Origin of the sequence: Parabacteroides sp. D25 (assembly GCF_000307475.1) — a bacterium.
GTDB classification, from domain to species: Bacteria; Bacteroidota; Bacteroidia; order Bacteroidales; family Tannerellaceae; genus Parabacteroides; species Parabacteroides distasonis.
On sequence record NZ_JH976503.1, the window covers coordinates 291,101 to 348,771 of the forward strand.

Here is a 57,671-nt window from a genome sequence, read left to right on the forward strand (position 1 = left end):
TGGGGATACGGCGGGGCAAACCGCCACGATTGAGAAACAGATTGTTGAATACGATTCCTCTTTCCATAAATTACAATCTCATACGATCCGTCCGGTCGATCTGGAACGTTCCGCATGCCCGATCGGTTGTCTCGCCCCGGAAGTAGCCGTGGAGCCCGGAAGCGGAACGGTTTATGCCTACGCCCCCTCCTATCAACCCGGGAACTTATTACGGGACACTTTATATATTAAGCAAAAGCGGCAAAGCCAAACCTTGGAGAACCTTGCCGGAAAGAATACACTTCCTTTGCTACCGATCCGCATGGGCAGCCGTTTCTGGGTATCTACATACTATAACGCAGAGGATGAGTCCAGAAATTACACCTTCTGTTATGATACGGAGAAGGAAGAATGCTGGCAGGTAAAAGAAGGATTAAAAGATAATTTTTATCAAACCGGTAATGTGCGACGAATGGACCCTATCGATCCCTATTGCCATTCCTATTGTTTCAGCAAATCCGGAGAGGATCTGCGAAATACTTTCCCCGCACAGGCCCAAGGGGAAAGCCTCGTGTTATTTATAGTGAAATTGAAAGGGTAAATCCAGTTAATATTTCAATAGAGAGCAGACTGATGGGTACAAAATAATATGTATCTTCGTACCATTCTAAAAAAGCATTAAGTACATGAAAAAACTTTTAACCTGCATTGCCATGGGCTTTGCGACTACCAGCTACGCTGTACCCCCTTTGTGGATGCGTGATGTACAAATTTCTCCTGATGGAACAGAGATAGCGTTTTGTTACAAAGGAGATATCTATAAAGTACCGGCCAAAGGAGGAACAGCGACACAACTTACCACCCAAGCATCGTATGAATGCACGCCAATCTGGTCTCCGGACGGAAAACAAATCGCTTTCGCCAGCGATCGTAACGGCAATTTCGATTTATTCGTAATGCCCTCCAACGGTGGAACGGCACAGTGCCTCACCACTCATTCCGCCTCCGAGATTCCATCGGCCTTTACTCCCGACGGCAAATACGTACTCTTCTCCGCATCCATACAAGATCCGGCACAGAGCGCCTTATTCCCGACCTCGGCCATGACGGAACTCTATAAAGTGCCGGTTGGTGGCGGACGCACGGAGCAAGTATTGGGAACACCCGCCGAGATGGTTTGCTTCGATAAATCCGGAAAGACATTCTTATACCAAGATCGTAAGGGCTTCGAGGATGAATGGCGTAAACATCATACCTCATCCGTTACCCGGGATATATGGATGTACGATACGCAAACAGGAAAACATACCAATTTGACTGACCATGCGGGAGAAGACCGGAACGCCGTATTTACCCCGGATGGACAGACGGTTTACTTTCTGAGCGAACGCAACGGAGGGTCTTTCAATGTATATTCATTCCCTCTCAACACCCCACAATCTATAACGGCGGTTACTAAGTTCAAGACACATCCCGTACGTTTCCTCTCTACAGGTAGCGACCAGACATTGTGCTACACATACGATGGCGAGATCTATACACAACGTCCGGGAAGCAATCCGCAGAAAGTACGGATCGACTTGATACGTGACGATCAAGAGCAAATCGCCGATCTGAATTCCAGCAAAGGAGCAACCTCCGCTACCGTATCCCCCGATGGCAAGCAGATCGCCTTCACCCTAAGAGGTGAGGTATTCGTCACCTCGGCCGATTACAACACGACCAAGCAAATCACCCATACCCCGGCCGCCGAAACAGGCATATGCTTCTCGCCGGATAACCGTACCTTGGCTTATGCCAGCGAGCGTGGTGGTAATTGGCAACTTTACTTGGCTAAGATCGCACGTAAGGAAGAAGCCAATTTCCCGAACGCAACGATTATCGAAGAGGAAGTTCTCTTACCTTCTAAGACCGTAGAGCGTAATTATCCTCAATTCTCACCGGATGGTAAGGAACTCGCTTTCATAGAAGATCGTATGCGGTTGATGGTAGTCAACCTTGAGACGAAGAAAGTACGCCAAGTCACGGATGGCTCCACATGGTATAGCACAGCCGGTGGTTTCGATTACTCATGGTCGCCGGACGGTAAATGGTTCACGCTCCGGTTTATCGGAAACAAGCACGATCCTTATTCGGATATCGGCTTGGTTAGCGCACAAGGCGGAGAGATCACCAACCTGACCAATAGCGGTTACACCAGCACCTCCCCGCAATGGGTACTGGATGGAAACGCCATCTTATTCACCACCGAGCGTTACGGAATGCGTGCGCATGCCTCATGGGGTTCCTTGAATGATGCCATGCTGGTATTCATGAATCAAGACGCTTATGATAAATTCCGCTTGAGCAAAGAGGATTATGAGTTGCAAAAGGAACTGGAAAAGGAGCAGAAAGAGGTAACCGGGGACAAAACCGGCGACAAGAAAAAAGAAGATAAAGCCGATGGAAAGAAAGACGAAAAGCCCAAGGATATCGTAGTGGAACTGAAAGGCATCCAAGATCGTATCCTACGTCTTACTCCTAATTCCTCCGAAATGGGTAGCGCCGTCATCTCGAAGAATGGCGAGACTTTATATTATTTCTCGGCTTTCGAAGATAAATACGACCTGTGGAAAATGGACTTGCGCAAGAAAGAGACCAAGTTACTCCACAAGATGAATACCGGATGGGCGAACATGGAAATGGATAAGGAAGGTAAAAACCTGTTCTTGCTGGGTAGCAACTCCATGCAAAAGATGGATATGGGATCGGAGAAACTAACGCCGATCAATTACCAAGCAAACTTGAAAATGGACTTGGCCGCCGAACGTGAGTATATGTTCGACCATGTCTATAAACAAGAGCAAAAACGGTTCTACAACGTGAATATGCACGGCGTAAATTGGGACGCTATGACCGCCGCCTACCGTAAATTCCTGCCACATATTAATAATAACTATGACTTCGCGGAGTTGCTAAGCGAATATCTGGGAGAACTCAACGTCTCTCACACCGGAGGACGCTTCCGTCCGCGAACAAGCGGCAATGTTACCGCCAACCTAGGCCTACTTTTCGATTGGAACCATAGCGGCAAAGGTCTATTGATCGCCGAGGTAGTGGAAAAAGGCCCGTTCGATCACGCACGTTCCAAAGTGAAAGCCGGTACCATCATGGAGAAAATAGACGGACAGGAAATAACCCCGGATATGGATTACTCCAAGCTATTAAACAATAAGGCCAAAAAGAAGACCTTAGTTTCCCTCTACGATCCACAAACCAAGGAACGCTGGGAAGAGGTAGTCTTGCCTATCAGTAACGGTGAGTTAAATAACTTGCTTTATACCCGCTGGGTGAAACAACGTGCCGCCGACGTGGATAAATGGTCGAACGGACGATTGGGATACGTCCATATCCAATCCATGGGAGATCCTAGTTTCCGCTCTGTCTACTCCGATATCCTAGGTAAATATAACGACCGGGAGGGAATCGTCATTGACACCCGCTTTAATGGTGGTGGGCGCTTGCACGAGGATATCGAGATCTTGTTCAGCGGAGAGAAATACCTCACCCAAGTGACACGTGGCCGAGAGGCTTGCGATATGCCTAGCCGCCGCTGGAATAAACCTTCCATCATGTTGCAATGCGAGGCTAATTATAGTAACGCACATGGAACCCCGTGGGTTTATAAGCACCAACAGATCGGACGTCTGGTAGGTATGCCCGTACCGGGAACAATGACTACCGTCTCTTGGGAAACCCTGCAAGATCCGACGCTGATATTCGGCACACCTATTACCGGTTATCGCCTGTCGGACGGTAGTTACTTAGAGAACACACAGCTGGAACCGGATGTTAAAGTCGCTAATTCTCCGGAAACTGTTGTCAAAGGGGAAGATACGCAATTGAGAACAGCGGTACAAGAATTACTGAAAGAGATCGATAAAAAGTAGTTTAAAACGAGACTACTCTCATCGCTTGTCGGGAGTAGTCTCGTTTTATTATGTAACCTTCTATTAAAAAACAGGCGATATTCACTCTGCCTAAGTCGTGATATGCTTATAGGGAGAATGACTAAAATCCAAGAAACACATCTCATAGCAAATGGTCAGCCACACCACAATGCAAGGCCAAGCTTTTATCACATACGGACGGATCAGTCCATTCCGGACAATAGATGGAACCAGCTCTGTAGTGGATAAGCCAACAATCACCAAGGTAGCTATCCAAAGCCAATAAGTATATTTCTTATGGGGCGATACACTGCATATATACCAGATAGCGACTCCTATCATCGCTATGATATATCCACTCGCCTCGCTTCCCGTACTGAATAATACGACAAATAATAAAACATTAGCCAACAACATAAAGCGAAAAGCCGGATATTTATATTGAGAGATCCTTAAATATGGAATGCAGAATAAAATCAAGCCCGGTATGATAAGCCACATATCGCTATACTCCGCATTCCCGGATATCTTTCGAACCACTCCTAATAATGATATATTTTGTGGATCAGCGAACATATTCAACATATTTTTCACCTTCAATCGCTCAAACCAATCTATATACTGAGAGATCACATACTCAAACCCCGGTGTATAAAGCACCGGGATCACAAAGCAAACCAATCCCCAGAAAAGACAAGAGGCTAATAACCTCACTTTCTGCCTTGAGAAGAAAAAGAACGCCAATCCCACGATCGGATAGATCTTGATAAATGTTCCGAGCATAATAATGCCTGCCGCCCAGAAATCCTTTTTCTCCAGTATCAAGACAAACGATAATAAGATAAAGGCCGCTACTGATATATTGAATTGCTGTACTCCTTGAGCCGTCATCAACTCACAATACGAATACCAATAAATAATGATTTTTTGGGTACTCGACAATGGCAATCGGCTAATCGCATAAAACAATAGGGCGGTATTACCCGCTATCCATAAGATTATACCCAACCATTCCGGTAACAGGGCGAAAGGAGCTATGATAAGACTAAATAAGATTCCATAATGATTTGAATCATAATATTCCGGATAATGATCCCCATATAAGGTTAACCCCTCGATAGCATGCCAATAGACTCCTTCAAATATCTTATAATTATTATATTTTCCAATCAACAACTTGACAATAGCAAAAATAACACCGGTTAGCATCCATACCCCGAATACAGTCCGGGGCTCTCTCCATACCGGATGGGTGGCTAAAGTCTTTAATCTCATATCCAATTTCTTCCTTTCAATCAGTCCACAAAGATAAAAAACCTAATAAAACGAGCCTAATAAAAAAGAAAAGACTGTCTGGGTATATAACCCGGACAGCCTTTTCCTTTATGATACAGACTCTATTCTGAGTATTCCCTATTAATTAGCGAATGATTTCAAAGGAACACTTACTCCCATGTAAAGATTCATGGCGTTACCGCTTACCGGTAAGCATTGTGGAGTTACCTTTGTCAACATATAATCCGATCCAATAAAGAAATTGATCCAAGACGGTGAGAAATTCAAGGCGATACCATACGTCTTGAACTTACTATGGATAAATGAGTAGCTCAGCGTAGCCTCAAACCATTTCACCGGACGGTAATTACCGGACAATGTCAGTTCCGTATAGGCTTTCGGGGAATAAAGACGAGTGCTTGACAATAAGCCGATACCTAACTTGTTTTCCAGCAAACGGTACTCGCCACCGATATTGATTGTCGAACGAAGACGGGTAGTGCTTCCGGACTCACCCTCTTTCTTGAAATGAAGCAAGTTCTCGAAATCTTCCTTGATAGCGTCAAACTGATCGCCCATGCTCGGTATATCACCGTTATTCTCGCCGATAGCCAGATCAAAGCCGTTAAAGTCGAAAGTTCCATCCAACTTACCTACCGTGCTCCCTCCTTTGCTCCAACTGATAAAACCTAAATCAAGGACAGCGGCGGACAACATGATATTCTCGGTCAATTGGTACGTAGCACCCAAGTCCACTCCCATACCGAAACCGCTAAGACCCGGAGAATCGAAATCAAAGCTATTATAATAATCACGGCCTTGCTCGTCTACTTCCATTTCCGGGACCAAGCCTTTCATATTCGTCTGCAAGGTACCGGTAGAGGTAACTTTCCAGCTAGTCTCTCCCATCTCAGCATGCATCTGATCGATCGTAGCGTCCATAGAACCTACGCCCCATAACAATTTAACCTTACCTCCGACTGTCAACTTATCCGTGATAGGACGAGAATATCCTACACCTGTCTCCAAATAAGCCTCGGCGTACGCCCTGATATTACGAATATCATAGGTACTCTGAGATCCATTACCCTTTTTCATGAACTCGAACAATGTCTTCGGAGCACGAATATTCGCCAAGCCCTTGATAGAAACATCAACCGTCCAGAATCCCTTGCCGGCGTACCAGCCACCGGATAGAACCTGCGTGCCAAAATCCATATTTACCTGATTCTCATCCTTCAAGCCATTCAGGAAAGACTCGGTATTCACGGAGTTATCCATGAACGTAACGGTCTCACCATTCTTCGGATAAATAAAATTATCCACAGCTATTCCGTTCGTACCATACGAAGCGCCAACCGCACCTAATACCGGAATGGAGACATAGCCTCTCTCGGGACGATACGCCGGATTCATCGTCGTGCGTGCCGTAGAAGATTGCATGAAGTAAGAAGTTCGTATTTGCTGGGCGGATACCGACATTCCCACAGTGGTCAATAAACATAAAGCACACAGACCTCTCTTATACATATTATATATAGTATTCATCTTTCTTTTTCGTAATTTAAATGGTTAGTACTGGGATCAAATGGAGATACCACCTTCTTTCTTAAGTTTCAAGTTGAAGGTCGTTTTCTGGCCTTTCTTCAAAGCCTCGCCTTGATCTCTACCCGTTAAATGTAAATTTAGGTCTATATGACGTGCATCCTTCATTTTCGGCATATCCTCCTTCGTGATCTCGAAGATAACCTCTCCAGATTGTCCTTTTACCTCTTGTGCCGGGAATTGGATATCTACCGGTACATTGTTCTCATCCATGATCACCATCTCGATAGACATATCGAACGGCATCTCGTTCGTAACCTCTCCATAGATCCTCGCGCTTCCGTCCGAGAAAATATAGTCTACGAAATCCTCATCAAAAGCGTCCTCGATCCGCTCGACGGATACGGCGCTAAATTCCGGTGCCGGAGTCAACGGAAGCTCTACCGCATAACGTAACTCACTCAAGGCATCCGCAGGAGCGTTCGCCCATTGTTTGCTATCAGCGGACAAAGACAAATGTATTTTTTGAGGAACAATCTGTACGATTCCCGGTAACTTCTCGTTCTTGACAAACTTAAAAGCATCCGTCTTCGGATCAAGAGGGCCGATCCAAATATTAGGAGACACCGTTGACAAGGTAAAATCAGAGGAAGTAGCCTCCTTTTTACTTGTGTTCTCAGCCTCGATAGACAAGCTACAATCCAAAGAGGCATTCTTTACATTCGACTTTAATGTAATATGGGGATTCGTTAACGCCAAAACGAAATCGCCATCAAACAAACCATCGATATCCCCAGTCGTTATATCTTCCGAGGCGATCTCCACTTTACCAGAGGCGGCCCGTAAGCTTTTCCCCTTAATCTTCATCTCTCCATCATAGATCATGACGTAAGCCCCGTCGACTTCCCGAATGGAAGGGACTTTCTCTACATTCACAACGTCATCCGACGTTACATAACCCGTACCGAGGGGAGCTACCCAAGACTCACCCATTACCGCATCGTCCGTATTGACATCGCTTAAATCATACTTACTATCCACACATGCCGCTAAACAGCAAGATGATAGCAATAGCATCACTAAATGTTTGTTTTTCATATAAAGTTATTTTTATCAAAATTATGACCCTAACAGCGCGCAAAAATAAACAAAATAAATGAAAGTTTAGCCATAAAAAAAGAGTGGCATCGTATTATTAACGCCACTCTTAGCTTATACTATCTTTGACAATCAAAATATTCTTCCGCAAATACGAATCTTCATGACCGGATAAACCGTTAGCTTGTCCATGATCTTCGTAAAGGTATCATCCTCGTCTATCTCATTCAACAAGTCCTTTACATCCCCTGAATCCGTATACACCTCCGGTTTGCCATGGAATTGCACACCCAGCTCAAACATCACGCCAACCCGTTTCTTAGGAACCGCACGACCGAATCCAAGACCTAGATAAGGACGAAAACCGGACACTTTCAATCCACCGGATACATTACCGTTATTATCCACCGGAATCGTATAATCACCGATAACTATGCCCGCACTTTCTCCTTGGGCGATCAGGTCTTTCAGCTTATCACTATGCCCTTCTATCTTCACCAAGGAAGAACCACCGAAATAGGCGCCGGCCGCAACGAAGAACGAAGAAGCGTGAGGAAACGGGTAAACATTCACCAACAACTGTCCGGAAGTACGTTTCAAGCTACCTTTGACATCCATGGAGTATGTATCATTATACACACCCGCTCGCGGATCGTTAACATCTACATCCACGTCCGTATTAATGCTGAAACCCGGCATAAAGGTAAGACCACCTCTCAACGCCAGATAAGGCGTAATAGGAGTAGCGACCTCCACATCTACACCCGTCAAACCAACACCCACTCCTGCCGAAACAGAATTGAAAATCCCTAACTCCTTTTGAGCTGAGATAAAATTACACGTCGCAAACATGCTCACGAACGCACAAAGAAGAAATAGTCTTTTCATTTTCACCATATAAGTTAAATTGTTATTCACCCTAGACTCACAAAAATAAATAAAAAACATGAAACATTCGTTGTAAAAAAGAAAAAGCGACATCGAATTTGCCTCGATGTCGCTTTTTTACGGATAAAGTATACTATTTTACGTATAAGCGTACGTTATTCCTCCTCAGAATCGTCTTCCTTCATATTATGGAATACGTTTTGAACGTCTTCGTCTTCCTCTAATTTCTCGATAATCTTCTCGATAGACTCACGCTGTTCCGGAGTAACCTCCTTCAAATCGTTCGGAATACGTACGAACTCACTACTCAAGATCTCGAAACCATTCTCCTCCAAATATTTCTGGATCGCCGAATTCTGCGCGAACTCACCATAAAGAACAACCTCGTCCTCGTCTTCCTCAACCTCATCTACACCGAAGTCGATCAACTCCAACTCTAGGTCTTCTAAAGAAAGATCCTCTTTTTTAGCGATATGGAATACGCATTTATGATCGAACAAGAACTCCAAGCTACCGGATGTTCCCAGAGAACCACCGTTCTTATTGAAATAACTACGAACGTTGGCTACCGTACGAGTCGTATTATCCGTAGCGGTCTCAACGAAGATAGCGATACCGAAAGGACCATATCCCTCATAGTTCATCTCCTTATAATCCGTGAAATCCTTGGATACGGCACGTTTAATGGCACGCTCCACGTTCTCCTTCGGCATATTCTCCTTTTTGGCGTTCTGCATCAACACACGTAAACGAGGATTATTCTCGGGCTCCGGCCCACCTTGTTTTGCCGCAATCGTGATTTCCTTACCTAACTTCGTGAATACACGGGCCATATTGCCCCAACGCTTAAACTTTCTCGCTTTACGAAACTCAAACGCTCTTCCCATATGTTTATCAGTTTATCTTTATTTTATGTAATTAAATTCTTATCTCAATTGAGCACCTAGCTTTTGTTCCAGATTCGTCTGGATCTTCTTCATGATAGCGTCGATCTGCTTATCGTTCAAAGTCTTGCTCTCATCTTGCATGAAGAAGCTTACGGCATACGACTTCTTGCCCGCCGGAAGATTCTTGCCCTCGTAAACGTCAAACAGAGATACTTCCTTCAATAGCTTGCGATCGCTATCCTTAGCGATTTTCTCGACCTCGCTAAACTGTACGCTCTTATCAAGCAACAACGCCAAGTCACGTTTAACGGCCGGGAACTTGGAAATCTCGGAGAAGGTTACTTTCGCCTTCTTGATCTCCTTCATCAATTGGGTCCACGACAACTCAGCGTAATAAACCTCCATATCAATATCCAGCATCTTACGAAGTTTCTTGCTTACGATACCCATCGTACCCAATTGACGTCCGGAACCGGTCGTGATGCTTAGGCCCGAAGAATAGATATCATTCGTCAAGTTACCGAAAATAACCCGTTTCATATCCACGCCCAAGCGGGCTAAGATATTCTCTACGTAAGCCTTCAACTCATAAACGGAAGATTTCTCGTCCGGATGCGCCCAGTTGTTCTCCACCCGGTTGCCGGCTACCCAGATGCCTAGACGGTAATCCTCGCTGAACTGCGCCAAGGTCTCATCTTCCTTCTTGTTATCGATATTATAATCATAGCAATTACCAAACTCATAGAAACGGACATTGCCATTCTTACGCTTCATGTTATGCTCGATGCTCTCCAAGCCTCCGAACAACAAGGTCTGACGCATGCAGTTCAAATCAGCGCTTAACGGGTTCATCAACATGACACAATGCGCTTCCGGATAAACAGACAGATCCGTATAATAAGCGGAGCGTGTCAAGGAATTGTTCATGATCTCGTTGAAACCACAACCGCAAAGTTGCTCCGAGATCAAGTTCTGCAATTTCCAGCTACGATCCGTAGGAGTCTGGTAACTTAAATTGGACTTCACGTTATCGCTGAACTCCACGTTATTATATCCGTAGATACGAAGAATGTCCTCGATCACGTCTACATCACGCTGCACATCGATACGATATACGGGAACATGCAAAGTCAAGCCCTCGGCAGTCTCGGATATGATCTCCATCTCAAGGCTTGCCAAGATACTTTTCACGGTTTCTACCGGAATATCCTTACCGATCAACGTATTGATCTTCTCGTAAGTCACCTCAACCGTATACGGTTCCGCCACGGCAGGATAAACATCCTGTACAGCACCCGTGATCTTACCTCCCGCCAACTCTTGTATCAACAAGGCGGCACGTTTCAATACATACATCGTATTGTTCGGATCCAAACCACGCTCGAAGCGGAAAGAAGCGTCCGTATTCAAGCCAAAACGACGGGCGGTCTTGCGAATCCACGTCGGATGGAAACAAGCGGATTCCAAGAATACGTCGGTGGTCTCCTCCGTCACGCCGGAATCCAAACCGCCGAACACGCCACCGATACACATCGGTTCCTCGACGTTACAAATCATCAAGTCACGATCGGTCAACGTACGCTCCACGCCATCCAACGTGACGAATTTCGTACCAGCCTCGGCCGCCTTGACAATCACTTTATTTCCTTTGATCTTACTCGCATCAAAAGAGTGTAAAGGCTGCCCTAACTCATGCAGGATAAAGTTCGTTATATCCACTACGTTATTGATGGGACGAAGGCCGATCACACGCAAACGGTTTTGTAACCACTCCGGGCTCTCCTTCACCGTAACGCCCTTGATCGTAACACCGGAATAACGGGGACAAGCCTCCGTATTCTCTACCACGACCTCTACGCCCGGTGTCTCGTCGTCGATCTTGAAAGCGTCTACCGAAGGACGTCTCAATTCGGCGGGCTTGCCGTTTTGCTTCAAATAAGCGGCCAAGTCACGGGCGACACCGAAATGGGAAGTAGCGTCTACACGGTTCGGGGTGATATCCACCTCCAGCACGTAGTCGCTCTTTACATTATAATAATCTTTAGCTAACGTACCTACAACAGCGTCGGCGGGAAGTACGATAATACCGTTATGGTCGGTACCGATACCTATCTCGTCCTCGGCGCAAATCATACCGTTGGACTCAACGCCACGGATCTTGGATCTCTTGATCGTAAAGCATTCATCACCGTCGTACAGTTTCGTGCCGTTCACGGCTACGACCACTTTCTGTCCGGCAGCCACGTTCGGGGCGCCACATACGATTTGTAAAGGAGCCTCGCCACCTACATTTACGGTCGTTATATGTAAATGGTCAGAATTCGGGTGTTCCTCACAAGTTAACACTTCACCGATAACCAGTCCCTCAAGTCCGCCCTTAATGGTTTGAACTTCCTCTACTCCACCGGTTTCCAAACCGATAGAGGTAAGCGCCGCAGCAACTTCTTCTGGCTCCAGATCGAAATCAAGATACTCTTTCAGCCAATTGTAAGATATATTCATCGCTATAAAATTTATTCTCTAAAGACACGGCCTCTATTGATAGCCGCCGAATTGACGGACAAAAGTACGAATAATAATTCAAACGATACAAAAATATCCTCATGAACTTCTACGAACTCTTAACTGCGCCAACGCATGCGTTTCATTCATTCTTAATTTTCTATCGCAAATCATAGATAATAGAGACTCACTTTACGATGAGTCAGAATAAAGATGTACCTTTGCGGGAGGTTTTAACGTTACAACTATTTTTTATGCGTATAGATATACTTACCGTACTTCCCGAGATGATCGAGGGGATGATTAATTGCTCTATCGTCAAGAGGGCGCAAGATAAAGGATTAGCGGAGATTCATTTACATAACCTACGGGATTACACCACTAATAAATGGAGGCGGGTGGATGATTATCCGTTCGGAGGAGAGGCCGGAATGGTGATGCAGATCGAACCGATAGACCGGGCGATCTCAGCGTTGAAAAGCGAACGGGAATATGACGAGGTAATCTATACCTCCCCGGATGGCGAGACACTCAACCAGCCCATGGCCAACAGCATGTCTTTACTAAATAATATGATTATCCTCTGCGGGCACTATAAAGGGATCGACTATCGTATCCGTGAGCATTTGATAACGAAAGAGATATCCGTAGGAGACTATGTCCTTACCGGAGGAGAGCTGGCCGCCGCTATCATAACCGACGCCGTGGTACGCTTGATACCGGGAGCGATCGGCGACGAGCAAAGCGCCCTCTCCGACTCCTTCCAAGATGACTTACTGGCCCCGCCTGTTTATACACGTCCCGCCGATTACAAAGGTTGGAAAGTACCCGAGGTACTATTATCCGGGCACCAGCGCAAGATCGAAGAATGGCGCTTGCAACAAGCACAAGAGCGTACGGCACGCCTCCGGCCGGATTTATTGAAATAGCAGCGTTAAAAAACAAGGCCGGGGATCATCCCCCCCGATGATACCCCGGCCCCTCTATCCACAAACAATCATGGCTACAACATCACTCTTATTTATTGAAACGTTCTTTCAATTTAGCTAACATGTCTTTTGTCATGGCATCCAAATCATACTCCGGCTTCCAGCCCCACTCTTGGCGGGCGCAAGTATCATCCAAGGAGTTCGGCCACGACTCGGCGATAGCCTGACGCAAAGGATCTACCTCATACTCCATCTGGAATTCAGGCATATATTTCTTGATATTATTAAAGATGATCTCCGGATCGAAACTCATCGACGCAATGTTGAAAGAGTTGCGATGAACGAACTTCGTAGAATCCGCCTCCATAATCTCGATAGCGGCACGCAAGCCGTCCGGCATGTACATCATATCCATGAAAGTACCGGCTGCGATCGGGCAAACGAATTTCTCGCCCTTAGCGGCCGAATAGTAAATATCGACAGCGTAATCCGTCGTACCACCACCCGGAGGTGTTACGTAAGAGATCAATCCGGGGAAACGAACCGAACGTGTGTCCACGCCGAAACGGATATTATAATAATCGCTTAACAACTCGCCGGATACCTTCGTCACGCCGTACATCGTACGAGGATTACGGATCGTATCTTGAGGAGTCTTGTCTTTCGGGGTATTGTTACCGAAAACGCCAATAGAGCTCGGCGTAAATACGGCGCAGTGCATCTCACGGGCCACCTCAAGCACATTGAACAAGCCCCCCATTCCGATCTTCCACGCCAACTGAGGTTTAGCCTCTGCTACAGCCGACAAAAGAGCCGCCAAGTTGTAGATCGTATCAATATTATATTTTGATACCGTCTCAGCGATCTGCTGCTCGTTCGTGATATCCACGATAGCGGAAGGTCCCGATTCTAACAACTCGCCTTTAGGTTCCGCACCCGGGATATAACCCGCTACTATGTTCCCACCGTAGATACTTCTTAATTTCATGGTTAACTCTGATCCGATCTGACCGGTAGAACCAATTACTAATACATTCTTCATCGCGTTTAATGAGATTTAAGTTTTTTTCCGTCGGCAAAGGTATAGAGAATAAAACAGTTTAGACATGAATTTCTTCTCTTTTTTAGTATTAAAATTCAAAAAAAAAACAGACCTTTGTCTGTCGCTTTGACAACGAAGCTACTACTCACATCTAAATACTAATAAAAAACGAAGTTTTTATGTACGGAAAACTTAAAGAATTCTTGACAAATGAACTTGAAGGCATCAAAGCCGCTGGTTTATACAAGAACGAGCGTATCATTACTACGCCGCAGAGAGCCGACATCAAAGTAAATGCCGGAAGTGATGTTTTAAACTTCTGCGCCAACAACTATCTTGGCCTGTCCGATAACCAACGACTGATCAAGGCCGCGAAAGAAGCCATGGATACACACGGTTATGGCATGTCGTCCGTTCGTTTCATCTGTGGAACGCAGGATTTGCACAAGCAATTGGAAGCAGCCATCTCCGACTATTTCAAGACTGAGGACACGATCCTTTACGCCGCATGTTTCGACGCTAACGGTGGTTTGTTCGAGCCATTGTTCGGCGAGGAAGACGCTATCATCTCGGATGCCTTGAACCACGCCTCTATCATCGACGGTGTTCGTTTATGCAAGGCGAAACGTTATCGCTACGCTAACGCCGATATGGCGGACTTGGAGCGTTGCCTACAAGAGGCGCAGGCCCAACGTCACCGTATCATCGCCACGGACGGCGTGTTCTCCATGGACGGCAATGTCGCTCCGATGGACAAGATTTGCGAGCTTGCCGAGAAATATGACGCATTGGTTATGGTGGACGAGTCTCACTCTGCCGGTGTCGTAGGCCCGACGGGTCATGGCGTAGCCGAGCAGTTTGATGTTTACGGACGTGTAGATATCTTCACGGGTACGCTGGGTAAGGCGTTCGGTGGTGCCATGGGTGGCTTCACGACCGGAAAGAAGGAGATTATCGATATGTTACGCCAACGTTCTCGCCCCTACTTGTTCTCCAACTCCGTGGCTCCGGCCATCGTAGGCGCAAGCTTGGAGATGTTCAAGATGTTGAAGGAGAGCGACGCTTTACATACGAAATTAATGAACAACGTAAGCTACTTCCGCGACAAGATGCTGGCAGCCGGTTTCGATATCAAGCCGACTCAATCCGCTATCTGCGCCGTTATGTTGTACGACGCTAAGTTGTCTCAAGATTTCGCCGCCAAGATGCAGGAAGAGGGTATTTACGTAACCGGTTTCTATTACCCGGTAGTACCGAAGGGACAAGCTCGTATCCGTGTACAATTGTCCGCCGGCCACGAGACTGAGCATCTGGACAAGGCTATCGCAGCGTTTATCAAGGTAGGAAAAGAGCTAGGCGTTATCAAATAACACCTCTCTCATTCATCATACAAGGCCACATCCGGGCAAGATGATCTGGATGTGGCTTTTTAATCACTAAGAACAATCATGCAACTCAGTAACTACCATAGTCATTGTACTTTTTGTGATGGAAGAAGTATTCCGGAGGATTTCGTGAGATTCGCCATAACACACGGGTTCCGTGCGTACGGTTTTTCCTCCCACTCGCCGCTTCCGTTCGAGACTTTCTGGAATATGTCTAAAGACGATATGCCGGAGTATCTGCAAGAGATAAAACGACTGAAACAGAAATACAGCGATCAACTGGAAATATATGCCGGTCTGGAGATTGATTATCTGGACGAGACCTATAACGCCTCGATCCCCTATTTCCAAGAGTTGCCCTTGGACTACCGGATCGGTTCCATCCATTTCCTGCCCGTATCAGAGCGTCTGGCCGAAGAGAACATGGTCTGTATAGACGGCTCATTCAGGGAATACGCCCACTCCGTGGAGCGGCATTTCGAGGGAGATGTCCGGTTGCTTGTCAAGCGTTTCTTCGATACCACGATGAAAATGATAGAGGCCGGAGGCATCGATATCGTCGGACATATCGACAAGATCTATATGAACGGACAGAAATACGAGATCTTCAATTTTGAAGAGGATTGGTATCGGAAGCCTTTTGAGGCTTGTCTGGATCTGGTTCAGGAGAAAGAATTGATGGTAGAGGTCAACACCAAGAACTGGACCAAGAAAAAAGAGCTTTACCCCCGTGTGGAATACCTATCACGGATGCGGAAAATGAATATCCCTGTCATGGTGAACTCCGATTGCCATTATCCGGATTTGGTGAACGACGGTCGCAAGGAGGTTTTTGAGTTGCTAAAGCAAGCCGGCTTCAAGTCCACCCGTGAGCTCGTGAAAGGCAAATGGCAAGATATCGCCCTCTAGGATTTATTTTTCCGCTTATACAGAAAGGATTGCCAACGCTCCTCGGCGTTCCCTTGACGAAACATGTCATAACGTGCCATCGTAAAGAACAGATCCGATAAACGATTCACGAACGCCATGATCCCGGCAGGAACCGGGTCTTTCCGATTCAATGTCCACAAGCGGCGTTCGGCCCTGCGGGTGATCGTACGGGCCAATTGGAGGTGCGCCGAAACAGGTGTGCCTCCCGGAAGGATAAAATACCCGTTATCCTCCATCTGGGCGGATAGATCATCGATATGGGACTCACAAAAGACGGTCAAATCATCGGGAAGCGGATTCGGATTCTGATCACGGATCGCCGATGGTGTCGCCACATGAGACATCACGGCCATCATCTCACGCTGTATCCTACCCAGCAACACCTGCCATTCATGATCGGGAGGCAGCAACGTACGGACAATACCGATCTCGGCGTTCAACTCATCCAACGTCCCATTCGCCTCGATACGGATGTCATCCTTATCGACACGCTCACCGCCATGTATGCCGGTTTTTCCTTTATCTCCTCCACGGGTATATATTCTCATAGGATACTCATTTTAGGACTTATGAAAAAAGACTACTGTGTTCGTGTGAGAACACAGTAGTCTTTTCTATTCGTTAATCAAAGAAGTGCTTAAACTTACTGAAGATTTTCTCTTTCATCGTCTTATTAGGCTGGAAGTTCGGTGAATTCTCCAATCCGTTCAGCGTCTCTTTCTCCGTAGACGACAAAGTCTCGGGGATATATACACTCACGTTCACCAACAAATCGCCCGTACCATAACTATTGATGGAAGGAAGTCCTTTATTACGCAAACGAAGCACCTTACCCGGCTGCGTACCCGGCTCGATCTTCAATTTCGCCTTCCCGTCAATGGTCGGAACCTCTACCGTGGCTCCCAAAGCTGCTTGCGGAACACTCAGCAGGAGGTTGTATAACAGATCGTTCTCATCACGAATCAACTCCGGATGCGGTTCCTCCTCGATAAGGATCAATAAGTCACCGTTGATTCCACCATGTCGTGCGGCGTTGCCTTTACCATTCATGGAGAGTTGCATGCCCTCGGCTACACCGGCAGGGATATTGATCGTGATAATCTCATCGTCGCGAACGACGCCCTCACCATTACACTCCGTACATTTCTTGACAACGATCTTGCCCTCGCCACCACAAGTAGGGCAAGTCGTCTGCGTCTGCATCTGCCCTAGGATCGTGTTGGCGATACGGGTAACGACACCGCTACCTTTACACGTATCACACGTCTTCACACCCTCCGAGCCTTCCGCCCCGCTACCGTGACAATGCGAACAAGGCACATACTTCTTCACCTTGATCTTCTTTTCCACGCCGTTAGCGATCTCTTTCAGGTTCAGCTTCACCTTCACACGCAAGTCCGATCCACGGTTCACCCGGCGTCCTCCACGAGAACCGCCGAAACCACCGAAGCCACCAAAACCGCCAAAATGTCCACCAAAGATGTCACCGAACTGGGAGAAGATATCCTCCATGGACATACCACCACCGAAGCCGCCACCTTGTGAAGCCCCGCCGACACCCGCATGGCCGAATTGGTCATAACGCTGACGCTTTTGCGGATCGCTCAACACGTCGTATGCCTCTGCCGCCTCCTTAAAGTTCTCCTCCGCTTGCTTATCGCCCGGGTTCTTATCCGGGTGGAATTGTATCGCCTTCTTACGGTACGCTTTCTTTATCTCATCCGCCGATGCATTCTTCTCAACGCCCAGCACTTCATAGTAATCCCTTTTAGCCATCCTTGTATTTGTTATTTGCCGATTTTCCGATTATTCTCCCACTACTACTTTAGCGTGACGTATTACCTTGTCAAATAAGGTATATCCAGTTTGTACGCAATCCAATACCTTGCCCTTCATGTCCGGTTCCGGAGCGGGAATCGTAGCGATAGCCTCAAACTCCTCCGTGTTGAACGGCTTGCCTATGGCCTCGATCGGCTTTACGCCCTGCTGAGACAGATAGCCCATGAACTTACCGAAAATCAAGTCCACGCCTTCTTTAACGGCCTCTACATCCTCAGCCGTGCGGACGTTCTGCAAAGCACGCTCGAAATCGTCGATAATAGGAAGAAGGTTCTTTAACGCACCCTCGCCGCCAGTCTTGATCAAATCGGCCTTCTCACGCATCGTACGTTTACGGTAATTGTCAAACTCCGCCATCAAGCGCAGGTGGGAATCGTTCAATTCGTTATATTTCTTTTGCAAGGCTTCCACCTCGCCCGACACATTGTCAGAGCCGGCAGTTTCATCTGCCGCATTTGACTGTTCTTCCTGCAAATTTGTCGCTTCCTCATTATTCACGTTTTCGTTTTTTGAAGCGTTTTCTTTTTTCTCGTTTGGATTCATCTTGCTCATAATCTATCTGATTTTTTTCATTACTAACTAATTGTAAGCGAAATACGGTACCACATAAATACCCTTAAAAAGTATATACACAGCATCCATATCAAGTTCATACACTATTATAGCAGCAAATATATTGCCAACTATTCCACCACATCAAAAATATCTTTACCTTTGCCTATGTTTTAAACGAAACAGGTATTTTTAGAGTAAATAAAATTCCAGAATATGATGAGAAGTGTGATTTTATCAACGTTACTATTAGTATTGGCGGTCTGTACGGTTTCCGCCCAAAACAGGAATACATCCATCTGCCGACTAGGCTTCACATACGATATCAGCCAGAGCAAGAACTGGGGAAACAACAAGCCGGTCATTAAAAGCGTCATCCCTTATTCATCCGCCGAGCAAGCAGGTATTAAGAAATACGACGTGATCGAGGAGATCAACGGTGTACCTGTGACGGAAATATCTGTCGATGAGATCCCTCAACTGCTGAATCCCGCCGGAAGAAACGATGTCCTATTGACCATCAGCAACCTTTCCTCTCCTTCTAAACAAGTATTGGTAAAGAAGGACTGCAAGAAAAGTAACGCCATCACGGAAGACCAGCTGGCGTCCGCCTATGCGATGTATAGCTTGGAGACAACCAATGAGCAAGAATTCGTATGCCCGTTCAAGACTACCGTCACATCCGACGGCGTAGATTTCGGTAACTTCAAGACATTCGCCTTCTCGACCATCGACGAGAATAACCGTAAACTGGAAACGGTCATCAACGAATGCATCGAGAACGAGTTGACCAAAAAAGGACTTACGGTTGATATCGCAAAGCCGGATTTATTGATACAGACTTTCTATTTCTTCGATAAGAACCCGAACTATCTGGGAGCGAATAAAGTATTGGTAGAAAAAGAACCGACTTACCGGTACAACTTCTCGCACAGTAAGATGGAGAAATTCCCGTTCTTGAATTACGCCGCCGCCGAAGCGGAAGCCGAATATCTGTTGCAATTCGGTATCCGTATCATCGATCAAAAAGATATCCCCGGACGTGTACTCTGGGAATGTGAGGCGAACGAGTTGCTGGAAGACTCTTATCGTTTAGACGAATACGCCCGGGTGCATGTCCCGTTGATGTGTATGCAATACCCATACACGAAATACGGACGTAACGTACCGTTCAAGGTGAGCAAGAAGACCTATAATTATACGGGGATCAGCTACGATATCGATAAATTGGATCAAGTGGTTGACGTAGATCGTAACTCTCCCGCTTATGCGGCAGGCATCCGTCCCCGTGACATTATAGAAAAGATCGGCCGCCATAAGATGGATCATTCGGCAGAGGAGTTCTCATCCGCCTACAAACGCTTTATCACGAACACGATGCAATATCGTGATCCGAAGACGATGTTTACGGATGCGAACGGTTTCAAGTATTGCATGTTCTGGGACGTATTCAAATATCCCCAAATAGCGGATGCGTCGCAAAGCTCCGATTACTTGCCGGCGTTCTCTTATTTATACTATTTCGCCCCTTATATTAATCCGTCCGGCAACAACGCCTGTACATTTAATATAAAGCGTGGCAAGACAAAATTAGAAGTAATTATCCGTCCTACCATTCGCTCTGAAGTGACGGTAGAGATCAAATAAAGATTTTACAAACACGTGATATATCCACAAAATTTTGAACAAAAGACGGGCTTTGATAAGATCCGTCACTTAATCACAGAAAAATGTTTAAGCCCACTCGGGGAAGAGCGGGTAGCGGAGATGGGATTCTCCGCCGATTTCGAGGTCGTATCCAAGCGATTGGAACAAACCGATGAGTTTATCCGTATCCTACACGGAGACACGGAATTCCCCGCCAGTTATTTCTTCGACGTGCGCTATTCCTTGAAACGGATTCGGCCGGAAGGTACTTGGCTGGATGAACGGGAGTTGTTCGACCTCAAACGTTCCTTGCAAACGATCAATGACATCGTACGCTTCTTCAAGCCTATGGACGATGAGGAAATCAAGTATCCGGCCTTGACTGAATTGGCGGGAGATATCTTTGTCTTCCCCCAATTGATTGGAAAGATCGATAGTATCCTCGATAAATTCGGCAAGGTCAAGGACAGTGCTTCCTCCACCCTATCGCAAATCCGCAGGGAAATGACGATCACGATGAGCGGTATTTCCCGCAGCCTGCAATCCATCCTCCGTGCGGCACAATCGGACGGGGTTGTCGATAAGGACGTGACACCGACCATGCGCGACGGTCGTTTGATGATCCCGGTAGCCCCGGCCTTCAAACGAAAGATAAAAGGTATCGTACATGATGAGTCCGCCAGTGGCAAGACGGTCTTTATAGAGCCGGAGGTGGTCGTGGAAGCGAATAACCGCATCCGGGAACTGGAAGGGGAAGAACGCCGGGAAATCATTAAGATACTGACGGAATTCACGAACGTGATCCGTCCTTTAGCTCCGGATATCCTACAATCTTACGAGTTTCTTGCCGACATTGACTTCATTCGTGCGAAAGCGTTATTCGCGGAGCAAGTCAAGGCGATCAAGCCGATCGTGGAGGATAAGCGACAAATGGATTGGGCACGTGCCGTGCATCCGCTCTTATTCCTGTCTTTACAGAAACAGGGCAAGCAGGTAGTTCCCCTCGATATCGAGCTGACCGAGGGAAAACGGATCTTGATCATATCCGGTCCGAACGCCGGTGGTAAATCCGTTTGCCTGAAAACGGTCGGATTACTTCAATACATGTTGCAATGTGGTTTATTGATTCCTTTGCATGAGCGATCAAGAACCGGGATCTTCGAGCATATATTCATCGATATAGGCGATGAGCAAAGCATCGAGAACGATTTGAGTACCTACAGTTCCCACCTTACCAACATGAAGTATTTCGTGAAGAATTGTAACGAGCGGACCATTATCCTAATCGATGAGTTCGGTAGCGGTACGGAACCCCAGATTGGCGGCGCTATCGCCGAGGCTTTATTGGATCGCTTCAACCGGAATCATAGCTTTGGGGTAATCACGACCCACTACCAGAATTTGAAGCATTTCGCCGAGGATACGGAGGGTATCGTAAACGGTGCCATGTTGTACGACCGCCATTTGATGCAGCCCTTGTTCAAGCTTTCTATCGGAAACCCGGGTAGCTCGTTCGCCGTAGAGATCGCACGCAAGATCGGTCTGCCCGAGGACGTGATAGCCGACGCTTCCGCGAACGTCGGAGCGGATTATATCAATATGGACAAATACTTGCAAGATATCGTACGCGATAAACGGTACTGGGAAAGCAAACGGCAGAATATCCGTCAGCAGGAGAAAAAACTGGAAGATGTCACTTCTCGTTATGAACAAGACTTGGAAGCCGTAAACAAGCAACGGAAAGAGATCATCCGGGAGGCAAAGGCCGAGGCCCAACGTATTCTAGCGGAGGCTAACGCCAAGATCGAGAATACCGTCCGTGAGATCAAGGAGGCCCAAGCGGAAAAAGAACAGACCAAACTGGCCCGCAAAGCCTTGGAAGAGTTCAAGAACTCCGTAATGGCGACCGAAGAAGAAGACGATAAGATCGCACGCAAGATGGCGAAGCTCAAGGAACGGAACGAACGGAAGAAACAGAAACAAAAAGTGACGGCCCAGCCAATATTTAATAAAGAGGTGATAGAAGTCGGTGACAATGTACGCCTTAAAGGGCAGGTTTCCGCCGGAACCGTTATGGAACTACAAGGAAAGCAGGCCGTAGTAGCATTCGGGATGATCAAAAGCACGGTTAAGCTGGAGCAGTTGGAAAAGGTAAGCAAAGGCCAGATCAAACGGGAAATCCAGAAAAGCACGTTCGTCAGCTCCCAGACCACTGACAATATGCATGAGAAGAAGATAAACTTTAAGCAAGAAATCGATGTGAGAGGAATGAGGGGCGATGAGGCATTGCAAAGCGTGACTTATTTTATCGACGACGCCATTCAAGTCGGGGCAGGCAAGGTTCGCATCTTACATGGAACCGGTACGGGTATCTTACGTCAGCTAATCCGGGATTATCTGCGCACGGTTCCCGGTGTCCGTCGTTTTCAAGACGAGCATGTGCAGTTCGGAGGCGCCGGCATCACCGTTGTTGAATTCGATTAAAAAGAGATCCTTATTATGAGACGGAATGAATATACACACAGGAGAAGACATATATCCAACCGGCATTTATCGGACAAGTATTATTACGCCGGCGAACATGAGACAGCAACCGGCATCCGTCTCACGCAATACAACGAACAATCTTTGCATACGAAAGAGGTGCGGATAACCGACACCTCTTTCAGCAAACTATCCGACTCGGATCAGATCAATTGGTTCGAGGTTAGCGGATTGACCAATGCGGATGCCATTACCCGTATCGTAAAAGATTTCGGACTGCATAATCTGGACGCTAAGGATATCTTGACTCCCCAACACGTGGTCAAGGTAGAGGAATACAAAGGACGAATGCTTATCGTATTAAACTCCTGCTATTACGATGTCAATAACGAGATGCGGTCTGAGCACATCAGTATACTGGTAGCGAACAATACGGTTATCACTTTTACGGAAAGCAACAACCCCGTATTCGAGGCCGCTCATAAAGCGCTACTATCCAACATGCTGAACATCCGGAAAAAAGGCAGTGGATTGCTGCTCGCTTTCCTTCTAAACACCATCATAGCGAATTTAGTAGAATCCGCCTCAAAGGTAGAAGAGATACTAGAGGATATAGAAGAGACTTTGCTCGATCCTAAGAACGATCAGGGTAATATGGGTTCCCTAATCCAACAACACCGCCATGAGTACATGACTATCCGTAAGAATAGCCTACCGCTGAAAGATCAATTCTCAAAACTATTACGAACAGAGAACGGGATTATCACCCCGGATATCCTGCCGATCTATAATGACCTGCAAGACCAACTCCAATTCGTTATCCAAACAACGGAAAGCTGCCGGGAAATCACCTCTTCCCTTGTCGATCTTTATATATCCAATAACGATCTTAGGATGAACGCCATCATGAAACGGCTGACGATTGTCTCCACCCTTTTCATCCCTTTGACATTCTTGGTGGGCGTATGGGGTATGAACTTCAAGATAATGCCGGAATTGGATTGGCGTTACGGTTATTTCATCGCTTGGGCCGTCATGATAGCTACCGGAGTATTGACTTGGCTATATATGAAACGAAAGGATTGGTATTAAAACCAATCCTTACGATCTGAAGAATTTCTTCCTATACTTATAAAAAGTATTCTTAGAGACGTTGAAATGCTCGCAAATCGATCCTACCGATTCTCCCCGCTCCAACATGTTCATGATCTCCCCCTTATGGGCATCCAAGAAGAACAACTTGGATTCCGAGCCTTTAGGACGTCCCAACCGCTTTCCCGTACTTTTCACCTGTTCCAAGGCGTCTTTTGTACGTATGGAAACCAGACTGTGATCAATCTCGTCTACTTGCTTGAAGACATTAATCATCAATTGGCGATCCATCCGGTCATCGAATATATAACGGTCGTTTATACAATAGACCGTCACGTCCTTCTCCATGCAAACGGTAAGTATCCCCATCAACTCATATAAGGTAAGACACAAACGGGTAATATCCGATACGATCAAGGCATCCCCTTTCTTCAAGCGTTCGAGAACAAGTTTTAACTTTGGTCCCGGCTGTTTCGCTTTCTCTCCGGATACTTCCATGACCCATTTATCCACATGGATATCTTTGGCCGCAGCAAAAGAAGAGATCTCTTCCCTTTGAATATCCAAGTGTTGCCGGTCCGTAGCCACATTTAAATACGCTATCGTCATAAATTTCACTAATTGTTTCTAGCGTGAAGGTACAAAAAGAATGAGTATATCTTCAAGATTATGGGATGTTTAACGCTTTATTTCGTACATTTGCGTTTATATTCATATATTATGATAACACATATACGAGTAGCTAGCCAACAATTGGAACAACCCCGATTCGAGTCCCCGAAAGAGTTGGTCTCTTGGATGGGCGCTATCCAGGCGCAGGAGTATGAGATGGCCAAATGGGCGATCGGTATTCGCTTGAGATCCTCTTCCCTTGAAACGGTAAATGAGGCTTTGTACAAAGGTGATATTCTACGTACCCATGTGATGCGTCCTACTTGGCATTTCGTGGCCGCCGAGGATATCCGTTGGATGCTTATGCTATCTTCCGAGCGTATCAAGGCTGCCGTTATGTCGTACGCCAAGGGACATTTCGGGAAGATAGAAAAAACGCTGTTCACAAGATACCTAGATCAGATCGGAAAGATACTGGAAGGATACAAAAGCCTGACCAAACAAGAAGTAACGACGGAATTGCAAAAATCCGGGATTTTGCCCACCATAGATCACGTAAACCTTTTCCTTACATGGGGTGAGGTGGAAGGCATCGTCTGTAGCGGGATCGATAAAGGAAAGAAAACGACTTACGCCTTATTGGACGAACGTGTCCCTCCTACTCGTGAACTTTGCAGGGAAGAGGCTCTGGCGAGATTGGCATCCAGATATTTTCAAAGCCACTCCCCTGCCCAGTTACAGGATTTTGTTTGGTGGTCCGGGCTAACCGCTACCGAGTGTAGGCTCGCTATCAATCTGATCAAGACGGAGTTAATAACCGAGACGTTCGATTCCCGTGAATATTTCATCCACCAATCATGGAAAGGAAAAAATGAGAGCAAACCTGTACTGCGTCTCCTCCCCGCCTTCGATGAATACTTGATCAGTTACAAAAACCGCACGGACGTATTGCCGCTAGAACATCATCCAAAAGCGTTCAACCGATTCGGTACCTTCTACCCGGTTATCTTGTATAACGGAAAGATAATAGGTAATTGGAGCCGCTCCATTAAAAAAAACACCATTCAAATAGAAATGGACTTTTTCGAGAAGAAGCCCCGCATTCCAGTGAAATTAATCCAGCAGGCCGAAGCGCAGATAGACGCTTTTTATAGAGGCTTATCGCACCGCCCAGCGCTTCAATGTCGGGAAAAATAATTTCATATTCGCTACGGCCTCCTCTTTCGTATAATGAAAGTCCGCATCTTTATTGAACTCATCGACAAACTGGGCACAATGATCGATCATCTGATCCATCGTACAGGCCATCGTGAAGGCCCCGTCCTTATAACAATAGCAACAATATTCCTCATTCTTGCTTCCGTCATGGTTCGTTCCTAACTCCTCATTCTTTTGCAGCGGCATACCGCAGCTTTGGCAAAATTTTGTTTCCATACTAATTTATTTTATTGGTATATAAATCTTTGTCACTTGGGTATCGTCATCCTCTTCCGAATAACTCACATATTCCTCAAACGCCATTCCATGCCGTTTGGTATAATTGAAATCTATATTTATAGTATTATATAGTTCTTGTAATCCCGCATAACTACCTTTTAAGGTATAAACCGCATATTTTCCTTTCTGCAAACGAATCGTACCGAACATCCCTGATGGAATAATCTCCTTCCCGACCGAAGCATTACTCCACTTCTCGGTCTCTTCTCTCAGACGTGCTCGCAACTTATCCATATAAGCTTTCGGAGATACGCTGAATTGTTTCTTGAACGCTTTCGAGAAAGATTGGGGGTTATCATAGCCTACCCGACTCGCTAGATCTGCCAGACTCATATCTTCCGTATGCATATATAGAACCGCTCGCTCTACACGTTGCCTCGCCACATAAGCATATAATGACTCATTCAAGGCTCCTTTCATAATACGTAGTAGCTGCTGCTCGGACACGTTTACTTGCCCGGCTATTATATCCAGTCGTAAAGGGAGATGCAAATTCGCATTGATATAATCAATTACTTGATTGATTTTCCGTTGATATATGTTTTCCGTATCAGGCTTCATCCTATAGATTCTTATGATGACAAAAATACATAATCCCAACAGACGGACAATTGTCCAATCTCGCCAATTTGAGATTTCCCCTATATTTGTTTAAAAACCATCAACTTCAAGATTCTATAGATTGTAAAATCAGTAATTCTGTTACACTTATCAGTAATTGGTATACAAAAGTAATGGAATATCTTAAATAATTTTGTGATATGGATAAAATCAAGAAAACAAATATGAATATAAAGAAAATAACCATTGCCATGTTGATCACATTAATCTCCATTGGCAATATAAACGCACAAGAAATGAAAACTGAAATTCCAAAAATTAGTGAATTCCCTACAGGAAATGAAAACACCGGGTTTGAACAATATTTCTCGGGGAAGTCTTGGCTAGCGCCATTAACAAGCAATAAGGATTTAAACGTACCAATGTTTAACGTAACGTTTGAACCTAACTGCCGAAACAACTGGCACACGCATACAGGAGGGCAGATACTCATCGCCGTAGGTGGTGTGGGTTATTATCAAGAACGAGGTAAAAGCGCCCGTCGTTTACTACCCGGGGATGTTGTCGAAATCGCACCAAACGTAGAGCATTGGCACGGCGCCTCACCGGACAGTTGGTTTTCGCATATCGCCGTAGAATGCAATCCCCAAACCAACAAAAATACTTGGCTTGAGCCGGTAAGTGATGAGGAATATGGGAAGGCCGTAAATGATAAGTAGTAAATTTTCCTTATCGTTTACACAAACCGAGCCTAAAAGACACTCCGGTTTTCTCTATAAGAAACTGCAGTTTCTATCCTAGCGGGAAACTGTAGTTTCCTAAGAAAGAAATACAAGAAAACTGTAATATACTAGTAAACAGAATATTGAATAATATATTCTCATCCTATGCCATGTATATAAGACATTCTTCTCGCAAAATTCAATCCGTACAATTAATATCATTAACAGATTCATTCTTATACGCAGACTTTTGTGATTTTATAAATATATCACGGTACTCATCAAGCAAGTTAATGTCCTGCAAATCATTAACGCCTAAAATCTCACGGATTAAATCCGCCTTGCCTGCTTCTATCTCCACTTTTGGTATCATATATCTTAATTTAGATTAATAAATAAAATCATCTGTTTGGTGTTTTAAACAGACATCGTCACCCTTTTGTTTATACAAAATTTAAATTTAACACGACAAATTTCACAGTATCCGAAATTTATCTCCTTAACTTAATCAACCAATAAGGATAGTCAAATCCCTTTCTAAATTGTTATTCACTAACAAGGATATTTCAAAATCAAAAAATCAATCTTATGGAAAAAAATATTTTCTGGTTAGAAAATGACCAACTCAAAGAGATAGCCAGTTCATTTCGGGAAAAGGTTGAAGAGGGATTAAAACATGAAAATGCGGAGATACAATGTATACCGACTTTTATCTCTCCCAAAACCTCTGATATTAATGGAAAAGCATTGGTTCTCGATTTAGGAGGAACCAACTATAGAGTAGCGACCGTCGATCTTGGACAAGGATCACCAACCATCCATCCCAACAATGGGTGGAAAAAAGACATGTCGATCATGAAATCACCGGGATATACTCGTGAGGAGCTATTTAAAGAATTAGCCGATATGATTGTCGGGATAAAACGGGATGAGGAAATGCCAATCGGCTATTGTTTTTCTTATCCAGCAGAATCCGTGCTCAGTGGAGACGCCAAATTGTTACGTTGGACAAAAGGAGTCGACATTAAAGAAATGGTAGGGCAATTAGTTGGCAAACCACTTCTCGACTACCTAAACGAACATTGTAAAATCAAATTTACAGGTATTAAAGTATTAAACGATACTATCGCCAGCTTGTTTGCCGGCCTAACCGACAATAGCTATGACGCCTATATCGGTCTGATCGTAGGAACAGGTACCAACATGGCCACTTTCATTCCGGCGGATAAAATAAAGAAATTAGATCCGAGTTATAATATACAAGGCTTAGTCCCTGTCAACCTAGAGTCGGGTAACTTCCATCCTCCATTCCTCACGACAGTCGATGACACGGTTGACACCATTTCAGGCAGCCTTGGAAAACAGCGGTTTGAGAAAGCGGTTTCGGGTATGTATCTAGGCGATATATTGAAAGCAACTTTCCCTTTGGATGAGTTTGAGAATAAATTCGATGCCCAAAAATTGACCGCGATCATGAACTATCCGGATATCCACAAGGACGTATATGTAGATGTAGCTCATTGGATATACAACAGATCAGCGCAATTAGTCGCCACATCGCTATTGGGTCTTATTCAATTACTGAGATCATATAATAAAGATATACGAAAAATCAGTTTAGTAGCCGAAGGTAGTCTATTTTGGAGCGAGAATAGAAAAGATAAAAACTATAACATTCTTGTTCTGGAGAAATTACAAGAACTCCTTAATGAATCCGCATTAGCGGATATAGAAATCCATATCAACAATATAAATAACGCAAACTTGATAGGAACAGGTATAGCGGCGCTCTCTTGAAATCAATATGAATGAAGTGAATCTTGAACTATAAAATTACGTTTTTCAAAATAAATAGAAAGTGCGGGTATTCTTTACATACGACACCCGCACTACTTTTTCCGCAGAAAAATGATTGTATAATTCACTTATAGCGCATCGCACAAATGGGTTCAGCCCCAGAGAATGAAATATAACCGTAATCATATCAATATTAGCTAGTGGTTTGGATTGGATATCGTAATCAATAGAGAATACCGAAATTTTCCGCCTTATTGATAGCTTCGATCGCATTATCTACATTTAGCTTTGCCAATATATTCTTTCGGTGATTATTTACCGTATAAATACTAAGATTTAGCTTATAAGCGATCTCTTTGCTCAGAAAACCTTACCGAATTAATATTAGTATTTCTTTCTCACGCTTGGTTAATTGAGGTTCGGCTAGAACAATCGTCGACGCAAGTATCAGTCCTGTCTTTCTATTGATAACTGTCCGTTTAATTCTTTCGGTAGGCGATACAATCGGGATAATACTTGGTTCCGAAAATCTGTACCCGCTGATATTGTGCAAATTGTATCTGTTCTCATTTATCTATTATGCTTTACTTTGCATTATTTTAGTTTTCAAATATATTTAATGATTATGAAGTTGAAATTTGCCAAAAGAATGTCTTATATAAAGGCTTCGGAAATAAGAGAAATACTCAAAGTTACAGAACGGGAAGATGTTATTTCATTTGCTGGTGGACTACCTGCCCCTGAGCTATTCCCCATAGATGAAATTAACAAAATGAATCAGGTCGTTTTGCAAGAAGCAGGAGCAAAAGCTCTTCAATATACGACTACTGAAGGGTATTATCCTTTACGTGAATGGATTGCCAAACGAATGAATGAACGCTTAGGGACATCGTTCGATAAGGATAATATTCTTATAACTCACGGTTCGCAACAAGGATTAGATTTATCCGGAAAAGTATTTCTGGACGATGGTGATATCGTATTGTGTGAAAGCCCCACCTATTTAGCAGCAATTAGCGCATTCAAATCATATGGGAGTGGCTTCATTGAAATTCCAACAGATGAAGAAGGCATGGATATGGCTACTTTGGAAGAGGTACTGAATAATACTCAAAATATAAAACTAATATATGTAATACCAACCTTTCAAAATCCCACTGGAAAAACATGGAGTTTGGAAAGACGAAAAAAACTGGCTGAACTATCTGCTTTATATGATATTCCTGTTATTGAAGATAACCCTTATGGAGAATTAAGGTTTGAAGGAGAGTCTTTACCCTCTATAAAGTCTTTTGATAAGGTAGGTAATATCTTATGCACTGGTAGTTTTTCTAAAATCTTTTGTCCGGGCTTTCGGATTGGGTGGATTGCAGGTGATAAAGATATTATCCGCAAGTATGTGTTAGTTAAGCAGGGCACTGATTTGCAGTGTAACACAATAGCTCAAATGACTATTGCCGAATATCTAAAACGATATGATATTGATGAGCATATTAGCAAAATAGTAGAAGTCTACAGAAAACGCAGAGATATAGCTTTAGAATGTATTGAACGCTATTTTCCTAATGACATAAAATATACTCATCCTCAAGGCGGGTTATTTACTTGGATTGAATTACCCGAAAATATTTCAGCGCATGACATCCTGCAAAAATGCATTGAACAGAAAATAGCCTTTGTACCCGGCAGTTCATTTTATCCTGTTGAGCACAAAGAAAATACTTTTAGAATAAATTACTCTAATATGCCAGAAGATAGAATCATGAAAGGACTTCAAGTAATAGGGGAAGTACTAAAAGAATACATACATCAGTTAAAGTGATTTTTAATTATATCCCCCAATTGTTTTAAGCGTTCTTCAAGAAGTGGAGTCCATCGTTGTCCATAGCTTAAACGCATACAATTGGTATATTGCTCTTGTAATGTAAACATACGTCCGGGGGCTATGCTTATTTTTCGCTGCATAGCCCGATAATAAAGTTCTGTTGTATCAATCTGTTTGTCTAATTCCACCCAAAGCATAAATCCTCCTTGTGGAGTAACAATTTTTGTATTCTCGGGGAAGTAATCCATGATGGAATGGGCAAAATGAATACTGTTTGCGTATAATTCTTGTCGCAGTTTACGTAAATGGTTTTCGTATCTGTCATTCTCCATGAAATTGGCAACCGCTTCTTGATTAAGCGCAGGCGTAGAAATAAGGTGAATATTCTTTTGGCGAATAATAGCATGTTTAAATTTGCCGGGAGCAATCCATCCTACCCGATACCCCGGCGCTAATGTTTTAGATACCGCACCACACCATAAAACAAGCCCCTTCTTGTCAAAAGCCTTGCAGGGCTTAGGACGTGAATTTCCAAAAAATAAATCACCATATAAATCATCCTCGATCAAAGGTATATCATATCCGGCCAGCATATCAACAACTACCCTTTTATGTTCATCAGGCATACAACTTCCCAATGGGTTATTAAAGTTGCTTATAAGCAGGCAAGCTTTAATTTGTGGTAAAACTTTTTTCAGCGCATCTGGATCAATCCCTGTTACTGGATTGGTAGGTAATTCCAATATACGTAACCCCATACTATTGGCTAATTGTAACATTCCAAAATAGACCGGACTTTCAACCGCAATAGTATCTCCTACCTTAGTAATTACAGATAAAGCTAAAGCAACCGCATTAGTAACTCCAGCAGTTGTCACTATATCATCTTCTGTCAAGTTTCCCTTCCAACTATACGTAAAACGAGCTATAGATTTACGTAATCGCATATTTCCCTGTGTTTCATCATACCGGGTTCCATTACCCGGAAGTGCCTGCATAGCTCTTATAAGTTCTTTATTAAGTTTTGCAATTGGTAATAAAATATCTTCGGGCATTCCTAATGAAAATCGAGTGATCGATTTATCTCCTATTTCTAACGAGTTGTATACGTCAGCAATCAAATCTATCACCTCTTTGCTCTCAGGCTTTACAGACGGTTGTGTTGTCGCTGGAACAGATAGGCGTATGGGTTTGTAATTGACAATATACCCTGATTTTGGGCGTGATATTATAAATCCGTCTTTTTCCAATTCATAATATGCCTGAATTGCAGTATTAAGACTTACACCATTTTCATTGCTAATAGTGCGTAAAGAAGGTAGTTTCTCACCAGCTTTCCACACGCCTTTCTTAATTTGACAGGCAATAGTTCTCGCTATTTCTTGATATAGGATTTCTTTTTTCATACTTGTCAGGTGTTATCTGTATCCTGCAAATATACAAAAATCGTGTCTGTATCTGTTTTGGACTTTGAATTACTTTTACAGAATGACTTTTGTATTGCTTTGCTATTCTTAAATAAAAGAAAGGTATTCGAGTAAACAACTGAATTTAAACACCATTAATAAAAAAATCACAGTAAAACAGGTTTCAGATGATAATATCTAAAATCAATACAGAGATTGAAACCTTCTGCATGGATAGTGATTTCCGACAATCGTACCCCCTAATCGTTTTTGGGGGAAGGGGGTACGATTTGGATACTCAACCGTGTCTTTTCGTGCCCCTTTTTTGTCTTTTAAGCAAGACTGAAACAATAAAAAAAGTCCTACAATACGTTGATATTGTAGGACTTGTCTCTTTTTTGTCGCCGTTTGGCTTTGTTCTTATGTGATCCGCCTGGGGCTCGAACCCAGGACCCCAACATTAAAAGTGTTGTGCTCTACCAGCTGAGCTAGCGAATCATCCTGTGCGTTACTTTTGTAATGCGAGTGCAAAGATAGGGGGTTTTATTTTATTATACAAATTTCAAGAGGGGTAAATTTTAGTTTTTTCATGGGGAGCAAATGCAAGAAACAAGATATAAGCACTTTACATCACGTATTACATCATGCATAAACCGGTTACATATCTTCACAAGACGAAGACGAACCACAATCCTAAATCGTTAGGATCACACAACCTAAAGCCACATGATCGCACAGTCCTAACCACAACGCCGCACAACCTCTCCTACCCTCATTTATGATAACGCTAAAGCTCAACTTCCGAGGCATAGCATATCTACCGGCTTCTTGCACAAGAGAATTGAACCGAGTAATCTCCACACGCCAAACTTGGCAATCGGTAGATATCTGATACCTATGATCTTTGTTAATTTGTAAAATAAAAGATATTTACGTAGATTTGTACACCATTATTTTAAGTTAAGGAACCAATTAACACACAAAAAATTATATGGCAGACGATAAGAAGATTATTTTCTCGATGGTAGGCGTGAACAAGATCTTTCCGCCTCAAAAACAGGTTTTAAAGAATATATATCTGTCCTTTTTCTATGGGGCGAAGATCGGAATCATCGGATTGAATGGTTCCGGTAAATCTACGTTGCTGAAGATTATCGCCGGTATCGATAAGGATTATCAGGGAGAGGTGGTCTTCTCCCCCGGGTATTCCGTAGGGTATCTGGAGCAGGACCCTAAGTTGGAGCCGGGCAAGACCGTGAAGGAGATCGTGCAGGAAGGCGTGCAGGAGATCGTGGACACCTTGAAGGAATATGAGGAGGTGAACGAGCGATTCGGCGATCCGGAGGTGCTGGAAGATCCGGATAAGATGGATGCCTTGATCAACCGTCAGGCGGAGTTGCAGGACAAGATCGACGCTACGGACGCATGGAACCTCGACAGCCGTCTGGAACGTGCCATGGACGCTTTGCGTTGTCCGCCGGAGGATCAGGTGGTGGATACGTTGTCCGGAGGCGAGCGTCGCCGGGTGGCCCTTTGCCGATTGCTGCTCCAGCAGCCGGACGTATTGCTGTTGGATGAGCCGACCAACCACTTGGACGCCGAGTCGATCGACTGGCTGGAGCAACATCTGCAACAATATGCCGGTACCGTTATCTGCATCACGCACGACCGTTACTTCCTAGACCACGTGGCCGGATGGATCCTTGAGCTGGATCGTGGCGAGGGTATCCCTTGGAAGGGTAATTACTCCTCTTGGCTAGACCAGAAGACGAAGCGTATGGCTCAAGAAGAGAAGCAAGTCAGCAAGCGCCGTAAGACCTTGGAGCGTGAGCTGGAATGGATCAATATGGCGCCGAAGGCCCGTCACGCCAAGGGTAAGGCACGTCTGAACTCGTACGAGGCCCTCTTGAACGAGGACCAGAAGGAGCGTGAGGCTAAGCTGGAGATCTTCATCCCGAACGGCCCTCGCTTGGGCAATAAGGTGATCGAGGCACAGCACGTGGCGAAGGCGTTCGGCGATAAGCTGCTGTTCGATGATTTGAACTTCATGCTTCCCCCGAATGGTATCGTGGGAGTCATCGGGCCGAACGGTGCCGGTAAGACTACCTTATTTAAGATGATCATGGGCATGGAAAGCATCGACAAGGGGACCTTCGAGGTGGGCGAGACCGTACAAGTAGGTTACGCCGACCAGACCCATAAGGATATAGACCCGAAAAAGACCGTTTACCAAGTCGTATCCGGCGGACAGGAATTCATCCGTATGGGTGGCAAGGAGGTGAACGCAAGGGCTTACCTGTCTAAATTCAATTTCGCAGGAGCGGATCAAGAGAAGCTATGCGGCGTACTCTCCGGAGGAGAGCGTAACCGCCTGCATCTGGCGCTGACGCTGAAAGCGGACGCTAACGTATTGCTGCTCGACGAGCCGACCAACGATATCGACGTGAACACGCTACGTGCCTTGGAGGAGGGTCTGGAGAACTTCGCCGGTTGCGCCGTCGTCGTCTCTCACGACCGTTGGTTCTTGGACCGTATCTGTACGCATATCCTGTCGTTCGAGGGCGATTCCAACGTGGTCTTCTACGAAGGGACCTATTCCGAGTACGAGGAATACAAACGTAAGACATTGGGCGACGCCGAGCCGAAACGGGTACGCTATCGCAAACTAATCGTTGATTAATCATACTATAAATAGAGTTTAATGCCATGAAAAAAAGAATGCTATCTTTGGCTGTATTAGCCGCCTCCCTCTTCTGTTTCTCCAATGGGGCGAACGCACAGAAGACCGAGAAACTGTTCAACGGGAAAGACCTGTCTAACTGGAATTTCGTAGTCGACAAAAACTCCGTCCCCGCCGATCAGGTCTATTCCGTACGCGACGGTAAGATCTTCATCACCGGCCAGCCTTTCGGCTATATGTACACCAAGGAGAAATACAGCGACTATAAATTGCACGTGGAATGGCGTTGGCCGAATGGGGATTCCAACGCGAACAGCGGCATCTTCCTGCATATCGCAGACCTAAAGAACCCCTTCCCGAACGGGATCGAGTGTAATCTGCAAGCCGGGAGGGCCGGATTGTTCGTATTGCTGGGAGGCTCCGACCTTGTCGAGTACCAGCAACGCCCGGGAGAGGAACGTCCCTTCTTCCCTGTCGTAAAGAACGTGAACCCGTCCAGCGAGAAGCCCGCCGGAGAGTGGAACGAGGCGAACATCTTCGTGAAAGACGGCGTCATCACCGTTTACATCAACGGCGTATACCAGAACACCGGAACCAACAAGGTGAAGGAAGGCCATATCGGGCTACAGAGCGAGGGTAAGGAGGTTGAGTTCAGAAACGTAACCCTCACCAAGTGGTAAGCGGAGCCATTTCCGGCGCATCTGTAATAATTAAACGGAATCTTTTAAATAGTATTAAAATAATATAGTACATTCGCGAGGATTCCTTTTCAATGAGGAACATATCATTGCAATAACCAATTTAAGAGGTAATGAAAAGAGACAACATCATTTTTGACATTATCGAGAAGGAGCACCAACGCCAATTGAAAGGCATTGAGTTGATCGCTTCCGAGAACTTTGTCAGCGACCAGGTCATGCAGGCCATGGGAAGCTGTCTGACCAACAAATACGCCGAGGGATATCCCGGCAAGCGTTATTATGGGGGTTGCGAGGTAGTAGACCAAAGTGAAACGATCGCTATCGAACGGTTGAAAAAGCTATTCAACGCCGAATGGGCCAACGTGCAGCCTCACTCCGGGGCGCAGGCCAACGCAGCCGTATTCTTCGCCGTATTGAATCCGGGCGACACGTTCCTCGGGTTGAACCTGTCGCATGGCGGACACCTGTCCCACGGTTCACCAGTAAATAGCTCCGGCGTTCTCTATCACGCTACCGAATATAATGTAAAGGAAGATACCGGACGGGTGGACTACGACCAAATGGAGGAAGTAGCCCTTCGTGAGAAACCGAAATTGATCGTTGGCGGTGGTTCCGCTTATTCCCGTGACTGGGATTACAAACGTATGCGTGAGATAGCCGACAAGGTAGGCGCCTTATTGATGATCGATATGGCTCACCCGGCAGGCCTGATCGCCGCCGGTTTACTGAACAACCCGCTGGAGTACGCTCACATCGTAACGTCTACGACGCATAAGACCCTGCGGGGTCCTCGTGGCGGTATCATCCTGCTGGGTAAGGATTTCGAGAATCCTTGGGGCAAGAAGACACCGAAAGGCGAGATCAAGAAGATGTCTCAGTTGTTGGACTCCGCCGTATTCCCGGGTATCCAGGGTGGTCCGCTGGAGCATGTGATCGCGGCCAAGGCCGTAGCCTTCGGAGAGGCTTTGGAGCCGGAATACAAGACGTACCAAGCACAGGTGAAAGCGAACGCCGCCGCTATGGCCAAGGCCTTCACGGACAAAGGGTACAAGATCATCTCCGGCGGTACGGACAACCACAGCATGCTGATCGACCTGCGCACGAAGTTCCCCGACCTGACCGGTAAGGTGGCCGAGAAAGCCTTGGTAGCCGCCGACATCACGGTGAACAAGAACATGGTTCCGTTCGACAGCCGCTCGGCCTTCCAGACCTCCGGTATCCGTGTGGGTACGCCCGCTATCACGACCCGTGGCGCTAAAGAGCCGCTTATGGGCGAGATCGTGGAACTGATCGACACCGTATTGGCCGCTCCCGAATGCGATAAGACTATCGGCGCCGTTCGTGAGAAGGTGAACGGTATCATGAAGGAATATCCTATCTTCGCATGGTAAATAGGAAATTGAGAATTGAGAATTGAAAAGGATGCCAAACGGCATCTTATCTTCAACTCTCAATTCTCTTTTTAAACTCTCAAAAACATCTAAACAATATTCAATTTTCAACTTTCAATTTTTAATTCTATGAAAAAGCTCCTTGCTACAATCTGCGCCGGCGCTGTCTTGGGCCTGATGGCCTCATGTGATGATGCTCCCGGTAAAGCGAAAGCTTACAACCAAGGTATCAACATCATCCCGACACCGGTCAGCCTTACGCAGAACGAAGGAAACTTCAAGCTAAACAAAAACACGAAGATCTACGCTTCCACCCCGGAGGCGAAAACCGTAGCCGAGTTCTTCGCGGCTAAAATGAACACGGCGACAGGCTACCAGATAGCTACCGCCGACAAAGAGACTTCCGACGGTATCTCGTTGGTTATCGACGGCGCTCTGGACGTAAACGACGAGGGATACACGCTCGACGTAGCCGACAGCGGCGTCCGTATCAAGGCCAAGACCCCTCAAGGTCTTTTCTACGGTATGCAATCGTTCTTGCAATTGCTGCCCGCCGAGATCGAGAGTCCTTCCGCCGTGAAAGGTATCGCATGGATCGCTCCGGCCGTATCTATCAAGGACGAGCCTCGTTTCGGCTACCGTGGTATTATGCTAGACCCCTGCCGCCATTTCATCCCGGTAGAGAATATCAAGAAGCAGCTGGATGTATTGGCCTTGTTCAAGATCAACCGCATGCATTGGCACCTGACCGACGACCAGGGATGGCGTATCGAGATCAAGAAGTACCCGAAACTGACCGAGATCGGCTCTAAGCGCATCGATGGCGAGGGTACCGAGTACGGAGGCTTCTATACCCAAGAGGAGGTGAAGGATATCGTTAAATACGCGGCGGATCGTTTCATCACGATCGTTCCCGAGATAGAGCTTCCGGGACACGAGATGGCCGCTATCGCCGCCTATCCGGAGCTGTCTTGCGAGGGTAAGCAGGGTACTCCCCGTATCATCTGGGGCGTGGAAGACATCGTATTATGCGCCGGCAAGGAAGAGCCCTTCCAGTTCTTCGAGGACGTGATCGCCGAGGTAGCCCCCCTATTCCCGGGCGAGTATTTCCATATCGGAGGCGATGAGTGCCCGAAGACGAGCTGGGAGAAATGCCCGCTTTGTCAGGCCCGTATCCGTAAGGAAGGCTTGAAAGGCGACAAGGAGCATACGGCCGAGGAGAAATTGCAGAGCTATTTCGTACAACGCATGGAGAAGGTCGTAAACAAGCACGGCAAGAAGATGATCGGATGGGACGAGATCCTTGAGGGAGGTCTGGCTCCATCGGCCACGGTAATGTCTTGGCGAGGTGAGGAAGGCGGTATCGCCGCCGCTAGCATGAACCACGACGTGATCATGACCCCGGGAAGCGAGGGTATGTATATCGACCAGTTCCAAGGCGACTACAAGATCAACCCGGTATCTATCGGAGGATTCACCACGGCGGAGCGGGTCTATAAGTACAACCCCGTCCCCGACACGCTGGCAGCGGCCGGTAAAGGGCATTTCATCAAGGGCGTGCAATGCAACGTATGGAGTGAGTACCTTTATAACACGGACATCATGGAGTACCGTATCTATCCTCGTATCCTAGCCCTCTCCGAGATCGCTTGGAGCCCGCTGGACCGGAAGGATTACAAGGACTTCGAACGCCGTCTGGACAACGCTCAGGTTCGCCTAGACGGACATGGTATCAACTACTACATCCCGCAGCCCGAGCAACCGAACGGTTCTTGCAACTTCGTGGCTTTCACGGACAAGGCTACCATGACATTCACCACGAACCGTCCGATGAAGATGGTCTACACGCTGGATGGCACCGAGCCTACCCCGGAATCTACCGTATATACGGCTCCTTTCGACATCACCGAGACTACGACCGTGAAGATCGCTTCCGTGTTGCCTTCCGGCAAGATGGGTAAGCCTCGCACGATCCTCGTGGAGAAACAAACGCTGGCTCCCGCCAAGGAGGTAGCCAAGACGACCCCGGGCCTCGACATGGAGGTATTCGATGGCATGTACCTAAGCGTAAATAATCTGGAGGCCGCTCAGAAGACCGGTAAGAAACAGGTCATCAAGACGACCCGTGAACTGACCAACCAAGTGCCCGCCCCCGAATCCATGCGAGGCGTGAAGCAATACGCCGCTATCGCTACCGGCTACGTGAATATCCCGGAGGATGGCGTTTATTACATCTCTTCGGATTTAGAGGAGGTATGGATCGACGGCAAGTTGATGGTCAATAACGGTGGCGAGGTAAAACGCTTCTCCCGTCATGACACCTCCGCGGCCTTGGCAAAAGGCTTGCACGAGATCAAGCTGGTATTCCTCGGACACATCATCGGAGGTTGGCCTTCCAACTGGAACGACGGTAGCGTACAACTCCGTAAATCGGATGCCGAGAAATTCACGCCGATCACGGCTGAGATGCTAAGTCATTAAGATCATTTCCGAAGGGGGGAAGCGAGCGATCCTCCCCCCGATATATAAACCGCAGGGGCGGGATTCGTCCGCCCTCCCACGCATACACGGCACGGGAGGGCGGACAGATCCCGCCCCTACTGCATTCTTCCGGCGAATATAATTGTGTTTAATAGCGAACACTACTGGGTTCAGCCATGAATACTATTGTGTTCAACCGCAAACACTACTGTTTTTTTACCCTCAACTCATACAAGTCGTGGCGACGGTCCCGAAGGTTACGCACGCTACCATACGTATGCAACTCGTTGAGCAAATCAAGGTCCACGTCCGATACAAGGATCATCTCCGTATTCGGGGTTGCCTCCGCACGCTTGCCATCGGTAGGGAAAGCGAAATCGCAAGGCGTGAACACACCCGACTGGGCGTACTGTATATCCATATTATGCACACGAGGCAGGTTGCCCACGCTGCCCGCTATCACCACGAAGCACTCATTCTCGATCGCCCGGGCTTGAGCACACACACGAACCCGAGAGTAACCGTTCTGCGTATCCGTAAGGAAAGGCACGAAGAGTATCTGCATCCCTTGGTCGGCCATGATACGGGAAAGCTCCGGGAATTCCACGTCATAGCAGATCAGCACGCCGATCCGGGCGCAATCCGTGTCAAACGTCTTCACCATCTTCCCGCCCGAGAGTCCCCAGCTCTTCTGCTCGTCCGGGGTGACATGTACCTTCTCGTACATCTCGTAGGAGCCGTCACGACGGATCAGGTATCCCACGTTATACAGCGCCCCGTCCTCCTTCAGCAAAGGCATGCTACCGGTGATGATATTGATATTGTAACTGATGGCGAGGTTCACGAATCGCTCACGGATCTCCTCGGTGTACTGGGCCAGCCCACGGATGCTCTGCGCCTCGCCTAGATGGTTGAACTTGGCCATCAGCGGAGCGTTGAAATACTCGGGGAAAAGGACGAAGTCGCTCTTGTAATCGGACACGGCGTCGACGAAGAACTCCACCTGCTCGAACACGTCGTCCAGTGTCTTATAAGGCCGCATCTGCCATTGTACCAGACCGACACGCACGGTTGTCTTCTTATCCACGTAATCCGTCGTAGGCGGCTGGTAATAGATATTATCCCATTGCAGCAGGGTAGCGCAATGCTTCGACTCCTCGTCGTTCGGCAAGTAGTTCATCATCACTTTCCGCACGTGGAAATCGTTGGAGAGCTGGAAGGTGAGCACCGGGTCGTAGATCTGACGTGAGCGCACCTTCTCGATGTATTCCTTCGGACGCATATGATCGGCGTATTTATAATAGTTCGGGATACGTCCGCCGAACATGATCGCCTTCAAGTTCAACTTCTCGCACAGCTCCTTCCGGTACTCGTACATACGGCGGGCCAGCCGGAGGCCCCGGTAGTCCGGATGGATGAACACCTCTATACCATATAATATATTCCCGTTCGGGTTATGCGTGCTGAACGTCTCGTTGCCCGTTACCTTGGCGTAGGTATGATCCCCTTTCACCATGTCATAATCCACGATGATGGAGAGGGCGCATCCTACGATCCGGTCATCCACCAGCGTCACGACCTGTCCCTCGGGAAATATCCGTATCAACGTCTCGATCTGCTTGCGGGTCCAGAAAACATCCTTGTCGGCGTATACCCTCTTGAAAGATTGCGACAACTGCGTATAGTCCTCAAGCTGCAAGCTCCGGAGCTCTACCTTGTTTATCTTATGCATTGGTTCCATAACACATTTTTTTTGTTAAAGTCGCCGCGAAGTTAGGATAAATACAGATAAAGTGTACCGGCCCTCCTGCCCTATCTGACCTACTCCATGTATAATTTCAAGATCGTCACTGAATTAGGCGGGAAATTATAGATAAACGGGCCGCTCATCGGGAATACGATAGGCTCGGTGACAGGCGTTACGGCCCCCGGGTTCTCAAACGTATTACGAGCCTCCGGCTCCCCTCTCAATTGGATCAGCTCCGCCTCGTTACGGATATTCACTCCCTCGATACGCAAAGAGGTCTTCTCCTCGTGGCGGGTCGTATTCACGACCTTCAAGTAAATCACCCGGTTCTCCTTGTCGAGGGTAGCGACGGATACCAACGACGGGATCGGACGCATATCCACCTCATGCAGCAATACGCCGTCCACATAACAACGGACGCGCTCGTACTCGCACGTCATGCGAACCGTATACCACCGGTTACTCTCAAAAGGGAACCGCACGGGAGAGACCAAGCTATCCTTCACGCCACCTACTTGATGGTACAGCTCGCTCGTTCCCGCCCCGATCGTCAGGGCGATATAATCCGCCTGCTCGCCCGTCCGCCCGTTGTCGCGGAGGCGAAGCTGTATCTGCCCGCTACCTTTCGTACGCCGGACGGTAGCCGTATATTCATAGGCGTAGCTCGTAGAGTCGCCGAACAATACCTGGTTCCACCGGTTGGCCTCCGGCACCAACGTACCAGCCTCCGGAACCTTCCATCCCCCGCTCATCACGGATATATCCGATACGGGCACGCCGTCGATCCGCACGTCCTTGAACTCATAGCTATTATCAAACATCTCTACGCCCGCCCGGCCCGTACGTACCTGTGGCTTCTCGTAGGTATCCACGATCGTCTTCAGCACCTCATCCCCCCGATGGCGGGTAAACATCTTTAATAAATGGTAGGAAGGAGAGACCACCGCCTGATGGGTGTTGAAAGAGATCAACGGATGGCGCTGGTTCTCGAACCCGGCGTTGCCCAATACCGGGGCATACGCCAAGCGGCGTACCATATCCGGGTTCTCCTCCGCCCCGACCAAGAAACAGGCCTCGGCCACCGCCGCCCGGAGCGTACCGGCCAAGGGTCGCTCCGTCGTCCCGAACTCCCCGATAAACACCGCCGACGAACGTCGGGAATACCGGTCGCTATTAAACCGGCCGGAGTTCGATAGAAAGAAATTCTCCCCGGCGTAATAATGGGAATCCACCCACTCGCTACGGCCTCGCTTCGTGAGGGGCGAACTGCTGATAACGGTAATCTCCGGATAGGCCTCCTTGATCGCCTTGCGGAAAAGCTCAAAGCGCCTGAAATACTCCCCGCCATAGTTCTCGCTGCCGATCTCGACATACTTCAAGTTGAAAGGTTCCGGATGCCCGTTCCTCGCACGCAGGGCGCCCGGCAGGGAATCCGCCGGGGCGTTCGCGTAGGCGATAGCGTCCAAGGCATCTCCCGTGAGCTTATCCATCGCCGTGATATCCTCGTAGCGGGGCCGGCGGCTTTGGCTCGTGATCCCGCTATTAATAACGTAGATAGGCTCCGCCCCCATATCCTCGCACATTTGCAAGTACTCGTGGTAGCCCATGCCGTTCGTCGTACCATAGGCCCATACGTTCCAGAAATGCTTACGCTCCGAGATATCGCCCAGCGTCTCCCTCCAGATAGGGTACGTACCCGCCGTATACCCCTCCACGAAACTGCCTCCGGGGAAACGGATAAAACGAGGGGCCAAGGAATCGACCAGCGCCGCCAAGTCCGGTCTCAGCCCGTTCTTCCGTCCCTTCCACGTATCCTCCGGGAAGAGCGATACCACATCCAGCCAAAACACGGCGGAGGTATCGGCCGTGATCGTCAAGACCGCGTTCGGCGCGTCCTCCGTAGCCGTAAACGTATGCCTGTATCGTTTCCACTCGTATAGCGGCGCTACCTGAAACACATCGCTCAAGACCGTATTAGCCATCGAGTCCTCCAAGGCCACCCGGATGGTACGGGGCACCATATTCGCCCCCTTGGCGAAAAACGAGAGATCGTATCGTTCCCCTTTCCGGATCGGTATCCCCCGGTATCCCTCGGCTATCACGCCTCCGCGCCCCGACTCCCCGGAAGTCGATACGGCCACGAGCAACGACCGCCGGTTCTTATCATTCACCAGCTCCTTCATATCCGGGTATATCTGTGTATTAGGGACGATCCGCCTCCATCCCGGTACGGAATCTCCCCGCATAAAAGGGATCGTCCAGCCATTCGGGGTAATCAAGACGTTCCGGGCGGCGTCGTAAGGGCAGTTCAAGGGTGGCACGCCATCCTCGAAGCTCCGGTTCTGGATCAGCTCGGCGTACAGCCCCCCATCGATCCCATGGTTAATCTCCTCAATGGTCAAACCATACAGATCCGGGTTCACGGGAACCGTCAGGCCATCCGCCTCCACGGTTATCGTAGAGATCACCGGCATCTCCGGCTGGCAAGAGGACAAGCCCATCCCGACAATAGCGCCAACCAATAAATGAATAACATCAAAATCTATATATTTCCTCCAACGCATCTTCGAATACTCATCTCATTTATGTGCGTACAAACTTAATCAAAAAATCGCAGTTTCCCCTATTTTCAAAGTCCGAACTGTTTTTTCAAAAAAACAATTGAAAAACATAGATTTTTTCAATTTAATATCCTAAATTTGCATAATAGATAAAACAAAAGACGACAATATTATACGACTCTATGGAGAAATCTGTTCTTTTAGTGGATGACAAGCAAGAAATCGCAAAGATAATCATGCTTTATTTATCAAGTACTTACAAGGTATCCTATAAAGAAAATCCTTTGAAAGCGATCGCTTGGCTTCAAGAAGGCAATTTACCGGATTTGATCATCTCTGACTTGAATATGCCAGAAATGTCCGGAGAGGAATTCTTGGTTTATTTAAAAGCGAACGATATGTTCAGCCATATACCGGTCTTGATCCTATCGAGCGTAGAGAGCAGCTCAAATAGAATACGTTTGTTTGAGGAAGGGGCGGAAGACTTTATCTTGAAGCCTTTCAATCCAGAGGAATTAAGGGTAAGGGTAAAACGAATATTAAGATAATGAATTATGTCTTTTTCGGTAATAACGTGCCGTTGGCCGAACGTTTACGTAAGGCATTAGGCACCGGGGTCATAGAATGTATAACGCTTCTGCAGATGAAAAACACGCTTCTTCCTGCCGAGGAAATGGATTATTGTGTATTCATCGAGAAAACAGATCCTACGTTAAACATTCCTGCGATCATGCATTTGCATAAGACGTTTCAAAATATATATATCGTATTAATCGCCCCGGAAATGACCCGGGAGGAGAAAATATCCTATTTGCAAGCCGGAACGGACTGTGTCATCTCCGAGTCTACCTCTAAGGAAGATTTAGTGAAGCTACTGGGTATCGCCGAGAAATGCAAGAGAATGGAAAAAGCGCGTAAGCCTCAAATAAAAGAGCCTGATCTCGCCATTTTCAAGCTGCCTTTATGGAAAAGGGTCTTCGACATCATTTTCTCATCCATGGCGCTCCTCTGCCTCTCCCCTATCTTTATCATCACGGTGATTTGGATCAAGCTGGAGGACAAAGGCCCCGCTTTCTACAAGTCGAAACGAGTAGGCAGCAACTATAAGGTTTTCGATTTTTATAAGTTCCGCTCTATGTATATGGACGCGGACAAGCGCATAACAGAGTATAAAAAGCTTAATCAGTATACGGAATCTATTGCTGAAGAGGCTGTAGCCTCTTCAGCAACTTCTGTGAATTCACAGAAGCAAGCTTCTTTTTTTAAAGACGATGAGCAAAATATCATTTTATATTCCGACAATGACGCTACTCCTGAAAACGACTATTTAAAAGTAAAACGTCACGAACGCTCCAACGCTTTCATCAAATTAGAGAATGATCCCCGTATAACAAAGATCGGCCATATTATCCGGAAATACAGCATTGACGAACTCCCCCAGCTATTCAATATATTAAATGGAGACATGTCAATAGTTGGTAACCGCCCTCTTCCCGTATACGAGGCGGAATTATTGACCAGCGATGAATACATACAACGCTTCATGGCTCCTGCCGGCCTTACAGGTCTTTGGCAAGTAGAGAAACGTGGCAATTCTGGTAGTATGTCCGCCGAGGAACGTAAACAATTAGATATTAAATACGCTCATACATTTTCTTTCTGGCTGGACATGAAGATCATCATTAAGACCTTTACGGCGTTCGTACAGAAAGAGGACGTATAGATCCATTAATAAATCGTATGAAGAACTTATTTATCATCCTATTCATATTCAGTATCCTTTCGGCTATAGCTCAGAAAAAGAAAACCTATTTCGATAAAGCTACAACCGTGGAAGTAACATCTGGCTCAGACTCTATTCAAGCGATGCTAGATGATTATGAACGTATCCAATTACCACCTTTATCTGTTTTTTTAGAATCAGTATATGATCACCCTTCGATCAAGATTTACGAAGCTAAGAAAGATGAAGCTAATGCTGAAATGAAAGTGACCAAAAGAGAATGGCTAGATTATTTCAGGGTATACGGACAGTACCAATATGGACGATTAGTGCAGCTATCCTCTCATGAAACCGTAGAATATCCTGAATATCTCACAAGTCTGGGTAGTAATCAACATACTTATAGCGCAGGCATATCGGTGTCTATCCCATTTGGTGACCTATTTAGCCGTGGCCAAAAGGTACGAGCTCGGAAAGCTCGTTTCCGGCAATTAGATTATGAATATGAGATCTCAATAGAAGAACGGAAATTAAAAATATTGGAAGCTTATAATAACGTATTGCAAGCTTTAGCTACTTTGAAAGCTAAATCAGACGCTGCTGCCCTTTACAACGCCCAAATGAAAATATCGGAACAAGACTTCATCAACGGTAAAATTGACATTACGACTTTGGCCATGGAAAGAGGACGTCGTTCTGGAGCCGTAATCTCTTATCAAGAGGGTAGAGCTACCTTACACAATGCGGTAACCCTATTAGAGATGCTTACAAATGTAAAAATCATAAATCGATAATTTATGGATATTACACTATACATATCCCGTTTTTTATATAGAATTCGTCACCAACTGATATTTGGAACGCTTATTGTAACAGCATTGGTTGCCTATTTCAGTCAATTCATGGAGAAAAAATACACCGTGACAACTTCGATCTACACAGGTATTACCTCCAACACGGGTTTAGATGAAGAGACAAAACCTGATTGGCAGGCAGTAAACAACACATATGATAACTTGGTTAATTTAACAAAATCAAGAGGAACCCTAGAAAACGTATCACTAAAATTATTAGCATTAAACCTAACACAAGGAAATCCTGAAATAGATAATCTCTATATAACAGCTGACAATTACAAGAAATTAACAGCATCTATACCTGAAGAAATAATAAATTTAATAGACACGGCTTCTCTCGATAACACTATAAACAGATTTAAAGAATATAAAAACAGTGATAGCCGCAATTATTTGCATGAATTGCTCAACGGAGGAGCTGCATTCTATAGCTACGCAGCTTTATCCAGCATAATTATTAGACGCCAAGGTAATAGCGATTTGATAGAGATAGCCTACACTAGCTCAGATCCCGGAATCACATGGAATACGGTTAAGTTAGTCAGCGAAGAAATGAAATATTCTTACGATAATTTAAAATATAAAACAGCAAATGATATCGTAAAATATTATGAGCAGGAATTGAATAAATTAAGGACAAAACTCAATCAACAAGAAAATGATCTTACAGATTATAACGTACAAAACAGCGTCATAAATTATACAGAACAAACAAAATCTATCGCAAACTCTTTTGCTGATTTTGAGAACCGTTACGAAGAAACACAACGAAGTTACGAGAGCTCAACCAAAATCATCAACGAGTTAGAGAAATACATGGAAGTTCGTACTAAACTTGTCAAAACGAATGAAGAGTTTATCAACGCATTGGAAGATGTTTCCCGCATCAGTGGTAAAATCACCGAGATAGAGACTTTCACCTCTGAAAACGCATTAAACAAGGATACAGAATTAACACGATATCAAGATCAACTGAAAGATGTCGAGAAGAGAATAGCATTACTGACAGATAAAATTAACAGCTATAAAGAAAGTAAAGAAGGAGTCGCTATTGACGGATTAGTACAAGAATGGTTGTCACAGACCTTGATACAAGTGAAATCCAAGGCAGACTTAGAGATTTTAAACAAAAGAAAGCACGATTTCGAGGAGCAGTATAAGAATTATTCTCCCATTGGGACTAAGATCAACCAGCAAGAACGAGAGATCAATGTCACTGAACAGTCTTATCTACAAGTTCTCCATGCCTTAAATATGGCTAAGATGAAACAGGTGAACTTACAATTAACCTCATCAAACTTAACAACTATCTCAGAGGCCGCTTATCCATTGTTTAGTGACAAAGGTAAGCGCATGTTTTTAGTCATAGCCGCTTTTATCGGTAGTTTAATTTTCATTATAGCCCTAAATTTGGTCATTGAATTACTAGACCGTACCCTCCGGGATGCAGAACGGGCTAAACGCCTCACAGGAATGAATATATTAGGAGCCTTCAACGGACGCAACTCCCAATTGAAATACAGGGGATTTGTAAAGACCTGTAACCGAATATCAGCCGCATACGCTTGCAATCGGTTGGCTCCTTATTTGCAAAAAAATAAGACTCTATACATAAATATATTAAGTATAGAAGAAAGAGAAGGGAAGACATTCGTTGCCAAATATTTTCAAGAACGTTGGGAAGAGCTAGGTTTCCAAGTACGATATATAAGGATCGGAGAAGAGATAAACATTGAATCGTCACTATTCACCACAGAAAATATAGAAGAGTATATTAAAGCCGAAAGTCAACCAGACATTGTATTAATCGAATATCCTTCCATTCAAGGAAACAGTGTGCCTCCACATTTGCTAAGCTCAAGTCAAGTTAATATTCTAATAGCTAATGTACGCAGAGTATGGAAAAATAGCGATAAGGAATTTGTTAGTTATTTGCGTGAGATAACTAAAAATACATCTTTGTATTTATACTTGAATAACGCCTCACGAGAAGCCGTAGAAGATTTCACCGGGCAATTGCCCCCTCAGACCTCCATGCGCTCTTTCACGAACCGTATGATGTATATGGGGTTAACCGCAACCAATTCGGCCATAAAATAGCGAAGCTCATGGATACTTCAAGAGAGATAAAAGAGGATTCTTCTTTCAATATGACCCTATTAATCCTTGTCATAGGACTAGTAGGAATAGGAGGAGCTTTACTATTTAATAACATCCCTCTTTTCGGGATGATAATAGCTTTGCCTTTGTTATGTATAACCTGTATCCTATTATTGAAATATCCTTGGTTCATACTATTTGTCATTTTTACGATCAACTATTTCATATTGGGTATTACCCGATATATTCCAATAGAAGGCGTTAGCGTAATCATGGATATCCTATACGTAACAGCCTTAGTATTACTATCCATTCATGCGGCCCTTTATCAGAACATCGAATGGAAAAGAGCAATTCACCCCTTAAGCGTCATGTGCTGTATATGGATGGGATATTGTATCTTTGAAATCGCTAACCCCTCCGGAGTACTTGAGGCTTGGATATTATCAAGAGGGCTGATATTCAATGGGTTTATCATTGTTATTATTACATCGTTATTATGCACTCGTTACTCTTTTTTAAAATCCTTGATATTTTGTTTATCCCTATTCACCCTTTTAGCTATAACTAAAACCTTCATGCAAAAATATATTGGATTTGACAGTTTCGAGACCAAATGGCTTAATGAAGGGGGAGCTACGACTCATATCATATGGTCCGGAGTCCGCTATTTCTCTTTTTTCACTGACGCTAGCAATATGGGGGCGAATATGGGAGCCGCCACTATGTTCTTTGGGATCGCAGCATTCCACATGCGCTCCTATTTATGTAGAATATATTATTTAAGCATAGCTATCCTAGCCATTTATGCGATGTTCCTTTCCGGTACAAGAGGGGCCATGATCGTCCCATTAGCGGGATTGGCGCTTTATACATTCGTCAGTAAACAAACCAAAACCATTATCACAAGCTCGACCTTATTATTGCTTACTTATGTTTTTTTTGCCCTTACTACTATAGGAAATAGCAACGCTACCATCCGAAGGATGCGTACCGCATTCACCCCGACAGAAGACGCCTCATTCAATGTTCGAAAAGAAAATCAAAAGAAATTGGCATCCTACATGAAATACAAGCCTTTTGGAGAAGGGCTGGGATTATCAGGTGACAGGGCTGGAGAGAGAATATCAAAACGCTTTACCACCTCCATTCCAACAGATTCATGGTATGTCAAAATCTGGGTGGAGACAGGAGCGGTTGGCTTGACACTTTACCTAAGCATGATCTTTCTATCCATTGGATGGGGAGGATGGATCATAGCCATGCGGCTCAGAGATCCGGAGCTGAAAGGGCTACTGACAGGGTTACTTTGTGGCATATTCGGAATGTTTATCAATGCATACGGGAACTCTTTCTGGGGACAATTCCCGACAATGGTAATTTCCTTTACGGGACTTACTTTTATAATGGTAGGACCCTATCTAGATCAAGAAATACAAGAAAAAAAATCAACTGATTCAAATATAAAACACCATGATTGAGCAATTCTTTCAAATAGGAGAAAATTGGATAGACAAGGAGGAGTATCTATTTCAATTGATAGACGCCATCGTATTCCTATGTTTTATGGTATGCGTACTGTATTTATTCGTATTCGCCGTTTACTCTAAAAGGAAATCGACTTATAAATACCCTACGACTATGAAAAAATACCGTTTTGCGGCCTTATTTCCGGCCTATGGGGAGGATGAGGTAATTATAGACTCCGTCAAAAGTTTCCTTCAGCAAGACTATCCAAGAGAATTATATGATATTATCGTGATAGCCAACCAAATGCGTCAGGAAACCCTCGATAGGCTAAAGTCATTATCCGTAAAGATTATAAAAATGGAGAACCCACAAAGTACCAAAATAGAGGCCCTCAAGGCAGCCATCCGTTACATTGAAGAAGGAAAAACAAAATATGACAACGTGATTATCCTTGACGCCGATAATATCGTAAAAAACAATTATATAGAGAAAATAAACGATGCTATTTACGCAGGTTGTTCAGCCATACAGACGCATAGGGTAGCCAAGAACAGAGATAGCAGCATAGCGGTGCTCGACGCCGTTAGCGAGGAGATCAACAACTCTATTTTCAGGAAAGGACATACCCGCCTAGGTTTCTCGTCCGCCTTAAGTGGCTCGGGTATGGCTTTCGAATACGGTCTTTTCAAGAATATCATACAAGGTTGCAACGATATCGGGGAAGATAAGTACATGGAGCGAAAACTGTTACTCCAAAATATATATATCGAATATCTTGAAGATGTCTATACATACGACGAGAAAGTAAGAGGCAAGAAAGACTTCTATAATCAAAGACAGCGCTGGCTTGCCACACAATTCCACAACTTACTCTCAGGGATTCTCCAGATACCGGGAGCACTAATAAAAGGAAATTGGGACTATTGCGATAAATTATTTCAATGGATGATGCCCCCTCGTGTCTTATTGCTAGGGTTTATCACGTTAATTGCCGCCATCCTAAGTCCACTTGATATCATAATCTCCATTAAATGGTGGTTCCTCTTGATATGGCTAGGCATCACTTTTAGCGTAGCGGTTCCAGACTATTTAGTGGACCAAAAATTCAGGAAGGCGATCGCCAGTGTTCCCATCCTATTCTTCCTCATGTTCCTAAACACGTTCCGAATAGGGAAAAAGCATACATTCTCTCACACCAAACATTCTCCAAATCATGAAGATAGCCATTGAAGCCCAGCGAATTTTCCGTACGAATAAGCACGGGATGGATTTTGTAGCGCTCGAGAGCATTCGAGAGCTACAGAAAATCGACAAGGAAAATGAATATTTCATATTCGTAAGTCCGGGAGAAGATCATTGCCTAGAAGAAACAAGCAATACGCACATCGTGGAGGTAAAATGCCCCACCTACCCCCTTTGGGAGTAGGTGGCGTTGCCACGGGCTGTAGCCAAGATAAGGCCAGACCTATTGCATTGTACGAGTAACACGGCTCCGATTCATTGCCCCGTCCCATTGGTATTGACCTTGCACGACATCATCTTCCTTGAGCCCAAGCAGGGAGATAATACATCATGGTACCAAAACATGGGTTGGCACTACCGACGTTTAGTAGTTCCCCGTATACTCCCTAAGTGTAAGAGAATCATTACCGTATCTCATTTTGAACGTGATCGGATTCGAGAGGCCTTATGTCTGCCCAAAGAACAAATCATGGCGATCTACAATGGATACAGCCAGCATTTTCATCCCCTATCAGGCATATCCGCCATCACCCATAAATACATTCATTCGGACGATTACCTTTTCTTCCTAGGAAATACGGACCCTAAGAAAAATGTACCCCGCACCTTGAAGGCATACAGTCTGTATCTCAAGCGCTCATCAAGAAAGCGTCCTCTATTAATAGCGGACTTACGCGAAGACAAGCTGGATATGATATTGAGAGAGCAGCATATAGAGGAAATCAAGCCTTACCTGTCTTACCCAGGTTACATCTCCAACAAGGATTTGGCATACTTGTACAATGGGGCCTTCGTCTTCCTATACACCTCCCTAAGGGAAAGCTTCGGTATCCCCATGCTAGAAGCTATGGCATGCGGTACACCCGTGATAACGGGGAATACCTCGGCCATGCCTGAGATCGCCGGAAAGGGAGGATTATTGGCAGATCCTTTCAACGAAGAAGAAGTAGCTTCCTTATTGCTGCGGCTAGAAGAAGATCAAGCATTCCATGATGAACAAATAAAATATGGATTACAAAGATCCCGATTATTCTCATGGAATCATACGGCTAGGAAACTATTGCAAGTTTATATGGAAGTCATTCAATCCTTAAAGAAATGAATATCAGCGATCTTAAACAAAAGATAAAGAAAAATGACAGATTAAAGAGAACGGTTCATTACTTAATAATGAATCAAAGAGGCTCTTGCCCTAGATTATGGGTTAAATGGTTTGTCAATCCATTTATGTTAACCTATGGAAAACGGAGCAAGATCAGAAGATCTGCTATAATGAATGTCAGTCCCATTAACTCATTCATACTTGGACAGGAAAGTATAATTGAGCATTACGTCACGATAGACAACGGGGTAGGCCACGTACACATCGGTGATCATTCACGCATAGGCATACATAATACGATCATCGGTCCCGTTTTTATTGGGAATCAAGTTATCTTGGCTCAGAACATCACTATATCCGGGCTCAACCATACATACCATGATATTTCTAAACCAATCGTAAAACAAGGCATAACTACCTCCCCTGTGATCATAGAAGATGAGTCTTGGATAGGAGCGAACACGGTCATTACCTCAGGCGTACATATCGGCAAGCACTGCGTGATCGGTGCGGGCAGTGTCGTCACAAAAGATATACCAGATTACTCTGTGGCCGTAGGCAATCCTGCTAAAGTTGTCAAACATTATGACCCATGCGGACAGCAATGGAAACGAACCCGATAAAAGGGATCAATGCGATTCCTCAAAATGATAACATTTCGCATAAAGACCGGCTATCTTATCGGGATGGAGATACTTGTCGGCATACCTCCGGTTCTTAGCTCCTAAATCGTCCAAATCCATGTTCATGGCAGAGCGAAGCATTGAATTGACAGACCCTTGATCCGAGGGGGAAAAGACCAAGTTCGCTGTCACCCTCAGTAATTCACCCACATTCCCGCTATCAGGGCCAACGACACCCCGCCCGAACAAGAAAGCCATCGGAACTACTCCGGAATTAAGGATAACGCAACGCTGTATAAAGACAACATCAGACACCGCAAAATAATACGGTAAATCCTCATCTGATATAATCCGCTCATTATTCTCCGTTCGTACCCCTAAAAGATGTAATAAACAACGTATTACGGACAATAAAGGCTTCGGATAACTCCCCGGAAGCATTCTTGGGGCCAGCAAGAGCTTCTTCCTTCGAGGCAAAGAGAAAAAAGCTTTCAACGTCATCCAGACCTCATCTCTCCTCCGGAATTTGCCAAACGCCGTAACCACAAAAGTCCTCCGGTCAATGCCCCAATATTCTCTTGCCGCCTCTCTCGTCAGAGTATCGTCATAAGCGCCCAGATAAATCGGATGAGGAATTAGGACATGCCTACAATCAGGATATAGACCGGCCATCTTGCCTAGACTATAGTTACCGAGGTGTACCATGCAATCGGCCATTCTCTCTACCACTCTATAGCAAGGATGCAAAGGACTTCCATAATGAGGGGATAAGTTGTGGCACGTATAATAAACCCGAGAGCCTTTCTCCTTAAAATATCTCAGCCGGGTCTCCAGCCGCTTATCGATATCCACGTCATTCACATTCCATCCCACCACTTCCTCAGGCCAATGAATGTGGATGATATCATAAGACCGGGATGGATTCCAAAACTCATCAACTGAGCTGATAGCCTCTATTCCATGAACAGAAAGCCTCGTTCGAATCACGGGAACAAATAAATTATCCCCATTTTTCTCTTTATAGACAAATAGGACTCTCATTTAATTTTATTGTTTTAATGTAAAGGTATGTATTTTTATCGAAAATAAGGAACACCTCATGAATAATTTAAATAAAAAACATATATTTGCCTATTAGGAGAATAATACACCTCTACTAGAAAAATATGGCATCAATACAAAAAGAGTTGGCATCTGGAATAATCTATACAGCTATATCAAAATACTCAGGAATCATCATTTCTTTAGCCGTGGCAGGTGTACTGGCCCGGCTGATCGATCCAGAGGAATTCGGGGTCGTAGCGATCGCCACCGTCATCATTTCATTTTTCAGTATTTTCAGTGATTTAGGGATCGCTCCAGCTATCATTCAAAACAAGCATTTAACAGAGGATAAACTTAACGATATATTCTCTTTTACACTATGGACCGGGATAGGGATCTCCATTTTATTCTTCTTGTCATCATGGCCAATCTCCTTATTTTACAAACAGAGTTCATTGCTATCCATATGTCATTTATTATCTTTCAACTTATTCTTTGCCTCAGCCAACATCGTTCCAAACGCACTATTATTCAAGGACAAAGAATTTAAATTTATAGCATACAGGAGTTTATTTGTTCAATGCATTGGAGGAATCATAGCAATCTTAGCAGCTATATCAGGAGCTGGATTATATGCCTTAATTATCAATCCTATATTCTCAAGCATCCTTATATTCATTATTTCCATAAGAAAAAAGCCCCAGAAATTAAAATACACATTTGGATCAAAATCCATTCATGAGATATTCAGTTATTCCGCATATCAATTCATGTTTAATGTGATAAATTACTTCAGCAGAAACCTTGATAAATTATTAATAGGAAAGTATATGAGTATGAATTCCTTAGGATATTACGAGAAGTCATACCGCTTGATGATGCTCCCGTTGCAAAACATAACACATGTCATATCACCAGTCATGCATCCCGTCTTCTCCAATTTTCAAGATGATCCGCTTAAATTAGCCCTCTCCTACGAGAAAGTCATCCGCATCCTAGCATTCATCGGGTTCCCATTATCAGTATTATTATGGTTTTGCGCCAAGGAGATTACGCTCATCCTATTCGGAGACCAATGGCTGCCATCCGTTCCCGTATTTCAGATCCTATCCTTATCCGTAGGCATACAGATCATCCTGTCCACCTCCGGCTCCATCTACCAAGCAGCCAACGATACGAAAAGCCTGTTCATATGTGGCGTATTCTCAGCCCTATTGAACGTATCAGGCATCCTCGCCGGCATATTCATATTCAAGAGCCTCGAAGCTGTCGCATGGTGTATATGTGCGACCTTCGCCATCAATTTCATACAATGTTATGTATGGATGTATAAAGTGACGCTAAAACGCAGCCTAGCGTCTTTAATCAGACAACTTATTTCCCCGGCTCCGCTCGTGGGTATATTGATAGTATGCCTATGGTCTATCCACCAATCATCCATTATATTACCGGAGCTGGCAAACTTGTTCATAAAAGCGGTTATTGCCGTTCTCATCTCCTGCATATATATTCAATTGAGTGGCGTATATAACATAATTAACTTCCTAAAATCAAAGATAAAAAGATGAAAGCCCTATTCCTTATATTCCATGGATTTAACCCGGCGAACGGGATCAGCAAGAAGATACAATATCAAGTAGACGCTTTACAGGCATGCGGAGTGGATACAAGGCTTTGCTACATGCGAGAACCAGCTGGCAGGAAACTACGCATGATCGACTCCGAGATTTTACGGGATTACGGAACTGGCATAAAAGGCAAGATCCTTAAAAGAATCGAGTATTCCTCTATAGTGGAATACGTCAGGAAAGAAGGTATCGACCTCGTCTATATGCGCTCAGACAATAACGCGAACCCTTTCACGCTCCACATGGTATGGCAGATGCGTAAAAACCACGTGAAAGTGGTCATGGAGATACCTACATACCCCTATGATCAAGAATATATCGGTTTCTCCCGTAAGGCAACGCTGCTTATCGACAAATGCTTCCGCCATACGTTAGCTAAGCGGTTAAGCGGGGTCATCACCTTTTCCGATTACCAAACAATATTCGGTAGCCGTACCATACAAATATCGAACGGGATAGACTTCAAACAAATCAAGCTAAAGAAACACATAAACGACACGAGCCATGAGCTCCACTTGATCGGGGTGGCGGAAATCCATTACTGGCATGGCTTCGACCGCCTAGTAAAAGGCTTAGTCAATTATTACCAAGCAAACTCCGGATATAATGTATATTTCCACATCGTCGGCAATTTCGCGGCGAAACGGGAAGAGAACGATATTCTCCCACTCATCAAGAAATATAACTTAGAGAGATATGTGATCCTACACGGGATGAGACACGGGGAAGAATTGGATGAGCTCTTCGAACAGGCCGATATGGGCATAGGGAGCCTCGCACGCCATAGAAGCGGCATCACCCACATCAAAACACTGAAAAACAGAGAGTACGCAGCAAGAGGGCTCCCTTTCATTTACTCCGAGATGGACAGTGATTTCGAGGGAAAGCCTTATATACTGAAAGCCAAAGCAGATGAAAGCCCGATCGAGATTCCCGCTATCCTGGAATTTCATAGGGGGCAAACGCTATCTCCCTGCCAGATCAGGGAGTCCGTCCTATCGCTTTCGTGGGAGAGCCAAATGAGTAAAGTATTAAGTGAAATTGATATAGAAAACAAAAAATAGAATAAGCCATGATTCCTAAAATCATACATCTCTGTTGGTTAAGTGGTGATCCATATCCACGGAAAATACAAGACTGCCTTGATAGCTGGAAAAAACACCTTCCTAGCTACGAGATCATTTTATGGGACACGAAACGTTTTAACATCCACGAAGTCCCATGGGTAGAGCAAGCGTTCAACACCAAGAAATACGCGTTCGCCGCCGATTACATCCGGTTGTACGCTCTTTACCACCATGGAGGAATCTACTTAGACTCAGACGTGGAGATACTGAAGAGCCTCGATAACTTTCTTGAGCTGCCCTATTTCGTCGGGGCGGAAACTTCCGGTACGATTGAGGCGGCCATATTAGGAGCCGAAAAAGGTTGTGACTGGATCAAATGCTGCTTGGATTATTATGAAGGACGAAATTTCATACGTGAAGACGGAAGTTATGATATCCGTATGCTACCGGAGATCCTGAACGAGACCATACTCCGTCTAAAGCCCGTCATAAACATGCCCAGCGGTAGCAATATCGACGATCTGAAGAAAAAAGACCTAGGAGAGGCTGTCTATGTCTTGCCCAAGGAATACTTCTCGCCTAAGGTATTCGATTCGAGAGAGGTATTCCTCACCCCTGAGACCCATGCGATTCATCATTACCAAAACTCATGGTTTTCGCATAAGGCTTTCGCCTACTACCGTACACGGACATTATTCATCAAGATATTCGGATACAAGGCCGTAAGGTCTTTGGAGAAGATGCTATTAAAACGATAATTATCATGAAATGGGCAAAAAAATACATATCCATATACAATCAACCCCTAGACAACGTCCAGGAGGGGATCAT

General features: G+C 45.4%; 45 protein-coding genes, 1 tRNA gene and 2 pseudogenes (2 of these 48 running past the window's edge). 28 read left to right on the forward strand and 20 right to left on the reverse strand.

What is annotated here, in order from left to right:
* Positions 1 to 580, forward strand: partial view of a 6-bladed beta-propeller gene (locus HMPREF0999_RS11825; RefSeq protein WP_009275992.1) — the 3' portion only. Its footprint begins 491 nt before the window's first position; 580 of the gene's 1,071 nt are visible here — the last part of the coding sequence; the start codon falls outside the window, past its left edge; its stop codon occupies positions 578 to 580.
* A gap of 85 nt (positions 581 to 665) precedes the next feature.
* Entirely contained in the window at positions 666 to 3,908 is a 3,243-nt protein-coding gene (locus tag HMPREF0999_RS11830; protein ID WP_009275993.1) for a S41 family peptidase, read from the forward strand.
* A 90-nt stretch (positions 3,909 to 3,998) separates the two neighbouring features.
* Here HMPREF0999_RS11830 and HMPREF0999_RS11835 read toward each other — a convergent pair whose 3' ends face one another.
* From HMPREF0999_RS11835 to pheT, 6 genes are all read right to left on the reverse strand, one after another.
* Positions 3,999 to 5,183 carry a glycosyltransferase family 87 protein gene (locus tag HMPREF0999_RS11835; RefSeq protein WP_005856681.1) on the reverse strand — a complete coding sequence of 395 codons (1,185 nt, stop codon included), beginning with the start codon at positions 5,181 to 5,183 and terminating at the stop codon, positions 3,999 to 4,001.
* 141 nt (positions 5,184 to 5,324) lie between these two features.
* On the reverse strand, positions 5,325 to 6,731 hold the full coding sequence (locus HMPREF0999_RS11840; protein ID WP_005856679.1) for a DUF5723 family protein: 1,407 nt from the start codon (positions 6,729 to 6,731) through the stop codon (positions 5,325 to 5,327).
* Positions 6,732 to 6,767: 36 nt separating this feature from the next.
* On the reverse strand, positions 6,768 to 7,826 hold the full coding sequence (locus tag HMPREF0999_RS11845; RefSeq protein WP_009275994.1) for a DUF4621 domain-containing protein: 1,059 nt from the start codon (positions 7,824 to 7,826) through the stop codon (positions 6,768 to 6,770).
* A 132-nt stretch (positions 7,827 to 7,958) separates the two neighbouring features.
* Positions 7,959 to 8,723, reverse strand: coding sequence for a hypothetical protein (locus HMPREF0999_RS11850; RefSeq protein ID WP_005856675.1), 765 nt, complete (start codon positions 8,721 to 8,723; stop codon positions 7,959 to 7,961).
* A gap of 146 nt (positions 8,724 to 8,869) precedes the next feature.
* Positions 8,870 to 9,601, reverse strand: a complete 732-nt coding sequence (locus HMPREF0999_RS11855) for a YebC/PmpR family DNA-binding transcriptional regulator (RefSeq protein WP_005856672.1) — start codon at positions 9,599 to 9,601, stop codon at positions 8,870 to 8,872.
* Positions 9,602 to 9,640: 39 nt separating this feature from the next.
* Positions 9,641 to 12,103 (reverse strand): phenylalanine--tRNA ligase subunit beta, encoded by a 2,463-nt coding sequence (pheT, locus tag HMPREF0999_RS11860; protein ID WP_009275995.1) that lies wholly within the window; start codon positions 12,101 to 12,103, stop codon positions 9,641 to 9,643.
* Between the two features lie 254 nt (positions 12,104 to 12,357).
* Between pheT and trmD the strand changes: the two genes are divergently transcribed.
* Entirely contained in the window at positions 12,358 to 13,032 is a 675-nt protein-coding gene (gene trmD, locus HMPREF0999_RS11865) for a tRNA (guanosine(37)-N1)-methyltransferase TrmD (RefSeq protein ID WP_008772076.1), read from the forward strand.
* An 88-nt stretch (positions 13,033 to 13,120) separates the two neighbouring features.
* Here trmD and HMPREF0999_RS11870 read toward each other — a convergent pair whose 3' ends face one another.
* On the reverse strand, positions 13,121 to 14,074 hold the full coding sequence (locus HMPREF0999_RS11870; protein ID WP_005856666.1) for an NAD-dependent epimerase/dehydratase family protein: 954 nt from the start codon (positions 14,072 to 14,074) through the stop codon (positions 13,121 to 13,123).
* 179 nt (positions 14,075 to 14,253) lie between these two features.
* On the opposite strand from HMPREF0999_RS11870, the gene kbl reads away from it, so the two are divergent.
* A complete protein-coding gene (gene kbl / locus HMPREF0999_RS11875) occupies positions 14,254 to 15,444 on the forward strand; it encodes a glycine C-acetyltransferase (protein ID WP_005856664.1) in 1,191 nt (396 codons plus the stop codon).
* Between the two features lie 78 nt (positions 15,445 to 15,522).
* A complete protein-coding gene (locus HMPREF0999_RS11880) occupies positions 15,523 to 16,368 on the forward strand; it encodes a histidinol-phosphatase (protein WP_005856662.1) in 846 nt (281 codons plus the stop codon).
* On the opposite strand, the gene HMPREF0999_RS11885 is transcribed toward HMPREF0999_RS11880, so the two are convergent.
* The 3 genes from HMPREF0999_RS11885 to HMPREF0999_RS11895 all read right to left on the reverse strand — a co-directional run bounded on the left by HMPREF0999_RS11885 (position 16,365) and on the right by HMPREF0999_RS11895 (position 18,780).
* The gene (locus tag HMPREF0999_RS11885) at positions 16,365 to 16,937 is read right to left on the reverse strand and encodes a cob(I)yrinic acid a,c-diamide adenosyltransferase (RefSeq protein WP_005856659.1); all 573 of its coding nucleotides are present in this window, start codon (positions 16,935 to 16,937) and stop codon (positions 16,365 to 16,367) included. The genes HMPREF0999_RS11880 and HMPREF0999_RS11885 overlap by 4 nt on opposite strands.
* A gap of 73 nt (positions 16,938 to 17,010) precedes the next feature.
* Complete coding sequence (gene dnaJ, locus HMPREF0999_RS11890) at positions 17,011 to 18,165, reverse strand: molecular chaperone DnaJ (RefSeq protein ID WP_005856657.1); 1,155 nt, start codon at positions 18,163 to 18,165, stop codon at positions 17,011 to 17,013.
* A gap of 30 nt (positions 18,166 to 18,195) precedes the next feature.
* The gene (locus tag HMPREF0999_RS11895; protein WP_005862085.1) at positions 18,196 to 18,780 is read right to left on the reverse strand and encodes a nucleotide exchange factor GrpE; all 585 of its coding nucleotides are present in this window, start codon (positions 18,778 to 18,780) and stop codon (positions 18,196 to 18,198) included.
* A gap of 216 nt (positions 18,781 to 18,996) precedes the next feature.
* Here HMPREF0999_RS11895 and HMPREF0999_RS11900 point away from each other — a divergent pair, with 216 nt between their 5' ends.
* The 3 genes from HMPREF0999_RS11900 to corA are packed head-to-tail and all read left to right on the forward strand — an operon-like array spanning position 18,997 to position 24,003.
* Positions 18,997 to 20,427 (forward strand): DUF4136 domain-containing protein, encoded by a 1,431-nt coding sequence (locus HMPREF0999_RS11900; protein ID WP_005862083.1) that lies wholly within the window; start codon positions 18,997 to 18,999, stop codon positions 20,425 to 20,427.
* 15 nt (positions 20,428 to 20,442) lie between these two features.
* Positions 20,443 to 22,911, forward strand: a complete 2,469-nt coding sequence (locus HMPREF0999_RS11905; RefSeq protein ID WP_009275996.1) for an endonuclease MutS2 — start codon at positions 20,443 to 20,445, stop codon at positions 22,909 to 22,911.
* A gap of 15 nt (positions 22,912 to 22,926) precedes the next feature.
* Positions 22,927 to 24,003, forward strand: a complete 1,077-nt coding sequence (corA, locus tag HMPREF0999_RS11910) for a magnesium/cobalt transporter CorA (RefSeq protein ID WP_009275997.1) — start codon at positions 22,927 to 22,929, stop codon at positions 24,001 to 24,003.
* Positions 24,004 to 24,012: 9 nt separating this feature from the next.
* Here corA and HMPREF0999_RS11915 read toward each other — a convergent pair whose 3' ends face one another.
* The gene (locus tag HMPREF0999_RS11915; RefSeq protein ID WP_005856646.1) at positions 24,013 to 24,612 is read right to left on the reverse strand and encodes a recombinase family protein; all 600 of its coding nucleotides are present in this window, start codon (positions 24,610 to 24,612) and stop codon (positions 24,013 to 24,015) included.
* A 111-nt stretch (positions 24,613 to 24,723) separates the two neighbouring features.
* Between HMPREF0999_RS11915 and HMPREF0999_RS11920 the strand changes: the two genes are divergently transcribed.
* Entirely contained in the window at positions 24,724 to 25,812 is a 1,089-nt protein-coding gene (locus tag HMPREF0999_RS11920; RefSeq protein WP_029257173.1) for a winged helix DNA-binding domain-containing protein, read from the forward strand.
* Here the strand turns inward: HMPREF0999_RS11920 and HMPREF0999_RS11925 are convergent.
* Positions 25,774 to 26,049, reverse strand: a complete 276-nt coding sequence (locus tag HMPREF0999_RS11925; RefSeq protein WP_005856642.1) for a zinc ribbon domain-containing protein — start codon at positions 26,047 to 26,049, stop codon at positions 25,774 to 25,776. The genes HMPREF0999_RS11920 and HMPREF0999_RS11925 overlap by 39 nt on opposite strands.
* Before the next feature lie 6 nt (positions 26,050 to 26,055).
* Positions 26,056 to 26,673, reverse strand: a complete 618-nt coding sequence (locus HMPREF0999_RS11930; protein ID WP_009275999.1) for a helix-turn-helix domain-containing protein — start codon at positions 26,671 to 26,673, stop codon at positions 26,056 to 26,058.
* A gap of 200 nt (positions 26,674 to 26,873) precedes the next feature.
* Here HMPREF0999_RS11930 and HMPREF0999_RS11935 point away from each other — a divergent pair, with 200 nt between their 5' ends.
* Complete coding sequence (locus tag HMPREF0999_RS11935; RefSeq protein WP_005856638.1) at positions 26,874 to 27,392, forward strand: cupin domain-containing protein; 519 nt, start codon at positions 26,874 to 26,876, stop codon at positions 27,390 to 27,392.
* Between the two features lie 202 nt (positions 27,393 to 27,594).
* Here HMPREF0999_RS11935 and HMPREF0999_RS22700 read toward each other — a convergent pair whose 3' ends face one another.
* Positions 27,595 to 27,768 (reverse strand): hypothetical protein, encoded by a 174-nt coding sequence (locus HMPREF0999_RS22700; protein ID WP_009276000.1) that lies wholly within the window; start codon positions 27,766 to 27,768, stop codon positions 27,595 to 27,597.
* 215 nt (positions 27,769 to 27,983) lie between these two features.
* On the opposite strand from HMPREF0999_RS22700, the gene HMPREF0999_RS11940 reads away from it, so the two are divergent.
* On the forward strand, positions 27,984 to 29,192 hold the full coding sequence (locus tag HMPREF0999_RS11940; RefSeq protein ID WP_009276001.1) for a hexokinase family protein: 1,209 nt from the start codon (positions 27,984 to 27,986) through the stop codon (positions 29,190 to 29,192).
* A 223-nt stretch (positions 29,193 to 29,415) separates the two neighbouring features.
* Here HMPREF0999_RS11940 and HMPREF0999_RS23240 read toward each other — a convergent pair.
* Positions 29,416 to 29,700 (reverse strand): annotated as a pseudogene (locus HMPREF0999_RS23240) (response regulator transcription factor); the annotation flags it as partial.
* Between the two features lie 117 nt (positions 29,701 to 29,817).
* Here HMPREF0999_RS23240 and HMPREF0999_RS11945 point away from each other — a divergent pair.
* Positions 29,818 to 31,014 carry a PLP-dependent aminotransferase family protein gene (locus HMPREF0999_RS11945; protein WP_005856630.1) on the forward strand — a complete coding sequence of 399 codons (1,197 nt, stop codon included), beginning with the start codon at positions 29,818 to 29,820 and terminating at the stop codon, positions 31,012 to 31,014.
* Here HMPREF0999_RS11945 and HMPREF0999_RS11950 read toward each other — a convergent pair.
* Both HMPREF0999_RS11950 and HMPREF0999_RS11960 read right to left on the reverse strand, forming a co-directional pair.
* The gene (locus HMPREF0999_RS11950; RefSeq protein ID WP_009276003.1) at positions 31,002 to 32,423 is read right to left on the reverse strand and encodes a PLP-dependent aminotransferase family protein; all 1,422 of its coding nucleotides are present in this window, start codon (positions 32,421 to 32,423) and stop codon (positions 31,002 to 31,004) included. The genes HMPREF0999_RS11945 and HMPREF0999_RS11950 overlap by 13 nt on opposite strands.
* Before the next feature lie 425 nt (positions 32,424 to 32,848).
* A tRNA-Lys gene (locus HMPREF0999_RS11960) sits at positions 32,849 to 32,921 on the reverse strand.
* Positions 32,922 to 33,414: 493 nt separating this feature from the next.
* Here HMPREF0999_RS11960 and ettA point away from each other — a divergent pair.
* From ettA to HMPREF0999_RS11980, 4 genes are all read left to right on the forward strand, one after another.
* On the forward strand, positions 33,415 to 35,103 hold the full coding sequence (ettA, locus tag HMPREF0999_RS11965; protein ID WP_005856590.1) for an energy-dependent translational throttle protein EttA: 1,689 nt from the start codon (positions 33,415 to 33,417) through the stop codon (positions 35,101 to 35,103).
* A gap of 26 nt (positions 35,104 to 35,129) precedes the next feature.
* Positions 35,130 to 35,783 carry a DUF1080 domain-containing protein gene (locus HMPREF0999_RS11970; RefSeq protein WP_005868394.1) on the forward strand — a complete coding sequence of 218 codons (654 nt, stop codon included), beginning with the start codon at positions 35,130 to 35,132 and terminating at the stop codon, positions 35,781 to 35,783.
* Positions 35,784 to 35,914: 131 nt separating this feature from the next.
* Positions 35,915 to 37,195, forward strand: a complete 1,281-nt coding sequence (glyA, locus tag HMPREF0999_RS11975; protein ID WP_005856586.1) for a serine hydroxymethyltransferase — start codon at positions 35,915 to 35,917, stop codon at positions 37,193 to 37,195.
* A 129-nt stretch (positions 37,196 to 37,324) separates the two neighbouring features.
* Positions 37,325 to 39,676, forward strand: a complete 2,352-nt coding sequence (locus tag HMPREF0999_RS11980) for a family 20 glycosylhydrolase (RefSeq protein WP_009276005.1) — start codon at positions 37,325 to 37,327, stop codon at positions 39,674 to 39,676.
* Positions 39,677 to 39,881: 205 nt separating this feature from the next.
* Here the strand turns inward: HMPREF0999_RS11980 and HMPREF0999_RS11985 are convergent, their stop codons facing one another.
* Complete coding sequence (locus HMPREF0999_RS11985; protein ID WP_005868392.1) at positions 39,882 to 41,417, reverse strand: carbon-nitrogen hydrolase family protein; 1,536 nt, start codon at positions 41,415 to 41,417, stop codon at positions 39,882 to 39,884.
* Positions 41,418 to 41,497: 80 nt separating this feature from the next.
* A complete protein-coding gene (locus tag HMPREF0999_RS11990) occupies positions 41,498 to 43,987 on the reverse strand; it encodes an alpha-L-arabinofuranosidase C-terminal domain-containing protein (RefSeq protein ID WP_009276006.1) in 2,490 nt (829 codons plus the stop codon).
* Positions 43,988 to 44,166: 179 nt separating this feature from the next.
* On the opposite strand from HMPREF0999_RS11990, the gene HMPREF0999_RS11995 reads away from it, so the two are divergent.
* From HMPREF0999_RS11995 to HMPREF0999_RS12030, 8 genes and pseudogenes are all read left to right on the forward strand, one after another.
* The gene (locus HMPREF0999_RS11995; RefSeq protein WP_005856577.1) at positions 44,167 to 44,532 is read left to right on the forward strand and encodes a PleD family two-component system response regulator; all 366 of its coding nucleotides are present in this window, start codon (positions 44,167 to 44,169) and stop codon (positions 44,530 to 44,532) included.
* Positions 44,532 to 45,707 (forward strand): sugar transferase, encoded by a 1,176-nt coding sequence (locus HMPREF0999_RS22935; RefSeq protein ID WP_009276007.1) that lies wholly within the window; start codon positions 44,532 to 44,534, stop codon positions 45,705 to 45,707. Before HMPREF0999_RS11995 ends, HMPREF0999_RS22935 begins: the two co-directional genes overlap by 1 nt.
* 17 nt (positions 45,708 to 45,724) lie before the next feature.
* Complete coding sequence (locus HMPREF0999_RS12005; RefSeq protein ID WP_005856573.1) at positions 45,725 to 46,501, forward strand: TolC family protein; 777 nt, start codon at positions 45,725 to 45,727, stop codon at positions 46,499 to 46,501.
* A gap of 3 nt (positions 46,502 to 46,504) precedes the next feature.
* Positions 46,505 to 48,664, forward strand: coding sequence for a GumC family protein (locus HMPREF0999_RS12010; protein ID WP_009276008.1), 2,160 nt, complete (start codon positions 46,505 to 46,507; stop codon positions 48,662 to 48,664).
* An 8-nt stretch (positions 48,665 to 48,672) separates the two neighbouring features.
* Positions 48,673 to 50,145, forward strand: coding sequence for an O-antigen ligase family protein (locus HMPREF0999_RS23245; RefSeq protein ID WP_009276009.1), 1,473 nt, complete (start codon positions 48,673 to 48,675; stop codon positions 50,143 to 50,145).
* Complete coding sequence (locus HMPREF0999_RS12020) at positions 50,138 to 51,364, forward strand: glycosyltransferase family 2 protein (protein ID WP_005856568.1); 1,227 nt, start codon at positions 50,138 to 50,140, stop codon at positions 51,362 to 51,364. The genes HMPREF0999_RS23245 and HMPREF0999_RS12020 overlap by 8 nt, the downstream gene beginning before the upstream one ends.
* A pseudogene (locus tag HMPREF0999_RS12025) lies at positions 51,348 to 52,478 on the forward strand (glycosyltransferase family 4 protein). The gene HMPREF0999_RS12020 and the pseudogene HMPREF0999_RS12025 overlap by 17 nt, the downstream one beginning before the upstream one ends.
* Complete coding sequence (locus HMPREF0999_RS12030; protein ID WP_005856563.1) at positions 52,475 to 53,101, forward strand: acyltransferase; 627 nt, start codon at positions 52,475 to 52,477, stop codon at positions 53,099 to 53,101. The pseudogene HMPREF0999_RS12025 and the gene HMPREF0999_RS12030 overlap by 4 nt, the downstream one beginning before the upstream one ends.
* A gap of 6 nt (positions 53,102 to 53,107) precedes the next feature.
* Here HMPREF0999_RS12030 and HMPREF0999_RS12035 read toward each other — a convergent pair whose 3' ends face one another.
* Positions 53,108 to 54,142: a hypothetical protein gene (locus HMPREF0999_RS12035; RefSeq protein ID WP_009276012.1), complete on the reverse strand. Its 1,035-nt coding sequence runs from the start codon at positions 54,140 to 54,142 to the stop codon at positions 53,108 to 53,110.
* A gap of 125 nt (positions 54,143 to 54,267) precedes the next feature.
* Here HMPREF0999_RS12035 and HMPREF0999_RS12040 point away from each other — a divergent pair, with 125 nt between their 5' ends.
* The 4 genes in view from HMPREF0999_RS12040 to HMPREF0999_RS12055 are tightly spaced (at most 8 nt apart) and all read left to right on the forward strand, a layout consistent with a single transcriptional unit that may run on beyond the window.
* Positions 54,268 to 55,713, forward strand: a complete 1,446-nt coding sequence (locus HMPREF0999_RS12040; RefSeq protein ID WP_005856560.1) for a lipopolysaccharide biosynthesis protein — start codon at positions 54,268 to 54,270, stop codon at positions 55,711 to 55,713.
* Entirely contained in the window at positions 55,710 to 56,837 is a 1,128-nt protein-coding gene (locus HMPREF0999_RS12045) for a glycosyltransferase family 1 protein (protein ID WP_005856558.1), read from the forward strand. Before HMPREF0999_RS12040 ends, HMPREF0999_RS12045 begins: the two co-directional genes overlap by 4 nt.
* 8 nt (positions 56,838 to 56,845) lie before the next feature.
* Entirely contained in the window at positions 56,846 to 57,598 is a 753-nt protein-coding gene (locus tag HMPREF0999_RS12050) for a glycosyltransferase family 32 protein (protein ID WP_005856556.1), read from the forward strand.
* A 5-nt stretch (positions 57,599 to 57,603) separates the two neighbouring features.
* Positions 57,604 to 57,671, forward strand: partial view of a glycosyltransferase family 2 protein gene (locus tag HMPREF0999_RS12055; protein ID WP_005856553.1) — the beginning only. Its footprint extends 781 nt past the window's final position; 68 of the gene's 849 nt are visible here — the first part of the coding sequence; it begins with the start codon at positions 57,604 to 57,606; its stop codon lies off the right edge, out of view.

Excerpts from the sequence above, each read along its gene's own strand:
- HMPREF0999_RS11830 (WP_009275993.1), top strand. The coding sequence starts at position 666 with ATGAAAAAACTTTTAACCTGCATTGCCATGGGCTTTGCGACTACCAGC.
- HMPREF0999_RS11835 (WP_005856681.1), bottom strand. The coding sequence starts at position 5,183 with ATGAGATTAAAGACTTTAGCCACCCATCCGGTATGGAGAGAGCCCCGG.
- HMPREF0999_RS11840 (WP_005856679.1), bottom strand. The coding sequence starts at position 6,731 with ATGAATACTATATATAATATGTATAAGAGAGGTCTGTGTGCTTTATGT.
- HMPREF0999_RS11845 (WP_009275994.1), bottom strand. The coding sequence starts at position 7,826 with ATGAAAAACAAACATTTAGTGATGCTATTGCTATCATCTTGCTGTTTA.
- HMPREF0999_RS11850 (WP_005856675.1), bottom strand. The coding sequence starts at position 8,723 with ATGGTGAAAATGAAAAGACTATTTCTTCTTTGTGCGTTCGTGAGCATG.
- HMPREF0999_RS11855 (WP_005856672.1), bottom strand. The coding sequence starts at position 9,601 with ATGGGAAGAGCGTTTGAGTTTCGTAAAGCGAGAAAGTTTAAGCGTTGG.
- pheT (WP_009275995.1), bottom strand. The coding sequence starts at position 12,103 with ATGAATATATCTTACAATTGGCTGAAAGAGTATCTTGATTTCGATCTG.
- trmD (WP_008772076.1), top strand. The coding sequence starts at position 12,358 with ATGCGTATAGATATACTTACCGTACTTCCCGAGATGATCGAGGGGATG.
- HMPREF0999_RS11870 (WP_005856666.1), bottom strand. The coding sequence starts at position 14,074 with ATGAAGAATGTATTAGTAATTGGTTCTACCGGTCAGATCGGATCAGAG.
- kbl (WP_005856664.1), top strand. The coding sequence starts at position 14,254 with ATGTACGGAAAACTTAAAGAATTCTTGACAAATGAACTTGAAGGCATC.
- HMPREF0999_RS11880 (WP_005856662.1), top strand. The coding sequence starts at position 15,523 with ATGCAACTCAGTAACTACCATAGTCATTGTACTTTTTGTGATGGAAGA.
- HMPREF0999_RS11885 (WP_005856659.1), bottom strand. The coding sequence starts at position 16,937 with ATGAGAATATATACCCGTGGAGGAGATAAAGGAAAAACCGGCATACAT.
- dnaJ (WP_005856657.1), bottom strand. The coding sequence starts at position 18,165 with ATGGCTAAAAGGGATTACTATGAAGTGCTGGGCGTTGAGAAGAATGCA.
- HMPREF0999_RS11895 (WP_005862085.1), bottom strand. The coding sequence starts at position 18,780 with ATGAGCAAGATGAATCCAAACGAGAAAAAAGAAAACGCTTCAAAAAAC.
- HMPREF0999_RS11900 (WP_005862083.1), top strand. The coding sequence starts at position 18,997 with ATGATGAGAAGTGTGATTTTATCAACGTTACTATTAGTATTGGCGGTC.
- corA (WP_009275997.1), top strand. The coding sequence starts at position 22,927 with ATGAGACGGAATGAATATACACACAGGAGAAGACATATATCCAACCGG.
- HMPREF0999_RS11915 (WP_005856646.1), bottom strand. The coding sequence starts at position 24,612 with ATGACGATAGCGTATTTAAATGTGGCTACGGACCGGCAACACTTGGAT.
- HMPREF0999_RS11920 (WP_029257173.1), top strand. The coding sequence starts at position 24,724 with ATGATAACACATATACGAGTAGCTAGCCAACAATTGGAACAACCCCGA.
- HMPREF0999_RS11925 (WP_005856642.1), bottom strand. The coding sequence starts at position 26,049 with ATGGAAACAAAATTTTGCCAAAGCTGCGGTATGCCGCTGCAAAAGAAT.
- HMPREF0999_RS11930 (WP_009275999.1), bottom strand. The coding sequence starts at position 26,673 with ATGAAGCCTGATACGGAAAACATATATCAACGGAAAATCAATCAAGTA.
- HMPREF0999_RS11935 (WP_005856638.1), top strand. The coding sequence starts at position 26,874 with ATGGATAAAATCAAGAAAACAAATATGAATATAAAGAAAATAACCATT.
- HMPREF0999_RS22700 (WP_009276000.1), bottom strand. The coding sequence starts at position 27,768 with ATGATACCAAAAGTGGAGATAGAAGCAGGCAAGGCGGATTTAATCCGT.
- HMPREF0999_RS11940 (WP_009276001.1), top strand. The coding sequence starts at position 27,984 with ATGGAAAAAAATATTTTCTGGTTAGAAAATGACCAACTCAAAGAGATA.
- HMPREF0999_RS11945 (WP_005856630.1), top strand. The coding sequence starts at position 29,818 with ATGAAGTTGAAATTTGCCAAAAGAATGTCTTATATAAAGGCTTCGGAA.
- HMPREF0999_RS11950 (WP_009276003.1), bottom strand. The coding sequence starts at position 32,423 with ATGAAAAAAGAAATCCTATATCAAGAAATAGCGAGAACTATTGCCTGT.
- ettA (WP_005856590.1), top strand. The coding sequence starts at position 33,415 with ATGGCAGACGATAAGAAGATTATTTTCTCGATGGTAGGCGTGAACAAG.
- HMPREF0999_RS11970 (WP_005868394.1), top strand. The coding sequence starts at position 35,130 with ATGAAAAAAAGAATGCTATCTTTGGCTGTATTAGCCGCCTCCCTCTTC.
- glyA (WP_005856586.1), top strand. The coding sequence starts at position 35,915 with ATGAAAAGAGACAACATCATTTTTGACATTATCGAGAAGGAGCACCAA.
- HMPREF0999_RS11980 (WP_009276005.1), top strand. The coding sequence starts at position 37,325 with ATGAAAAAGCTCCTTGCTACAATCTGCGCCGGCGCTGTCTTGGGCCTG.
- HMPREF0999_RS11985 (WP_005868392.1), bottom strand. The coding sequence starts at position 41,417 with ATGGAACCAATGCATAAGATAAACAAGGTAGAGCTCCGGAGCTTGCAG.
- HMPREF0999_RS11990 (WP_009276006.1), bottom strand. The coding sequence starts at position 43,987 with ATGCGTTGGAGGAAATATATAGATTTTGATGTTATTCATTTATTGGTT.
- HMPREF0999_RS11995 (WP_005856577.1), top strand. The coding sequence starts at position 44,167 with ATGGAGAAATCTGTTCTTTTAGTGGATGACAAGCAAGAAATCGCAAAG.
- HMPREF0999_RS22935 (WP_009276007.1), top strand. The coding sequence starts at position 44,532 with ATGAATTATGTCTTTTTCGGTAATAACGTGCCGTTGGCCGAACGTTTA.
- HMPREF0999_RS12005 (WP_005856573.1), top strand. The coding sequence starts at position 45,725 with ATGAAGAACTTATTTATCATCCTATTCATATTCAGTATCCTTTCGGCT.
- HMPREF0999_RS12010 (WP_009276008.1), top strand. The coding sequence starts at position 46,505 with ATGGATATTACACTATACATATCCCGTTTTTTATATAGAATTCGTCAC.
- HMPREF0999_RS23245 (WP_009276009.1), top strand. The coding sequence starts at position 48,673 with ATGGATACTTCAAGAGAGATAAAAGAGGATTCTTCTTTCAATATGACC.
- HMPREF0999_RS12020 (WP_005856568.1), top strand. The coding sequence starts at position 50,138 with ATGATTGAGCAATTCTTTCAAATAGGAGAAAATTGGATAGACAAGGAG.
- HMPREF0999_RS12030 (WP_005856563.1), top strand. The coding sequence starts at position 52,475 with ATGAATATCAGCGATCTTAAACAAAAGATAAAGAAAAATGACAGATTA.
- HMPREF0999_RS12035 (WP_009276012.1), bottom strand. The coding sequence starts at position 54,142 with ATGAGAGTCCTATTTGTCTATAAAGAGAAAAATGGGGATAATTTATTT.
- HMPREF0999_RS12040 (WP_005856560.1), top strand. The coding sequence starts at position 54,268 with ATGGCATCAATACAAAAAGAGTTGGCATCTGGAATAATCTATACAGCT.
- HMPREF0999_RS12045 (WP_005856558.1), top strand. The coding sequence starts at position 55,710 with ATGAAAGCCCTATTCCTTATATTCCATGGATTTAACCCGGCGAACGGG.
- HMPREF0999_RS12050 (WP_005856556.1), top strand. The coding sequence starts at position 56,846 with ATGATTCCTAAAATCATACATCTCTGTTGGTTAAGTGGTGATCCATAT.